Origin of the sequence: Streptomyces sp. NPDC051576 (genome assembly GCF_040681835.1) — a bacterium.
Classification (GTDB): Bacteria; Actinomycetota; Actinomycetes; order Streptomycetales; family Streptomycetaceae; genus Streptomyces.
In genome coordinates, this window is sequence record NZ_JBFAZO010000004.1 from 111,722 (window position 1) to 169,392 (window position 57,671).

General features: G+C 69.2%; 42 protein-coding genes and 1 riboswitch (1 of these 43 cut by a window edge). Of the genes, 11 read left to right on the plus strand and 31 right to left on the minus strand.

Going from position 1 to position 57,671, the window contains the following annotated elements:
* Positions 1 to 55: 55 nt before the first annotated feature.
* Together AB0M63_RS14180 and AB0M63_RS14185 are read right to left on the minus strand one after the other, a co-directional pair.
* Complete coding sequence (locus AB0M63_RS14180; protein ID WP_355908422.1) at positions 56 to 1,348, minus strand: cyclopropane-fatty-acyl-phospholipid synthase family protein; 1,293 nt, start codon at positions 1,346 to 1,348, stop codon at positions 56 to 58.
* Between the two features lie 218 nt (positions 1,349 to 1,566).
* Positions 1,567 to 2,952: an NAD(P)/FAD-dependent oxidoreductase gene (locus AB0M63_RS14185; protein WP_355908418.1), complete on the minus strand. Its 1,386-nt coding sequence runs from the start codon at positions 2,950 to 2,952 to the stop codon at positions 1,567 to 1,569.
* A gap of 502 nt (positions 2,953 to 3,454) precedes the next feature.
* Here AB0M63_RS14185 and AB0M63_RS14190 point away from each other — a divergent pair.
* The 3 genes from AB0M63_RS14190 (at position 3,455) to AB0M63_RS14200 (ending at position 5,108) form a co-directional block, all read left to right on the plus strand.
* Positions 3,455 to 4,477: a zinc-binding dehydrogenase gene (locus AB0M63_RS14190; protein ID WP_355908415.1), complete on the plus strand. Its 1,023-nt coding sequence runs from the start codon at positions 3,455 to 3,457 to the stop codon at positions 4,475 to 4,477.
* A 92-nt stretch (positions 4,478 to 4,569) separates the two neighbouring features.
* Positions 4,570 to 4,842 carry a type II toxin-antitoxin system Phd/YefM family antitoxin gene (locus tag AB0M63_RS14195; RefSeq protein WP_355908412.1) on the plus strand — a complete coding sequence of 91 codons (273 nt, stop codon included), beginning with the start codon at positions 4,570 to 4,572 and terminating at the stop codon, positions 4,840 to 4,842.
* A complete protein-coding gene (locus AB0M63_RS14200; protein WP_355908409.1) occupies positions 4,839 to 5,108 on the plus strand; it encodes a type II toxin-antitoxin system RelE/ParE family toxin in 270 nt (89 codons plus the stop codon). The genes AB0M63_RS14195 and AB0M63_RS14200 overlap by 4 nt, the downstream gene beginning before the upstream one ends.
* Before the next feature lie 70 nt (positions 5,109 to 5,178).
* On the opposite strand, the gene AB0M63_RS14205 is transcribed toward AB0M63_RS14200, so the two are convergent.
* From AB0M63_RS14205 to AB0M63_RS14265, 13 genes are all read right to left on the minus strand, one after another.
* The gene (locus AB0M63_RS14205; RefSeq protein WP_366019557.1) at positions 5,179 to 6,135 is read right to left on the minus strand and encodes a Ppx/GppA phosphatase family protein; all 957 of its coding nucleotides are present in this window, start codon (positions 6,133 to 6,135) and stop codon (positions 5,179 to 5,181) included.
* Positions 6,132 to 6,662 carry a DUF501 domain-containing protein gene (locus tag AB0M63_RS14210; RefSeq protein WP_355908403.1) on the minus strand — a complete coding sequence of 177 codons (531 nt, stop codon included), beginning with the start codon at positions 6,660 to 6,662 and terminating at the stop codon, positions 6,132 to 6,134. The genes AB0M63_RS14205 and AB0M63_RS14210 overlap by 4 nt, the downstream gene beginning before the upstream one ends.
* 63 nt (positions 6,663 to 6,725) lie before the next feature.
* A complete protein-coding gene (locus AB0M63_RS14215) occupies positions 6,726 to 7,202 on the minus strand; it encodes a septum formation initiator family protein (RefSeq protein WP_355908400.1) in 477 nt (158 codons plus the stop codon).
* Positions 7,203 to 7,302: 100 nt separating this feature from the next.
* The gene (gene eno, locus AB0M63_RS14220; RefSeq protein WP_366019558.1) at positions 7,303 to 8,589 is read right to left on the minus strand and encodes a phosphopyruvate hydratase; all 1,287 of its coding nucleotides are present in this window, start codon (positions 8,587 to 8,589) and stop codon (positions 7,303 to 7,305) included.
* A gap of 293 nt (positions 8,590 to 8,882) precedes the next feature.
* Entirely contained in the window at positions 8,883 to 9,569 is a 687-nt protein-coding gene (locus AB0M63_RS14225) for a transglycosylase family protein (protein WP_366019559.1), read from the minus strand.
* Positions 9,570 to 9,572: 3 nt separating this feature from the next.
* Positions 9,573 to 9,744, minus strand: a riboswitch (cyclic di-AMP (ydaO/yuaA leader).
* A gap of 193 nt (positions 9,745 to 9,937) precedes the next feature.
* Complete coding sequence (locus AB0M63_RS14230; protein WP_366019560.1) at positions 9,938 to 10,909, minus strand: transglycosylase family protein; 972 nt, start codon at positions 10,907 to 10,909, stop codon at positions 9,938 to 9,940.
* A 126-nt stretch (positions 10,910 to 11,035) separates the two neighbouring features.
* Entirely contained in the window at positions 11,036 to 12,364 is a 1,329-nt protein-coding gene (locus tag AB0M63_RS14235) for a cytochrome P450 (protein ID WP_366019561.1), read from the minus strand.
* On the minus strand, positions 12,361 to 14,724 hold the full coding sequence (locus AB0M63_RS14240; protein WP_366019562.1) for a hypothetical protein: 2,364 nt from the start codon (positions 14,722 to 14,724) through the stop codon (positions 12,361 to 12,363). Before AB0M63_RS14240 ends, AB0M63_RS14235 begins: the two co-directional genes overlap by 4 nt.
* A 66-nt stretch (positions 14,725 to 14,790) precedes the next feature.
* On the minus strand, positions 14,791 to 15,801 hold the full coding sequence (locus tag AB0M63_RS14245; protein WP_366019563.1) for a nucleoside triphosphate pyrophosphohydrolase: 1,011 nt from the start codon (positions 15,799 to 15,801) through the stop codon (positions 14,791 to 14,793).
* A 78-nt stretch (positions 15,802 to 15,879) separates the two neighbouring features.
* Complete coding sequence (locus tag AB0M63_RS14250) at positions 15,880 to 16,527, minus strand: SurA N-terminal domain-containing protein (RefSeq protein ID WP_355908379.1); 648 nt, start codon at positions 16,525 to 16,527, stop codon at positions 15,880 to 15,882.
* A gap of 156 nt (positions 16,528 to 16,683) precedes the next feature.
* Positions 16,684 to 17,313 carry a hypothetical protein gene (locus tag AB0M63_RS14255; RefSeq protein WP_355908376.1) on the minus strand — a complete coding sequence of 210 codons (630 nt, stop codon included), beginning with the start codon at positions 17,311 to 17,313 and terminating at the stop codon, positions 16,684 to 16,686.
* Between the two features lie 6 nt (positions 17,314 to 17,319).
* Positions 17,320 to 17,781, minus strand: coding sequence for a hypothetical protein (locus tag AB0M63_RS14260; RefSeq protein ID WP_366019564.1), 462 nt, complete (start codon positions 17,779 to 17,781; stop codon positions 17,320 to 17,322).
* A 78-nt stretch (positions 17,782 to 17,859) separates the two neighbouring features.
* Positions 17,860 to 18,687: a glycoside hydrolase domain-containing protein gene (locus AB0M63_RS14265; protein ID WP_355908371.1), complete on the minus strand. Its 828-nt coding sequence runs from the start codon at positions 18,685 to 18,687 to the stop codon at positions 17,860 to 17,862.
* A 415-nt stretch (positions 18,688 to 19,102) separates the two neighbouring features.
* Between AB0M63_RS14265 and AB0M63_RS14270 the strand changes: the two genes are divergently transcribed.
* On the plus strand, positions 19,103 to 19,480 hold the full coding sequence (locus AB0M63_RS14270; RefSeq protein WP_366019566.1) for a hypothetical protein: 378 nt from the start codon (positions 19,103 to 19,105) through the stop codon (positions 19,478 to 19,480).
* A gap of 7 nt (positions 19,481 to 19,487) precedes the next feature.
* Here the strand turns inward: AB0M63_RS14270 and AB0M63_RS14275 are convergent, their stop codons facing one another.
* Positions 19,488 to 21,236, minus strand: coding sequence for an insulinase family protein (locus AB0M63_RS14275; RefSeq protein WP_366019567.1), 1,749 nt, complete (start codon positions 21,234 to 21,236; stop codon positions 19,488 to 19,490).
* The gene (locus AB0M63_RS14280) at positions 21,233 to 22,201 is read right to left on the minus strand and encodes a hypothetical protein (protein ID WP_355908362.1); all 969 of its coding nucleotides are present in this window, start codon (positions 22,199 to 22,201) and stop codon (positions 21,233 to 21,235) included. The genes AB0M63_RS14275 and AB0M63_RS14280 overlap by 4 nt, the downstream gene beginning before the upstream one ends.
* Positions 22,202 to 22,389: 188 nt before the next feature.
* Between AB0M63_RS14280 and AB0M63_RS14285 the strand changes: the two genes are divergently transcribed.
* Positions 22,390 to 22,833 carry a hypothetical protein gene (locus AB0M63_RS14285; RefSeq protein ID WP_355908359.1) on the plus strand — a complete coding sequence of 148 codons (444 nt, stop codon included), beginning with the start codon at positions 22,390 to 22,392 and terminating at the stop codon, positions 22,831 to 22,833.
* Positions 22,834 to 22,923: 90 nt separating this feature from the next.
* On the opposite strand, the gene AB0M63_RS14290 is transcribed toward AB0M63_RS14285, so the two are convergent.
* Both AB0M63_RS14290 and AB0M63_RS14295 read right to left on the minus strand, forming a co-directional pair.
* Entirely contained in the window at positions 22,924 to 23,223 is a 300-nt protein-coding gene (locus tag AB0M63_RS14290; RefSeq protein ID WP_355908356.1) for a 4a-hydroxytetrahydrobiopterin dehydratase, read from the minus strand.
* A gap of 2 nt (positions 23,224 to 23,225) precedes the next feature.
* Positions 23,226 to 24,485, minus strand: a complete 1,260-nt coding sequence (locus AB0M63_RS14295; RefSeq protein WP_366019568.1) for a helix-turn-helix transcriptional regulator — start codon at positions 24,483 to 24,485, stop codon at positions 23,226 to 23,228.
* Between the two features lie 217 nt (positions 24,486 to 24,702).
* On the opposite strand from AB0M63_RS14295, the gene AB0M63_RS14300 reads away from it, so the two are divergent.
* Positions 24,703 to 25,065 (plus strand): hypothetical protein, encoded by a 363-nt coding sequence (locus AB0M63_RS14300; protein ID WP_355908350.1) that lies wholly within the window; start codon positions 24,703 to 24,705, stop codon positions 25,063 to 25,065.
* 537 nt (positions 25,066 to 25,602) lie between these two features.
* Here the strand turns inward: AB0M63_RS14300 and AB0M63_RS14305 are convergent.
* The 6 genes from AB0M63_RS14305 to AB0M63_RS14330 form a co-directional block, all read right to left on the minus strand.
* Positions 25,603 to 26,148, minus strand: a complete 546-nt coding sequence (locus AB0M63_RS14305) for an SMI1/KNR4 family protein (RefSeq protein WP_366019569.1) — start codon at positions 26,146 to 26,148, stop codon at positions 25,603 to 25,605.
* A gap of 579 nt (positions 26,149 to 26,727) precedes the next feature.
* Positions 26,728 to 27,297, minus strand: a complete 570-nt coding sequence (locus tag AB0M63_RS14310; RefSeq protein ID WP_366019570.1) for an Imm1 family immunity protein — start codon at positions 27,295 to 27,297, stop codon at positions 26,728 to 26,730.
* Between the two features lie 199 nt (positions 27,298 to 27,496).
* The gene (locus AB0M63_RS14315; RefSeq protein WP_355908344.1) at positions 27,497 to 28,045 is read right to left on the minus strand and encodes an SMI1/KNR4 family protein; all 549 of its coding nucleotides are present in this window, start codon (positions 28,043 to 28,045) and stop codon (positions 27,497 to 27,499) included.
* A gap of 31 nt (positions 28,046 to 28,076) precedes the next feature.
* Positions 28,077 to 39,137, minus strand: a complete 11,061-nt coding sequence (locus AB0M63_RS14320; RefSeq protein WP_366019571.1) for a LamG-like jellyroll fold domain-containing protein — start codon at positions 39,135 to 39,137, stop codon at positions 28,077 to 28,079.
* 310 nt (positions 39,138 to 39,447) lie between these two features.
* Positions 39,448 to 40,170, minus strand: a complete 723-nt coding sequence (locus tag AB0M63_RS14325) for an HNH endonuclease family protein (protein WP_355908677.1) — start codon at positions 40,168 to 40,170, stop codon at positions 39,448 to 39,450.
* A 247-nt stretch (positions 40,171 to 40,417) separates the two neighbouring features.
* Positions 40,418 to 41,278 carry a hypothetical protein gene (locus AB0M63_RS14330; protein WP_366019928.1) on the minus strand — a complete coding sequence of 287 codons (861 nt, stop codon included), beginning with the start codon at positions 41,276 to 41,278 and terminating at the stop codon, positions 40,418 to 40,420.
* Between the two features lie 184 nt (positions 41,279 to 41,462).
* Here AB0M63_RS14330 and AB0M63_RS14335 point away from each other — a divergent pair, with 184 nt between their 5' ends.
* Positions 41,463 to 42,044, plus strand: coding sequence for a TetR/AcrR family transcriptional regulator (locus AB0M63_RS14335; RefSeq protein WP_366019572.1), 582 nt, complete (start codon positions 41,463 to 41,465; stop codon positions 42,042 to 42,044).
* Positions 42,045 to 42,613: 569 nt separating this feature from the next.
* On the opposite strand, the gene mfd is transcribed toward AB0M63_RS14335, so the two are convergent.
* The 3 genes from mfd to AB0M63_RS14350 all read right to left on the minus strand — a co-directional run bounded on the left by mfd (position 42,614) and on the right by AB0M63_RS14350 (position 49,744).
* On the minus strand, positions 42,614 to 46,144 hold the full coding sequence (gene mfd, locus AB0M63_RS14340) for a transcription-repair coupling factor (RefSeq protein WP_355908336.1): 3,531 nt from the start codon (positions 46,142 to 46,144) through the stop codon (positions 42,614 to 42,616).
* Between the two features lie 241 nt (positions 46,145 to 46,385).
* Positions 46,386 to 48,959 (minus strand): FtsX-like permease family protein, encoded by a 2,574-nt coding sequence (locus AB0M63_RS14345; protein WP_366019573.1) that lies wholly within the window; start codon positions 48,957 to 48,959, stop codon positions 46,386 to 46,388.
* Positions 48,956 to 49,744, minus strand: coding sequence for an ABC transporter ATP-binding protein (locus AB0M63_RS14350; RefSeq protein WP_355908331.1), 789 nt, complete (start codon positions 49,742 to 49,744; stop codon positions 48,956 to 48,958). Before AB0M63_RS14350 ends, AB0M63_RS14345 begins: the two co-directional genes overlap by 4 nt.
* Before the next feature lie 374 nt (positions 49,745 to 50,118).
* On the opposite strand from AB0M63_RS14350, the gene AB0M63_RS14355 reads away from it, so the two are divergent.
* Complete coding sequence (locus tag AB0M63_RS14355; protein WP_366019574.1) at positions 50,119 to 51,615, plus strand: MFS transporter; 1,497 nt, start codon at positions 50,119 to 50,121, stop codon at positions 51,613 to 51,615.
* Between the two features lie 11 nt (positions 51,616 to 51,626).
* Here the strand turns inward: AB0M63_RS14355 and AB0M63_RS14360 are convergent, their stop codons facing one another.
* From AB0M63_RS14360 to AB0M63_RS14370, 3 genes are read right to left on the minus strand one after another with little or no spacing between them, the layout of a single operon-like run.
* Complete coding sequence (locus tag AB0M63_RS14360) at positions 51,627 to 52,787, minus strand: oxygenase MpaB family protein (RefSeq protein WP_366019575.1); 1,161 nt, start codon at positions 52,785 to 52,787, stop codon at positions 51,627 to 51,629.
* Positions 52,788 to 52,813: 26 nt separating this feature from the next.
* Entirely contained in the window at positions 52,814 to 53,869 is a 1,056-nt protein-coding gene (locus AB0M63_RS14365; protein ID WP_366019576.1) for a polyprenyl synthetase family protein, read from the minus strand.
* The gene (locus AB0M63_RS14370; protein WP_366019577.1) at positions 53,859 to 54,137 is read right to left on the minus strand and encodes a polyprenyl synthetase; all 279 of its coding nucleotides are present in this window, start codon (positions 54,135 to 54,137) and stop codon (positions 53,859 to 53,861) included. The genes AB0M63_RS14365 and AB0M63_RS14370 overlap by 11 nt, the downstream gene beginning before the upstream one ends.
* A 227-nt stretch (positions 54,138 to 54,364) precedes the next feature.
* Between AB0M63_RS14370 and AB0M63_RS14375 the strand changes: the two genes are divergently transcribed.
* The 3 genes from AB0M63_RS14375 to AB0M63_RS14385 form a co-directional block, all read left to right on the plus strand.
* Entirely contained in the window at positions 54,365 to 54,799 is a 435-nt protein-coding gene (locus AB0M63_RS14375; RefSeq protein WP_355908321.1) for a DUF485 domain-containing protein, read from the plus strand.
* Between the two features lie 17 nt (positions 54,800 to 54,816).
* Entirely contained in the window at positions 54,817 to 56,421 is a 1,605-nt protein-coding gene (locus AB0M63_RS14380; RefSeq protein ID WP_366019929.1) for a cation acetate symporter, read from the plus strand.
* Between the two features lie 149 nt (positions 56,422 to 56,570).
* Positions 56,571 to 57,671 carry the 5' portion of a PHP domain-containing protein gene (locus tag AB0M63_RS14385; RefSeq protein WP_366019578.1) on the plus strand. The gene runs 606 nt beyond the window's last position, so 1,101 of the gene's 1,707 nt are visible here — the first part of the coding sequence; the start codon lies at positions 56,571 to 56,573; the stop codon falls past the right edge of the window.

Consider the following 57,671-nt stretch of genomic DNA (forward strand, 5'->3'; position numbering starts at 1 on the left):
TCGGGGCCCCGTTCCATCGCGGAACGGGGCCCTCGCTGTTGGCCTGAAGGCGCGCTCAGTTCCAGGTGCGGGCGCGCAACGGCATTCCGGAGCCGCCCGGTTCGGGGGTCCGGACGGCCAACACCTGGTTGACTCCTATGCGGTTGTGCTCGAAGCCGAGCGCGGAGGCCGCCATGTAGAGGCGCCACACCCGGGCCCGCCCGGCGCCGACGAGTCCGACCGCGCGCCGCCACTCGGACTCCAGGTTGGCGACCCAGCGGCGCAGGGTGAGCGCGTAGTGCTCGCGGATCGCCTCGACGTCCCGCACCTCGAACCCGGCGCTCTCCAACTGGGTCACGGTGGTGCCGACGGGGGCGAGTTCGCCGTCGGGGAAGACGTACGCGTCGATGAACTCGTCGATGTCGTAGGCCGATTCGTCCTGCCAGGGGCGGCGGGCGATCTGGTGGTTGAGCAGCCGTCCGCCCGGTGCGAGCAGTGCGAAGAGGACTCTCGCGTACTCCAGGTACCGTGCGGAGCCCACGTGTTCGGCCATGCCGATGGAGGAGATGGCGTCATAGGGGCCGTCGGCGACATCGCGGTAGTCCTGGACGCGGATCTCGACCTTGTCGGTGAGCCCCTCCTCGGCGACGCGTTTGCGGGCGTAGGCCGCCTGTTCCTGCGAGAGGGTCACGCCGACGACGCTCACGCCGTACTCGCGGGCCGCGTGGATCGCCATCGAACCCCAGCCGCAGCCGACGTCGAGGAGGCGCTGACCAGGCGTCAACTCAAGTTTGCGGCAGATGAGTTCGAGCTTGTCGCGCTGGGCGTCCTCCAGGGTGCCGTCCGGGGATTCCCAGTAGGCGCACGAGTAGACCATGGACGGGCCGAGGACGATCTCGTAGAAGTCGTTGCCCACGTCGTAGTGGTGGCTGATGGCGCGTTTGTCGGTGCGTTTGGTGTGGAGGTGGGCGCGGCTGCGGCGGACCTCCTCCGGGGGCGGGGCGGGCGGCAGCGGGAGTCCGCCGAGCTTGACCAGTCCGCGCAGGGCGGACCGCACCTCGGGGTCGCGCAGCGCCTGGGCGAGGCCGCGGGCGTCCTCGCCGCGCTCCCACACCAGCGAGGACATCGCGTCGAGGGCGGCGTACAGGTCGCCCTCGATGGTCAGGTCCCCGGCGACCCAGGCACGTGCCATGCCCAGTTCGCCGGGTTTCCACAGGAGTCGGCGCAGGGCACGGCGATTGCGTACGACCAGGGCCGGCGCGTCCGGCGGCCCGGCCTCGGAACCGTCCCAGGCGCGGATGCGCACCGGGATGGGGGTCCCCAGTAGCTGTTCGAAGAGGGATTTGAGCCGCAGCGCGGCATCAGCCATGGCGCACACCTCCGTGACGCGGATCCCGGAATTGTCCATCACTACGTAAACACCGGCCAGGCTCTGTTGCAGTCCCGCTTGAGCGTTACGAGTAGGCAAAACAGATGTAGCCGCCATGTACACGGATGTCCAGCAACGCCGAAGGGGCCGTCCGCACCACGGATGGCGGACGGCCCCTTCGGGCGTGCTTCAGAGGCGACCGGAGGCCGGGCCAGAGGTCAGGAGGCCTTGGCCTTCTCCTCGGTCTTCGCGGCGGCGGCCGGGGCCGGCGCCGGCTTGGCGGCCTCGTAGAACTCCTCGCGGGGGTTCTCCATGGCGCCGAGCGACACGACCTCGCGCTTGAGGAACATCGCGAGCGTCCAGTCGGCGAAGACGCGGATCTTGCGGTTCCAGGTCGGCATCGCCAGACCGTGGTAGCCACGGTGCATGTACCAGGCGAGACGGCCCTTGACCTTGATCTTCACCTTGCCCATGACGATCATGGCGACGCCCTTGTGGAGGCCGAGACCGGCCACGGCGCCCTTGTTGGCGTGCGAGTACTCCTTCTGCGGGAAGCCCCGCATACCGGAGATCACGTTGTCGCCGAGGACCTTCGCCTGGCGCAGCGCGTGCTGGGCGTTCGGCGGGCACCAGGCGTTCTCGACGCCGGCCTTGCGGGCGGCGATGTCGGGCACCTGGGCGTTGTCGCCGGCGGTCCAGATGTAGTCGGTGCCGGTGACCTGGAGGGTCGGCTGGGCGTCGACGTGACCGCGCGGGCCGAGCGGCAGGCCGAAGCGGGACAGGACCGGGTTGGGCTTGACGCCGGCCGTCCACACGATCGTGTTGGAGTCGACCTCAAGGCCGTTCTTCAGCACGACGTGGCCGTCGACGCAGGAGTCCATGGAGGTCGAGAGGTAGATCTCGATCCCGCGGCTCTCCAGGTGCTCCTTGCCGTAGAGGCCGAGCTTGGGGCCGACCTCCGGGAGGATCTTGTCGGCGGCGTCGACGAGGACGAAGCGCATGTCCTCGCGGGAGACGTTGGTGTAGTACTTGGCCGCGTCCCGGGCCATGTCCTCGACCTCGCCGATGGTCTCCGCGCCGGCGAAACCGCCGCCGACGAAGACGAAGGTGAGCGCCTTGCGGCGGATCTCCTCGTCGGTGGTGGAGTCGGCCTTGTCGAGCTGCTCAAGGACGTGGTTGCGCAGACCGATGGACTCCTCGATGCCCTTCATGCCGATGCCCTGCTCGGCGAGGCCGGGGATCGGGAAGGTGCGGGAGACCGCGCCCATCGCGATGACGAGGTAGTCGAAGGGCAGCTCGTACGCCTCACCCACGAGGGGGGCGATCGTGGCGACCTTGCGGTCCTGGTCGATGGTGGTGACCCGGCCGGTGAGGACCTCCGCCTTCGGCAGCACGCGTCGCAACGGGACGACGACGTGCCGAGGGGAGATGCTGCCGGCGGCGGCTTCGGGGAGGAAGGGCTGGTAGGTCATGTACGACCGGGGGTCGACGACCGTGACGGTCGCCTCGCCGTAGCGCATCTTCTTGAGAATGCGCCGAGCTGCGTACAGGCCTACGTACCCACCGCCTACTACGAGGATCCTGGGACGCTCCGTGGTGCTCATGCCATCGAGTATCCACCTGCCCCTGGGGGGTCGCTCGTGCGCCCCTTCACAAGCTTCACCAGGGGCTGTGTTATCCTCCGCGACTCGCATGATCCAGGTCACGTCATGGGGGTGGAACCACGGTGCGGTTCGCCCCGTTGTCAAGGCCGCGTGAGCTGCTCCTCTTACCTTTCGGACCCCCTGGACCACACCTCCACGACACCCTCCCGAAACGCCCCCGAACCACTCCCCCGCGACCCCGCCGAGCAGGCTTCCAGGCCCACCGAGCCCCCGGAAGGGCCAACCGGGGCAGTCTCGTCGCCCAACGGGACAGAATTCCTTGTGAAGAACTTCACGAACTTTCTTACGGACGCGTTCCGGAGGGGGTGGTGAGCGCCCCCCTGCACCCGCTCATACGTTATACGGGCTGCTCAGGAGTTTACTACCGGCCGGTAATAAACAGGGTGGATCGGCCGTCGGATCGACCGGGAATGAAGCCGGACCTGTCACATGTTCTGCGCGCATGACGTCCTCGCCGAGCACCCTCACGATGCGCGCCGTCCAGCTCTCCGCCCCCGGCCCCGTGGACAACCTGCGGCCGGTCACGCTCCCTCTCCCGCCCGAACGCGACGGCTGGGTCCGCATCCGCGTCGAGGCGTTCGGCCTCAACCGCTCGGAGCTGAAGCTCCGGCTGGGAGTGAGCGTGGGCGTCAGCTTCCCCCGGGTGCCGGGCATCGAGGCCGCGGGCACGGTCGACGCGGCCCCGCCCGGCAGCGGACTGCTCCCCGGTCAGAAGGTCGTCGCGATGATGGGGGACATGGGCCGCACCTACGACGGCGGCTATGCCGAGTACACGTCGGTGCCGCTGGCCCAGGTCATCCCCGTCGACACCGAGCTGCCCTGGGAGGTGCTGGGCGCCCTGCCGGAGATGGTGCAGACCGCCTACGGCTCGCTCACCGTCGGCCTGGACCTGAAGCCCGGTCAGTCCCTGCTGATCCGCGGCGGCACCTCCTCGGTGGGCCTCGCGGCCGCCGCGCTGGCCCGCTGGCGCGGCGCCACGGTGCTGTCCACCACCCGCCGCCCCGACCGCCTCGCCTCCCTGAAGGAGCGCGGCGTCGACCACCCTCTCCTGGACACCGGCGAAGTCGCCCCCGCCGTACGCGAGTTGTACCCGGGCGGCGTCGACGCCGCCCTCGACCTCGTCGGCACCCCGACCCTGCCCGACACCCTGCGCGCGGTACGCGTCCACGGCACGGCCTGCTTCAGCGGCAGCCTCTCCAACCAGTGGACGGTCCGGGACTTCTCCCCGAACGAGTACCTCCCCCGGGGCGTCCGCCTCGCCGGCTACTTCGGCGACGCCACCGACCTCCCCCGGGAAACCTTCCAAGAGATCCTCGACGCGATCGCCACCGGCCGGCTGTCCTTCCCCGTGGACCGCGTCTACGACGGCCTCGACCAGGTACCGCGGGCCCACGACGACATGGAGCACGACCGGGCGACGGGGAAGCTGGTGGTGCGGGTGCGGCACGGCCGTCCGCCCGCTTAGCCCGCCGCCACCTGGAAGGCGATCCCGTCGAGGATGTCCCACGAACCCGAGCATCCAGGTCGCGTGTACACACATGCGCGTACACTGATGTCATGACCGAGGAGACCGTGACCATAAGGGAAGCCCGCGCCCATCTCGCGGAGCGCATCAACCTGGCCGAGGAAGGCACCCCGACGGTCATCACTCGCAACGGCACTCCGGTGGCGGCCGTGGTACCGATCGCGGACTTCGAAGCCCTGGAAGAGGCGGCCGACGTCATGTTGGCCCGAGAGGCTGAAGCCGTCCTGGCCGAGAACGGCCCCACCGTGACCATGGCCGAACTGCTGGCGGATCTGTTCACCGAGCGCGGTGAAGGCGTCGCGTGAAGTACGCGTTCCGGTTCACCACGGCGGCCCAGCGGCAGCTGAGGGACATCGCCCGGCTCGACGCCATGCGCATCCTGACCGCACTGACCGCTCTCGGCGACGACCCGTACCGTGAGGGTGCCGACGTCAAGAAACTCAGCGGCACATCGGGGCTCTACCGGCTCCGGGTCGGCAACTACCGGGTCGCTTACCAGGTGGACGACGGTGAACTCGTCATCCTCGTCGTCAAGCTGGGCAACCGGCGTGACATCTACCGCAGCCTGTGAGGCACGCGGGTCCTCACGGGCCCGCGTGCCTTGAGCCACCCGACTCCACCGAGGATCGCCACTTTCCGCATCAGCAGGAATCGAGCGCCGCGTGGAAAGCGATCCCGTCCAGGATGTCGTGCTCGCTCACCACGACCTCCTCCGCGCCGATCCGCTCCATGATCGAGAGCAGTACGAGGGCGCCCGCGCCGATGACGTCGACGCGGCCCGGGTGCATCGAGGGGATGGTCGCGCGTTCGGCGTGGGTGGAGTGGAGGAGGGAGTCCGTGATCTCGCGGACGCGGTCGTGGGAGACGCGCGAGTGGTGGATGGCCTCCGTGTCGTAGGCCGGGAGGTTCTGGGCGATCGCCGAGATGGTGGTGACCGAGCCGGCCAGGCCCACCAGGGTGCGGGCCTCGCGGAGCGGGACCGTCTTCTCGGCGAGGTCGAGGGCCGCCTCGATGTCCGCGCGCATCGCCGTGATCTCGTCCGGGGTGGGCGGGTCGGACACCTTGCCGTCGTGCACGAGGTGGCGCTCGGTCAGGCGGACGCAGCCGATGTCCACGGAGCGGGCCGCGCCGACCTGGCCGTCGCCGACGACGAACTCGGTCGAGCCGCCGCCGATGTCGACGACGAGGTAGGGCTTGGCGAGGTCGTCGCGGCCGGTCAACTCCTTGGTGGCGCCGGTGAAGGAGAGTTCCGCCTCCTGGTCGCCGGTGATCACCTCCGGTTCGACGCCGAGGATGTCCATGACCCCGCAGACGAAGTCGTCGCGGTTCGAGGCGTCGCGGGAGGCGGACGTGGCCACGAAGCGCAGGCGCTCGGCGCCGTGCTCCTTGATGATCGCCGCGTAGTCGCGGCAGGCCGCGAAGGTGCGCTCCAGCGCCTCGGGGGCGAGCCGGCCGGTGCGGTCGACGCCCTGTCCGAGCCGGACGATCGTCATCCGCCGGTCCAGGTCCACGAGTTGACCGGTCGCCGGGTCTACGTCGGCGACGAGGAGGCGGATCGAGTTCGTACCGCAGTCGATGGCGGCGACACGGCGGGTCACTGGTCGTCCTCCTTCGTGGCCGTCACGCACGGCCCCTTGGCCCACCACTCCGGCAGCATGGCGAGGGCCTCGTCGCCCAGCGGGTTGACGCCCGGGCCCGCGGCCAGGGAGTGGCCCACCAGGACATGCAGGCACTTCACCCGGTCCGGCATGCCGCCCGCGCTCGGGAAGCCCTCCAGGACCTCGATGGCGTCGCGGCGCGCGATGTAGTCCTCGTGCGCGGCGCGGTACGCGGCGGCCAGCTCGGGGTCGGTCTCCAGCCGGGCCGTCATCTCCTTCATGACGCCGTTCGCCTCCAACGTGCCGATCGCCGAGGCGGCGCGCGGGCACGTCAGGTAGTACGTCGTCGGGAAGGGCGTGCCGTCGGGCAGGCGCGGGGCCGTCTCCACCACGTCCGGCTGTCCGCACGGACAGCGGTGCGCGATCGCGCGCAGGCCGCGCGGCGGACGCCCGAGCTGCTGCTTGAAGGCCTCGACGTCCGCGTCGGTGGGCTCGGTGCGCGGAGTGGACGGCGGGGGCGTTTCCATGCGGGTACGAAAGTCTCTCTGTCAGTTCGCTGTCGCCGGTAGTCGCTGATGGCTACCGGCTGGTTATTGGTCGGAGGCGTCGGACTTGTCCACGCCGTCCCACACGTTCGCGTACCAGGGGCGGTCGGCCGCGCCCAGCTCGGCGCGCGACTGCTTCGCCGCGTCCGGGTCGATCACGATGTAGCCGGTCTCGCCGGGCATCACATAGTGCAGCCGCTGCCGGATCTGCTGTTCCGCGTACGAGTCGTCCTGCCAGCGTGCCTTGAGGTCGCGCAGTTGCTCGACGCGCTGCCGCGCCTGCGCCTGCTGCCGCTGAAGGTCGGAGATCTCGGCGCGCTGGGAGACGTACTGCCTTATCGGGTACGCGAGCGCCACGATCAGCGAGCACAGCACCAGGGCGAGGAGGGCCGCCCGGCCGGTGAGCCGGGAGCGGCGGGCCTGCCGCTTGGTCTGGGAGCGGTAGACCCGGGCCGCCGTCTGCTCGCCGAGCAGCTTCAGCCTGGTCGCGGTGGAGAACCGGTCCCGGTCCTTCACGGCCATCTTCCCCGCCTCCCGTTCACACGCGCGTACGTCCCCGCACACGGTACGGGACCGGTACGGGGACGTACGTACGACTGGCTAAGGATTGACCCTGGTGGGGTCAGCCCTTGAAGCGAGGGAAGGCCGAACGGCCCGCGTACTCCGCCGCGTCGTCGAGGATCTCCTCGATGCGCAGGAGCTGGTTGTACTTGGCGACGCGGTCCGAGCGGGCCGGGGCGCCGGTCTTGATCTGGCCGCAGTTCACCGCGACGGCGAGGTCGGCGATGGTGACGTCCTCGGTCTCGCCGGAGCGGTGGGACATCATGCACTTGAAGCCGTTGCGCTGGGCCATCTCGACGGCGTCCAGGGTCTCGGTCAGCGAGCCGATCTGGTTCACCTTGACGAGCAGGGCGTTGGCGATGCCCTCCTCGATGCCGCGGGCGAGGCGCTCGGGGTTGGTGACGAAGAGGTCGTCGCCGACGATCTGGACCTTCTCGCCCAGCTTGTCGGTGATGACCTTCCAGCCGGCCCAGTCGTCCTCGTACAGCGGGTCCTCGATGGAGACGAGCGGGTACGCGGAGACCAGATCCTCGTAGTACTCGGTCATCTCGGCGGCCGAGCGGGACTTGCCCTCGAACTCGTACTTGCCGTCCTTGTAGAACTCGGAGGCGGCTACATCAAGGGCCAGGGCAATCTGCTCGCCGGGGATGTAACCGGCCTGCTGGATGGCCTCGATGATGAGGTCGAGGGCGGCGCGGTTGGACTCCAGGTTCGGGGCGAAGCCGCCCTCGTCGCCGAGGCCGGTGGACAGGCCCTTGGTCTTCAGCACCTTCTTGAGGGTGTGGTAGACCTCGGCGCCCCAGCGCAGCGCCTCGGAGAAGGACTCCGCGCCGATGGGGGCGATCATGAACTCCTGGATGTCCACGTTCGAGTCGGCGTGCGAGCCGCCGTTCAGGATGTTCATCATCGGAACGGGCAGCAGGTGCGCGTTCGGGCCGCCCAGGTAGCGGAAGAGCGGGAGGTCACTGGCCTCGGACGCGGCGTGGGCGACGGCGAGGGAGACGCCGAGGATGGCGTTGGCGCCGAGCGAGCCCTTGTTGTCGGTGGCGTCCAGGTCGAACATCGCCTGGTCGATCAGGCGCTGCTCGGTGGCGTCGTAGCCGACGAGCTCCGGGCCGATCTGCTCGATGACGGCGAGGACGGCCTTCTCGACACCCTTGCCGCCGTAGCGGTTGGGGTCACCGTCACGCAGCTCGATGGCCTCGAAGGCACCCGTGGAGGCGCCGGACGGAACGGCGGCACGACCCGTGCTGCCGTCGTCGAGGCCGACCTCGACCTCGACCGTGGGGTTGCCTCGGGAGTCCAGGATTTCCCGGGCTACGACGACGTCGATGGACGGCACGAGCATCTCCTTCTTCAATGTGACGCGGCTACGCAGTACCGCGGTGGGCTCTGCGAGACGAGCCTAACCGGCTCCGGGCGATCGGCCAGTCTGTCGACCATCCCTTGAGCAGAACCGAGAGTAAATTGTTTCCGAACGGAACAAAAACCGGCACGGAAGCGGGCGCAAAAAAAGCCCCGCCCCGGTGCGTACGGGGGAACACGCACCGGAGCGGGGAGCCCGTGGGGGACGGGGGCGACCCTCACGAGGTCTCCATGGTGCAGTCCACGGATGTGAGGGCGCTGTGGTTCAGCTGAGTACTACTTAAGGTGGAGCTGCTGACCCGGGTAGATGAAGTCGGCGTCGTCGATGATGTCCTTGTTCAGCTTGAACAGCTTCTGCCAGCCGCCCTTCACCTTGTGCTTCTCGGCGATGGAGCTGAGGGTGTCACCCTTGACGACCTTGTACTCGCCGTCACCCTTCTTGACCTTCTTGCCGGTCGGGGTGGTGACGGTCTTCTTGGCGGCCGGGCGCTCGGCGGAGCGGGAGGCCGTCGTGTCGGAGGTGGAGCGCTCGCTGGTGCTGCTGCTCGACGAGCTGCCGCTGGAGGAGCTGGAGCTGCCGCCGGAGTAGGTGGCGCTCGACAGGCCGGTGCCGCAGACGGGCCAGGCGCCCTTGCCCTGGGAGGCGAGAACCTTCTCCGCCACGGCTATCTGCTGGGACTTGGAGGCCTGGTTCGCGGTGGAGGCGTAGGCGGTGCCGCCGTACGCGGCCCACGTCGAGGCGGAGAACTGGAGACCGCCGTAGTAGCCGTTGCCGGTGTTGATGGACCAGTTGCCGCCGGACTCGCACTGGGCGACCGTGTCCCACTCGGAGGCTGTGGCGGCGGAGGCGTTGCCGGCCGCCATGAGCGGGGCGGCGATGGCGACACCGGTCACGCCGGCGAGCGTGGCGACACGGGTGGCCTTGGACGGACGACGGTGCTTGCCCTTGCCGGAAAACAGCATGGAAGATCCCCTCACCGACGCCTGCGAGGTGAGCTGTCGGGTTCGGGCCGTGTGAGTTGCCCGGCCACGCACCTTGCGGTGCGCGACTTAACCCCAAGCCGGATCCAGCAGCCTCAACTGCCGGGCCCGGCACTTACCTTGGGTCCCCCGCTCCTGCCTACGGCGCTTGACGCGACGACTGTTCCCGGAAGCCGCTGGCAGGACTCGGCGTGTGCGGCAGCCGGGGCTCGTGGTGACGAGCGGCCTTGACCGTAGACAGGGAATCGGCGGAATTTCAAAGACGATCAGGGCTTCTGAGACTCATCCCACACTTTCACCAAAGCGGACATTCGGCGCGAAGTGTGACGTGAACTCCCGCTGTTTTCCTGCTACTTTCCGCCCGTTTCAGTGCTCACGTCCAAGGTCTGACCGGCGGCGATCCGGGTCGGATCGGCGCCTATCACCTTTTTGTTCTCGGCGTACAGCGCGCGCCATCCGCCGTCGAAGTCAAGGGAGTCGGCGATGGACGCGAGGGAGTCGCCGGCGCGGACGGTGTACGTCTTCGCCGTCACACCCTCCTCGGCGCTCGCCCCGCGATGCTTCCCGGTGCTCACCTGGTCGCTGCTTCCCTGATCGGTCGCACCACCGAGCGCGCCGGTGTCGACGAGGCTCCACTTCCCCACCGCCTGCTCCGAGTTGTCCGATTCGTCGAGTTTCGGAGAAGCGGAGGCCGAGTCGTCACTCTTCGAAGGAGTGGTGGACTTGTCGGACTTGGTGGAGTTGTCCGTCGGGGAGGATGAGGGACTGCTCGACGGGTCGGTGGCGGAGGAGTCGGACGAATCCGATGAATCCGATGAATTCGAGCCCGTACTGCCGGAGTCGGACAGGCCGGACGAGTCCGAGGTGCCGGAGGAGTCGGTGGAGTCCGTCTCACTGGCCGACGGCGAGTCGCTCGCGACGCCCGTGTCGACGTTCGTCGAACCCGAGGTCGTGGTGAGGCCGGAGAGCAGGGCGCAGGTGGTCCACGCGGAGGTGCCCTTGGCGTCGAGGATCTTCTCGGCGACGGCTATCTGCTGGGAGCGGCTGGCCAGGTCGGCGCTCGGGGCGTAGGCGAGGCCGCCGTACTTGTCCCAGTCGTCCTGGGTCATCTGGAGCCCGCCGTAATAGCCGTTGCCGCTGTTCTCGCTCCAGGAGCCGCCGCTCTCGCACTCGGCCACCTTGTCCCAGGTGGTGCCGTCGGCGGCGTTCGCGGCGGCGGCGCCGAGCAGGGGGATGGCGATGGCGGAGCCGGTCACCCCGGCCGCGACGAGCAGAGCCGGAGCCTGACGGGGGCGACGGTGACGACCGTTCCCGGAGAGCATGCGGAGGCCTTTCGCGTGACAGCGGGGGGACCGCGCGACGGATGGTGCGGGGCGCCGCGCTGGTACGTGAACGTAGCCGCAGTCGATCACTTGTCACAAGTTAATGCCACGCAGATCACGTGAAGATCACAGAGTTGAAGAAGTGTCATCTTCGGGTTTGGGGGCCCGAATCACCCGTTCCGGGGTGAACTCCACGGGCAGGGTGCGCAGTCCGCGCATGATGAGCCCCCCACGCCAGCGCAAGTCGGCGGGGTCCGCCGCGAGTTGGAGGTCCGGGAGGCGGGTGAGGAGGGTGGCCAGCGCGGTCTGGCCCTCCAGGCGGGCGAGCGGGGCACCGAGGCAGTAGTGGATGCCGTGGCCGTAACCGAGGTGTTGATTGTCACGCCGTCCGAGATCGAGGACGTCGGGATCGGCGAACCGTTCCGGATCGCGGTCCGCGGCGGCCAGGACGACGAGCACGGGATCGCCGGCCGCGATGTGCTGCCCGCCGAGCGTGAGGGGCCCGGTGGCGAAGCGCCAGGTCGCCAGCTCCACCGGGCCGTCGTAGCGCAGGAGTTCCTCCACGCCGGTTTCGAGGAGTCCGTGTTCGCCCGCGGCCAGGGACTTCTCCAGGCGAGTGCGCTGGTCGGGGTGGGTGAGGAGGGCGTAGGTGCCGTTGCCGATGAGATTCACGGTCGTCTCGAAACCGGCGAACAGCAGGATGAAGGCCATCGCCGCGGCCTCGTTCTCGGTGAGGTGCTCGCCGTGGTCGGAGGCGCGGATGAGGCCGGAGATGAGGTCCTCGCCGGGGAGGGGGTCCGGGGTGTCGGGGAGGGCCTCGCGCTTGCGGTGGATGAGGTCGGCGAGATAGCCGCGCATCTTCTTCACGGACCGCGCGACTCCGCCCCTCGGGCCTCCCCCGTGCCGGATCATCATGCCCGCCCAGTCCCTGAAGTCGTCCTGGTCCTCGCGGGGGACGCCGAGCAGGTCGCAGATGGCGTAGATGGGGAGCGGGAACGCGAAGTCGTGGATGAGGTCGGCGGAGCCGCTCCGCGCGAACCTGTCGATGAGATCGTCCGTCAACTCCTGCACCCGGGGCGCGAATTCGGCCACCCGGCGCGGGGTGAACGCCTTGCTGACCAGTCGGCGCAGGCGGGTGTGGTCCGGCGGGTCGATGTTGAGCAGATGCGTCATCAACTCGGCCTTGCGCTCACCCGGGATCCCGGTCTTGCCCTTGGCGTGGGCCGGTTCGTCATGGTGCGCGGGATTCTTGGAGAGCCGCGGCTCGGCGAGGGCCTGCTTGGCGTCGGCGTAACGGGTGACCAGCCAGGCCTCCACGCCGCTGGGGAGCCGCGTCCGGTGCACGGGGGCCTGCTCGCGGAGCCAGGCGTAGGCGGGGTAGGGGTTGGTGGCGAACTCCCAGGTGAAGAGTTCGGGGGCGGGGTGGTCGGGGATGGGGTGCGGCTGGTCTGTCACTCCTTGACGGTATCCGGGGTGGCGGGGTGCTCGGCGAGGGCCTTCAGGGCGGCGGGGTGATCCATGTCGGCGGCTTTGCGGTACCAGAGCTTGGCTTCTTCGGGGTTGCCCTGTTTTTCGAGGAGGAGGGCGAGGCGGTAGGCGGCGTAGGGGTCGCCGGCCGCGTGGCCCTTCTCGTAGTCCTTACGGGCCTCCCGCGGGCGTCCTTCCTCCTCCATGACGACGCCGTGGTGGGCGTTGTCCAAGGGGTAGGTGGCGGTGGACGAGAAATAGTCCGCGACCTCCTTCGAGGTCTGCGGATCTCCCCGCATGTCCGCCAAGAGCGTGACCGCGGGCTCATCACCCGCCTCCACGGCTCGGGTCAACAACACGTGAGCCTTTCCCGGCTCGTTCGCCAGGAGGTGGAGCATTCCGGTACTCCTGGCGGCCTCGGCGTATCCGCTCCGCTCCGCCGCCAGATACCGGTCGCCCGCCCCTTCGAAATCACCGTCGGCGAGCAGTAGGTCCCCCAGCCGGTGCGCCGCCTCCGGATTCCCCAAGTCGGCCGCCGCACCGAACCACTTGGCCGCCCGCTCCCGGAGCAGCGTGCCCAGCAGGGTGGCCGCCTCGTCGTCCCCGGCCTCGGCGGCCGTCTCCAGATAGGGCTCCGCCTGCCTGCTCTCGCCGCGCTCCACGAGCAACCGCCCGACATGCCCGGCGGACTCGGGCCAACCGGTGTCCGCGGCCCGCCGGAACCACGACTCGGCCTCCTCCCACGCCCCGAAGGCCTCGTCGAGCACGCCCAGGCTGTGCATGGCCCGAGCGTCCCCCGCCTCGGCCTCCCTCAGAAACGCCTGCCGAGCCCCGGCGGTCACCTCGAAGTCGTGCGCCGGGTTTCCCGACACCGCCGCCAGCGCGTGTCTCCACACCCAACCGGCGACAGGCGGGAACCCCTCGTCCTGCTCCGCCGTATGCACCAGATACGGCAGCACTTCCCAGACAGGTCGGTCGTCCCGCATACCGCGTGCCAGCATCCGCAGCACCCCGTACCGCCTCCGGCCGGCCCACTCCAAGGCGTCCTCCAGGGACTCCTTCTCCAGCCCCGCGATGCCGTACCCCTCGTGCACGGTCACCAACAGGTCTTGCGGCACCGGTCCCTTGAACCCGCACCGCGCCAGATCCAAGGCGGCCCGCACCAGCGCGTGCGCCCGAGGATGCCTCGCCGCGTTCCGGGCGCGCTGCCAGTCCTTCCAGAGGCGGGGGCCGATGGCGAGGTAGGTGGCGACCCCCGACGTGCCACTCTCGCGGGCGGCCTCGACGAGCCGGGGGTCCGCCATGTCCTTCGCGCGCGCCAGCTCTGCCGCTTCCCAGGTCGCGGGGAGGTCGACGAGCTCCGCCAGGTCCAGCAGGCGTCCATGCGCGGACGTCCCGACGCACTTGTCGTACGCCTCCTCCCGCATCGTGGCCAGTACGACTGCCTCCAGGGCGGTCAGCCGGGCCAGCAACCGGGGCTCCAGACCGCACTCCCCCAGATGGCCGTCGAGATCGTCGAGCCAGACGACACACGGTTCCGCCCCGCCGTGCAGCAAGGCGGGCAGCTTCCGCAGATCCTCGTGCTGGGCAGGCGCGAACACCCGGCGACGGGGGAACACTTCGGCGATTGCCGCCAGGGCGGTACGCGACTTGCCCACGTACGCCTGCCCCTGGACGACCACCAACCCGCTGCGCGAACTCGCCCGCTTCAGAGCCGAGTTGACCGCGGCGTCCTGCTCTCGGCCCACGTACGGCGGCAGCGCGGGCAGGTCCTTGACGCGTCGGGTCGGCCGCACCCCGTGCGTGAGCGGCTCGATGTCCTTCGCCAACGGCCAGTTCACCGGGCCGGGTTGAGCATCACCCGGGGGTGGAGCACCGTAGGTGTTGCGGACGTGCTGAACTCCTACGACCTGTCCGTTGAAGGTGCCGCTGCGAAAGTCGAAGAGGTCTCCGCCAGTGGACTCGGGCAGCGGGGGCGGGCTGATCGATGGGCCGGTGTCGAGAAGAACTCCGGACTCGGGGGGCGCCAGCACAGTCGGGATCAACCACTTGACGAGGGCGCGGAGTTCGCCGGCCGCCGCGATGTCGGACGGCCTTCCGATCCCCTCGCGCAACTGACGATGCCACAGTGCCGGCAGCTCCTGGTCGGATGACCGTCCCCTACCCCATTCGACGGCGCCGAGGTCCTGTGCGTACGCGTCCAGGTCACGTCGTCCGAACCAAGCCATGAAATCGCGCCGGACCGCCTCCCAGACCGCCCGGTCGGGCAGGCCCAGTCCCAGCTCCAGCACTTCGGCCGCCTCGTCGGCCAGCCGGTCCAACTCCCCGTCGTCCACGCGCTCCCCCACACCCGAAACCGTCCCTGCCCCAACGGTACTGAGCCCATGCCCCCGCTTCCGCCCCTGGGCCCAGGATCAGCCCTCCCCTTTCTCCACCCCCCTGATCGCATCCCGATAAGCCCGCCCCGCCGCCCGCAACGCCGCCTCCGGATCCACGCCCTCCGCCTCGGCCCGCACGGCCAGCGCCAGCAGCTCGTACCCGATGCCGTCGATGTCGGTGGTCTTCGGCAGCGGTACCTCAAGTCCCGCCGTACGCACGCGTGATGCCAGTTTCGCGGCGAGGGCCAGGCCGGGCTGGCCCATCGGGACGCCTTCGGTGACCGAGGTGCGCTGTTTCTCTATCGCCTTGGTGCGCAGCCAGTGCTCCTTGACCTCCTCCGGTGTCGACGCCGTCTCGTCGCCGAAGACGTGCGGGTGGCGGTGGATCAGCTTGGTGACGATGCCGCCGGCCACGTCGTCGATGGAGAAGGGGGTATCGGGGTCCTCCTCGGCGATACGGGCGTGGAAGACGACCTGGAGGAGGACGTCGCCCAGCTCCTCGCGCAGTTCGTCGCGGTCGCCCTCCTCGATCGCCTCGACGAGTTCGTACGCCTCCTCGATGCCGTACTTCGCCAGGCCCTGGTGGGTCTGCTGGGAGGACCACGGGCACTCGGCGCGGATGCGGTCCATGACCTGGACGAGGTCGAGGAGGCGGGCGCCCGGCAGGTCGTAGGAGGCGGGGAGCAGTTCCAACTCGGGCATCCGGACGCGGCCGGAGCCGGCGAGGCGGGCCAGGCCGTCGGTCAGCGCCGGTTCGCCCTCGCCCGACGCGATCACGACCACCGTGTGTCCACCGGCGCAGGCGGCGACCAGTTCCTCGGCGGTCGGGGCCGCCTCGTCCACCCGGATCCCGGCCTCGCCCAGATACGGCACCTGCGGATGCGTACCGTCCGCGCACAGCACGCGGTCGGCGGTGCGCAGCGCCTCCCAGGCGGGCCAGGACAGCAGGCCGGGGGCGACGCGGTGGCTGGTGGTGAGCAGGACGATACGGCCGGGGGCGGGTGCGTCCTCAGAGTTGGGGCTGGGGCTGGAGCTGGGTGCGTTCACCCTCCGAACGTAACTCACGGCGCCGACAGCCCCACGAGTTATCCACAGGCCGGCCGTGCGGGTGTGGGCGCCGTACCGTTACGCCGACTGCTGGGTCTGCGTCGCGGTGACCTCGCGGACCCACGGTGTCTTGGCGTCGACCCGGCTGCTCTTCTCCACGTCCCAGGTGCCGTAGCGCGGGTTGAGGTCGACGTGGAGTTCCTTGGACGCCTGCGAGAGGGCCTTCCAGAAGGCGGGCTGCGTGGTGTCGGTGCCCAGTTCGGCGGCGAGTTTGCGGCCCTCGACCTGGAGGCGGAGGTTGTCGTCGAGGCGCTTCGGCGGGACGCCGTACTGGGCGAGCCAGGTCGCCTCCAGCGCCTTGGAGCCGCCCGCCTGCTGGGCGAGGCCGGCTCGCAGGTCCTGGATGTCCTTGCGGGTGACGGTGACCCCGGCGTCCTGCGCGGCGCGGTGCACGACCCGGTCGAAGACCATGCCGTAGAGCGTCTCGCGGGTCAGGCCGCCGGTGGTGGCGATGGCCCGCTCGTACTGCGCCTCGTTCTGTACGGCCCCCCGCTGGGCCGTGCGGACCTCGTCGACCCTGCTCTGCAGTTGCGCGACGGTGATGCGCTGCCCGCCCACGACGGCCGCGGCGCCCGGATGCGCGTCGTTGCCGCAGGCGGTCAGGGCGGGGGCCGCGGCGGCGATCACGGCGGTGAGGACGAGCGCGGTGCGACGGCGGCGGTGCAAGGGAGCCTCCCGTTGGAGATTGTGCGACGGTGCACAAAGTCTTGCGGTGATCGATGTTAGGCAGTGGGTCGGCTGTGGCCAACCCATTCGACCAACGATTCACCGGGACTTCGGGCACCGGCACGCACGCGTGCGGCTCGGCCGGCTCCCCCGGGCTCAGCCCTGCGCGTCCACCGCCCGCTTCACCGCGGCGGCGACACCCGCGCGCAGTCCGTCGCCGGCCGGCACCCAGGCGACGTTGGTGGCGGCCTTGGACGCGCTGCCGTCGCCCACGAGCACGAACCCCAGTTTCGCGTGGCTCCCCGTCGCCTCCCGCGCCGCCGTCACCTCGGGGCCGCCCACCGCGAGGACGATCTCGCAGGAACCCTGAAGCATGGCGTTGAGGAAGGGGCGGGCGCCCGCCGCGCTCTGCTCGCCGACCACGGAGGTGTACGTCACGCGCGCGTGCGTCGTGAGGGAGGCGTCCTGCATGCCCTGCCAGACCGTGGCGGCGGCGGTCTTGCCGGTGATGCCGTGCCGGTCCGTGAGCAGGCAGGCGTCGGTCTCCGTGTAGTGCCGGGCCCGGGTGGCGGGGATCGGCGGGCGGCTGGTGTCGTGCCGGGAGAGGACGATCCCGGTCACGATCAGCGCGAGGGCCACGGCGGCCGCCCCCGCGATCATGGCGAGGGTGCGTCCGCCGAGCGAACGAAGCCCGTTCACCGCGGCGCGTCCCACAGCGGTGAGCCGCCCCTCGCCCTCGGCCCGGACCGGACGTGTCCGCGTGACCTGCCGGACCTGCTTGACCATGTACTGCTACTCCTCCACCCGCTCGACCACCGGGTCGCCCGCCTCATCGGTCACCAGGCCGCCCGTCCGCTCCGTCGCCCGCTCGACCGCGAGGCCCCCGCCGCCGGACCGTGCGCCGATCCACCGCCACTCGCGCCGCCCCGCCGGCCGGGGCCACGCCGCCCACGCGTGCGCGGAGGCACCCGCCATGGACAGCGCGATCAGCAGCAGGTCCGTCCCGAACAGCACACCGTGCGTGTCGTCCGGCGTCAGCGCGAGCTCCGTGATCCAGGCCACCAGGACCGCGCTGAAGCCGGCGAAGACCAGCCAGTCGGCGCGGGTGCGGCGGCGCAGGGCGAGGACGAGGGAGGGGACGGGACACAGCAGCCCCAGGGTGACGAGGGGCAGGACGGCGAAGCCCGCCCGTACGGCGGGCAGCCGTAGCGCCGGTGTGGCGGACACCCTCAACAGCCGCCGCAGCGTCTTCATCGCCCTCACCCCTCGACTCCCGTGAAACAGTCCGTCGGTACTGCCGTGGAACAGTCCCCCGGCAGGCCCCTGTACCGCTCAGCCCGTGATGGCGACGGGCGCGTCCCACGTGTCACGGTCCACGGTGATCGTGTAACCGCCGCGGGTCTCCTTGCTGTTGACCATGTACTGGTGGGCGCGGCTGTGGTTGGTGAACTGGGTGGAGCCCCACGGCCAGTCCGAGGTCGTCGTGTAGACCTTGTCCCACAGCGCGTACCAGAGGTTGCCCGGCAGATCCGTCTTGTCGGTCGCCGTGGCGATCGCCTTGGCGCTGGAGCTGCTGAAGCCGTAGTAGCCGGTGCGGTAGATCTTGACGTGCAGTTCCTTGTCGAAGGCGCGGACATACGTGAGCACGGCGTTGTTGCACGCCGTGTTCGTGATGTCGTACGACTCCATGTCCAGGTAGATCGGGCTGCCGGCCTTCATGCCGAGCGCCGAGGCCTTGGCCACCGCGTCGTCCGCCTCGCTCTTGCCGACGGCCGCGGCGGTGGAGGCGCTGATCTTCACCGAGCCGCCGGAACCGCAGGACGGCTGCGAGCCGACGTAGAGCGGGATGAACTTCCAGCCGACCGTGCTGAGGGACTTGACCCAGGAGGCGGTGAGGTTGGGCTGGCTGCAGCCGCGGTTCTTGCCGCCGATGTAGACGGCGGCGGCGCCGTAGGCCCCGTCGGTGTGCCAGGCCTTCATCGCGGCGAGGGAGGGCGCCGCGCAGGTGTCGAAGGCACGGCCGGTGTAGGTCTTCTGCGCGGGCCATGTCGTGGCCGCCATCGAGTTCGTCGCGAAGATCCCGCCGCCCGCGACGACGGCCGCGCCGGCCACGCCCCACGCGATGTATCTGCGCTTCTTCGACTGCCGATGGTCTGACATCCCCACCCCTGTTCATGACAAGCGGACGTCAACGACGTCCGCCGGAAGTTGCCGAGCCCCGAAGGCCCCCTTGGAGCGGCGCGGATCCGGCGCGGCGGTGCCGTACGGAATCTCGCCGTACGACCTTCTTCCGAACTGTCCGCTTTTCTACGGAAGTGCCGGAACTTTTCCTGCGCGCGCGGGACTTGGGCGCCCTGATCGCATCGCACCGTAACCGACGGCGTCTCGGCGTCCGGGAAACACAGCCTCTTGATAGCCACAAGATTCCCTCATGGCACGGCAAAAACTCCTGCCCCGGGGAACGCGGACCGGCCGAACGCCGTACCCGGGCGCGAGGGCCGGCCACCCGGGATTCCGCATGGCTCCCCCACGCGACGGCCGTTGCCCTAGCCTTGCCCGGACTTTGGGGGTCGACATGGAAAGACGGCTGGAAGCCGGCTGGTGGCAGCGGATCGCCTGGACGGTGCTCGCCGTGGGATCGTTCGGGATGCTGATATGGGTGCCCTTCCTGTACGTGGCGATCCGCCGCCGCCGGGGCTCCGACTGGGGCGCCTTCGCCGCCTTCGCGCTCTACGAGTGCATCAGCCTGCCGTGGGCGATCGTCACCAGCGACGGAGACGGCGACCCCCTGCTGGGCCTGACAGTCGCACTGACCATGCTCGTGGCCGCCGGGCTGCTGCTGTTCGCGCTGTTCGACCGCCCGACCCCGAAGCAGCCGCGCTACGGCGCCATGCCGTTCCCCGCGCAACCGCAACCACACCCGCAGCCTCAGGGAAACCCGTACCTGCGGTAGAGGTGGATCACGCCCGCCGGGTGCGCCGCAGGATCCGTACCGCGGGCCAGACCAGCAACCCGGTGACGACCCACAGGAAGCCCGAGAGGCCGATCCATTCGCCGGTACTGGTCTCGGGGTCGCTGCCACTGAAGACGGTCACAGCGAGCGCGCAGAAGGCGAACAGCGCACCGAAGAGGCCGAGTACGACCAGCCCCGCGGTCTGCGCGCCGGTGCGCCGGGCGGGCGCGGGGCCGCCCTGAGCGACGGGAGCCGTCGGCGCGTCCGCGCGCGGGGCGCTCTGCCGGGGCGGCAACTCCACGCGCGCGTGCGGCGGTACGGCCGCGTCGAGCGTCGCCATGGTGTGCGCGTCGACGCCGTAGAGACCCGGTTCCACGGCGACGGCGAGCCCGTCGGTGCCGATGAGCCGTCGGCCGCCGTCGGGCCAGCTCAGCACGGCGGCGCAGGCGCGGTACGGCACGGTGACCGCGAGGTCGCCGCCGTCCCGCCCGCGTGCCGTCACGCTGACCCCGTCGTCGCCCACGACCAGCGCGGACCCGTCCTTGGTCACCGCCTCGAAGCGCCGCCCGGTGACGGCGTACGTCGACCGGGTCGGCGCCTCCGCGTACCCGGCCCAGTCGGCACTGTGCCCCGAGGGCACCTGGAGCAGCGCGGTGCCGGCGGCCTCCAGGGCAACCGCGTGCAGATGGCCGGGCGTCACCGACCACAGCTCGTGGCGCAACTCGTCGAAACTCCTGGGCATCCGCCCCGCGAGCAGATCCTCCGCCGCGCCCGGCAGCCGTCGTACGGCCGCGTCGGCCGCCGTCAGTCCCGCGTCGGCACGCGCGCGTACGGCGTCCAGACCGGCCTGCTCGATGTGGCCCGCCTGGAGCGCGGCGAGGACGTCGACGAAGCCGCCGAGCACAGCGTCCTGTTTGGCGGGCAGGGCGTCGGCGAAGGCGGTGAGCAGGCCGTGCCCGTCGCGGCGGGAGGTGTAGTCGGTGGCGGCCGTGTAGGAGTAACCGCCCTCCTGGCGCAGGGCGCGGGAGAGTTCGCGCTCCAGGACACCCGCGTACAGCCGCGCGGCGGTGGTGTCGGTGACGACGGCGTCGAGCAGGACACCGCCCTTGCCATCGGAGAAGTGGGCGGGCGTGGTGGGGAGGGCGGAGGTGACGGCGGGGAGTGGGTGACGGTGCCCCTGGGGCAGCTTGGGTGCGAGCCCTGCCGGGATCCGCTCCCCGGCGATCCACAACACCGCGTTGCCGCCCGTGAACCAGGTCTGCGCCCAGTGCCGCACGTCCTCCGGGCGCAGGCCCCTGACACCCCACTCCGGGTAGCTGACCAGGCCGTAGCCCTGGGCGCCGTAGCGCCAGAGCGGGAGTTGGCCGGGCTCGCGGCGGGACTCCTCGGTGCGCAGGATCTCCTTCTCCGTCTCCAGGCGCTCCATGGGGAGGTCGGCGAGGGAGGCGCACACGCCGTGCAGGTAGGCGACGATCTCGTGTTCGGCGCCCTCCACGTGGAAGTGGGTGAAGGCGGCCTTGGTCGCGCCGTTGTAGTGGTAGTCGGCGAGGCCGTGGCGGAAGAGGGCGAGATGCTCGACGAGGTGCGTGACACCGGACCGGGCGAGGATCTCGTCGGCGATGCCGACACGGAAGACGAGCCCGGCACGCGTCTGGCCGGGGGCGGGCGCGAAGAGGGTGGGTATGCCGGCGACTTCGGTGAGGTGGATGGTGGGCGCGGCGGCGGTGAAGTGGGACTGACCGTCCTGGGGATTCATCTTCGGCCTCTCAGGGCGGTGTCGCGGTGCTGGACGTACATCTCGGCGGGCTTGCCGAGGTAACCCCACGGATATTCGGAGGCGAGGTTGCCGAGGGCACGGAAGTGCGCGGCGGCCTGGGCGGTGTCGCCGATCAGGGAGAACAGCGCGGCGAAACTGCCCTGGACGGTGACCCAGCCGTACGGACGCCTGAATTCCGGGTGGAACACGGACCGTTGGGCGGCCTCGACGAGTTCGGCGTGGACGTGCGGCTGGCGCAGGTACTCGGCACGTTTGTCGTCGGCGCCGAGGTCGAGCCAGTGCTCCATGTGCGCCTCGGCGACCAGCCCACCGTTCAACGCCCCCTCGGGGGCGGAGAGTAGACACTCCCGGGCGAACCCGTGGGCCTCTTCCCAAGTGCCGCTCCACTTGGGGCAGAGCTGTTGAAGCAGACGCGCCTGCCCGGTGAAGTGGTGCGGGTGGTAGCGGGCCAGCCGGTCGTAGCGTCGGCGGGCTTCGTTTTTCCCGAGGGACAGCCCGCGAGCGGTGTTGAGGCGGGCGGCCCAGGCGGCGTCGTACGAGGGATCGATGGCGGTGGCCCGGATGAGCAACTGCTCGGCGTCCCGCAGGTGTTCGTGAAACGCCTTGAACTGCTCGCGGCTGACGTCCTTGGCCCGTGCCCCTGTGCGTATCTCCCACCCTGCCTCGATGAGCCGGGATCCGAGCACGGTGAGGGCGAGAACATCGTTCGGTACAGCGGCCAACTGTTGCCGCAGTGCGTACTCGACACCGTCCACATCGGCCAACACCCCGATGGCGAAAGCCCTGTCGGTACCGGGCGGCAGGCTGTCGTGGTACTGCCGTACGGCGGCCCAGTCCCCGGCGGCAGCGGCCTGGTGCAGCCAGGTGGCCTCGGGGAAGGCGGAGGCGATTTCGAAGTCGGGCTCGGGGTAGGGGCTGGGATTCGGGTTGGGGTCGGGTGACATGCGGCGGATCATAAGCGAGAGCTGTGAAATCGCCAGGAGTGAGGGATGTGCAGGTCAGGCATGGGATGAGCGATACCCGGGCTTGACTGTTGGCGGACCTTCCGTCCAACTCCCGTTCACTGGAACCTCATAGCGTCTCCGCTTTTCCGTACGTCTCCTCTACCCGCGCCCCCCTTGGAGTGCCCCTCATGTCCCTGAACGCCCGTCGCAGCCGCCAACTCCTCGAAGCAGCGGCCCCGTTGCTCCTCCAGGGCGAGCGGGTCGAGTTCACTTCCCTGGCCGCGATCGGCTCGGTCTCCGTCCGCAAGCAGGCCCTGACGGCGGCCGTGGTCGGCGTCCTGAGCGCCGGCACGGTGATGGCCACGGTCACTCCACGGCCCATGTACATAGCCCTGACCGACCAGAGAGTGCTGTTCTTCGACGGCAACCGGGGTGGCAGACCGGGCAAGTTGGTGCTGAACCTGCCGCGGCCGTATGTCTCGGCGGGCGGTTCGAAGAAGGCGTTCCTGGGGTTGCAGTTCACGACGCGGTTGTCGGTGGCGGGACAGGAGCAGGGGCTGAAGGTGACGTTTCCGGTGCAGCATCGGGGGGATGGGGCGCGGTTTGTCGGGGCGTTGCCGGTTACGCGGTGAGGCAACACCTGCTGACCGGCTCACGCGGCGCTGGACATGGGTCAGCCCCGGCGGGATGTCCGGCCGGGGCTGCTCGCGGTGCTCTTCGGATCAGGATGCACCGTGTGCCGGGGCAGCTGCCTCGATGCGCCGGGCCAGTTCGATGTCGTGCTCGGCGACGTATCCACCGAGGTCACTCGAACTGATCGAGATGTGCACGGTCTTGTAGCCGAGCGTCGCGTCCGAGTGGTGCCCAAGGTCATCCTGAATGGCCGCGATGTGGACGACGAACGCCGCGCCCTGGATGTGCGGAACCGAGTATGAGCGTTCGATCCTGCGACCGTCCGTCGACCAGCCGTCCAGGTCTTTGATGCGCTCTTCGATCTCTTCGGTTGACAGAGCCTCAGCCACGGTCAAGCCCCCTTGCCGATGGGTGCCAGCACCTCCGCCAGGTCCTGGCCGATCGGCTCAGCTTGCCACGGAGCCATGGCAGCCGCTACGGCGGCCAGTTCGCGCCGTGCCCGCTCCGAACCCGTCTCCACGACGATTCCGGCGGAGCGCCGCGCAAGCTCCACCGCACGCTCCGGTTCGCGCATCGCGGCAGCGGCCACCGCCTGACGGCCCGCCCACACACCGACATCCCGCCGTGACGTCGACGGAGCCGACGGGATGACCTGCTGCCACAACCGGTCAGCCTCCTGGGCAAGGCCGAGCCTCCCGTAACAGGTGGCACGCTGTACCTCGACGTAGTTCGGCGTACGCAGACATGCCGTGCCCCACACCTCGACGTCAACCCTGTTGAGCAGCCGCCCAGCTCTGTCGAGCAGGTCGTCCACCTGACGGCGGTCACCGAGCAGCGAGGCACCGTGCGCCTGCTGTTGCAGTGCGAACACCTGGACTTCCGGCGACAGATGCGGCGCGTCCATCAACGCCCCCTCACAGAGGTCCGCTACGGCCCTCCCCATGCCCTGATCGGTGCGCGCCATGGCGCGGTCGGCCAGAGCGCAGGCCACCGCTTCCCGGTTTCGGGACCGATGTGCCAGTTCCTGGGCGACGTCGTGCCAACGCAGCGCCGTCGCAGGGTCCCCCGCGTCCAGGTGGAGCCAGGCGGCAAACGCGGCGTAAGCCACACCCACTTGGGCCATCCGCTGTCGTACGAGCCCGTCCGCCGTTTCCATGAGCTGACCGATGAGATTGCACTGGGCGGTGACCGTACCGATGAGGGCACGCGGGCCGAGCAGCATGTCCGCGCGGTAGTGCCCCGCCAACTGCTGTTCAAAGTACGGCACCAACGCCGGATCGACGTGCCGGGGCACGGCCATGGCGGTGGTGAGCGCCACAGCTGCGACGGTGCCGACGAACGTCCTGCGGTCCACGCCGGCCACCTCCACGAGGGACGGCGTGCTCTCCTTGCCGAGTTCCGCCCGCCGCGCCTGCCGGGCGACGGCTGCTGCCCGGTCCAGTAAGGCCACCGGCACCCCGAACACCACCGCCAGATATCTACGGGTCTCGGGTGTCGGGATGCGCTTGCCGCGCTCCCAGCGTGCTAGTTCGCGCGCGTCCTTCGTGACCGAGCCGGAGATCCGGCAGTACTCGTCGGCGGTCTGCTGCTGTGTCCAACCGCGCTCGACACGAAGCCGCCTGAGCACTTCGCCAAGGGTGTCCATCGACATGGCGCCTCCCGTTCTGGCCCCCATTCTGGCCCCCCGAATGGCCCGTGGGCGGGCCCCTCCGAAGAACCGAGCACCACGCTTCCATTGATGAACGGACTACCGCCCGCAGGACCCCGGCGACCGCTGTCACGGCCCCGGGGCATGGCCACCAACCGCACGGAGGTTGACGACGTGATCCAAGCTATCGGGCCCCAGATGCGCACCGCGGGGCAACGGCATGACTGAACACAAGGACCTGGCACGACTGCTCCCGTGGGCGGGCCCGGAGGGCAAACCGTGTTATCTCGCCGGGAGTTCCGGCGGCTACCTCTCGCGCCTCGCGGACAACATGGAGGCGGTACAACTCGGCCTCGCCGCCGACCTGATCAAGGAAGCCAGAGAGATTCTCGACGGGCGCAAGTGGACTCCCGGTGAACTCCACCTGCTCACCGTCCAGTTGGCCGAGGCCCTTACCGACGTGCACCGCGTGGCGGAGAGCCGCGGCGCACGCTTGCCTGATCCGTCATGGGGTGATCCCGAAGTGATCGACGACGAGGCCGACGAAAACGATCGCCCTGCGCCCGCCGAGGCGGTTGGGTGACCACGGCCCCGGCGTCCGCCCCTAAGCCGAAAGCAGCCAAGTCCACGCTCGTGGGCGCGCCCACGGAGGAGCTTGCGAGGTACTGCCCACGGTGCATCGGGCACGGCACGGTGTGGTGTCCCTGGTGCTGCGGGTTCGCTGGATGCGAGACCTGCCAGCAGACAGGGATGCTGCCGTGCCCCGCGTGCACGGGCGGCCCCGACGTGCCCGTGATCATGTGGTGACTCCGGTCCGCTGAGCGGCGGCGGACAACATGGCTCAGCGGGTCGGCTGCCTCGTCCGCGCGTCCTCCCTCAGGGCGCTGGGCGGGGCTTCAATCTGTTGACCTGAGCTGGGGTAGTGGTGCGCTGTTGGCACGCCGCCGGCCATTGATCGAGAGAATTCCAATCGACTCCCGAAGTGTCGGCGGAACTCTCGATACCATCCCAGGAGCGCTACGGGAAAAATAGGGAGACAGCCACTGCACCACTGACTCGCCATCAAGTTTGAAGACCCGATATTGCGCCCCGCCCCAGCATCCCGGCGCATGTCGGCGGGCTATCTCTGGTTTCTCCGAGAAGCTCGGATAACATACTTCGAAAATACCGGCTCTTCGCCGGGGAAGCTGTCTGGAAAAACTTCGCAGCGGTAACGCCTGGAAAGCGTCGCCACCAGAAATTGAACGATCCCACCGTCGAACTCCGGCCACTTAGTGTTGCGAGCGGCGTTGACCACGATTCGCCACCGGCCCGGGTCGAATCCTGGTCGCCTGACCCAGTAGATGGTGTCCCCGTTGTCCGTAGTGCCGACCGGCAGCAGTTCCTCAGTTGGATAGGGGATGTTCTCCCCGCTCCCGCGAAGCTGGTCCAAAATCTCTGATACTCGATTCGCCGAATTCTCCAGTCTAATCGGCGCGAAACTTGTGACAGGCTGAAGGATATGAAGGAAATCGGCGAACTTACCAGGTCCGTAAAACTCGACCAGCCATTTGTAATCCCTGGGAAGGCACACACCGAGACGCTCTTCCAATGTTTCCCAGTCGATATCGGCAGTAATGTCGATGGGGGGTGGAATCAGTCGAAGGAGTTCATCTTCGTCATTCACGGTTTTCTCCCCATGCGGTTGCGGCTCTACGCTTCAAACCGGTGTATCCGCATGAGCGCGCAACCCATGCCTCAGTCCTCGACCGGCTCCACCCGAATGGGCTCAGCACCGCCCAGATAGAGCATGCATCCCGCGTCCTCCAGGTCCGACTTCCCCAGCGGGACCACATAGATCCCAGCAGTGGGCGCGGGAACCCAGCCCAGATTGCGCGGGGGGTCATATTCCTCAAAGTACCCGACATGACAGCGCGTCGGCGGAATGTAAATGGCACATACGTCTCCCGCACGAAGCTCGGAAGCCGCCGGTTCCAGCCGATACGGAACCCATTCCGGATTAAGTTCTCCATGCGGCAGCGAGAACGTCCCGTCCCACCGGAAATTCGTAGAGCTGTCGGCCAGCCCCCATGGCCACTCCAGCGCAATGTACCGGGAATCTAGCGACCTGACCCGGGCTTTCGCCGACTCACAGGAGACGATCACTTCACCGCCAACCCGAGGAATCATATTCCGTCACCACTCATCCCGAATCCGAGCAGGGGCGATACCCCTCAAGATCTTCGTGCGATTTTCCAGCCATTTACTACGAAAGGCCGTCCCAGTCGATCACCGGATCTTCGACGATGTCCGCTACAGGAGCTCTGTCAAACCGCTGGCCGTTCGCTTCCCCTGACACCCAGCCGATGCAGCTCGGACGATCTCCACACCCTGAAAGACAGAACTCTTCGAGAGCGGCGCGCACCCGATCGAGTGGAATCGCACTAGCTGGGTCATGAAAAAGAGGGTAGCCCGGGTCTGATACGACACGCGGGTCCACAGAAGACGGATGGGGATTATCGGAAATCCAAACAGATCCATAAACATCACCCACTTTGGAACTGCCGTCGTCGACGAACCAGATGAGACTCCCGTATCCCGTCCGCCTGTTGACTGCCACACGTAGATGATTGTCTGCCGCTCGACTTTCATTTCCTTGCCGCTCGCTTGCCATGGAGAACCACGCGTCACTTCCCGGAGTATAGCTGCGCCCCTCTCCATCCTCTCCGCGAAGATTCTCCATGACGTTCAAAATTACGCGGCCCATCTCCTCCGCAGTCTCACCATAGGTCCAACTTCCATTAAAGAAAGCACTCAGTATCACAGCACCCCTCATTTTAGAGGATCTGCGAGGCCGTCCAGTGGAACATTTCGCATGGACCCCGCCCTGGGAGAGAGGAAAAAGGCAGCCACTGCACCCCTGTCATCGCACCAGCCACCGACTGGGCCATCGCCATGAGCTCGATGAGCCGTACAGCAGGTCAACGCCCTGACCGGCCGCCAGAGTGGGTCCATAGGGCCTCCACCGATCCCGGTCACAAGAAGGTCGCCGACCGTCTGAACTCATGGGGCTCGGTGGGAAACTTTGACCAAAGAATCTCAGATTCCACGGCTCTGGAGAGAATCCCGTTCAGGAAGGCGACACACCCAGAGGGAAAGAACTCCCAGTCAGAACCGCGAGCCTCGTTCACGGCAATCGTCCAGCCGTCTGCCGAAACCCCCGGCTGAACAAACCAGTACAGGCACTCTCCGTTGTCGGTCACTGCCCACGGAAACAACTGTGCTCCGGAGTTCACTAGTTCGGCAGGTCGCTCTTCCCCGGCCTCCCATAGTTCAGCCAGAATTTCAGCCTGATCCCTGCCAGTCGTGACCAGATCATAGTTTTGGTTAGGGCAGTCAGGCTCAAGCAGCCACAAGTACCCGTCGATCCTTCCGCCACCCAACTCGCCAATCAAATTCTGATAGTCCCTGGGGAGGGCATGCCCGAGCCGGGATTCCACCTGACCCCAATCTGTCACCTGGCGGCCGACAAAGGGTTCACCCACTCCAAGGAGGGCGATTAGGCCTTCGAGTTCAGGATTCATTGTAATTCCACTTCTTTTCGACCGAACGACATCACAACCAATCCGCCTTGGATCTATTCATGACCACCTTTGCTATCGATAGACCTTGATCCCCCGTCGCTCTGATGATGACAGCCAGAGGAAGCGGATTGTCTCCTTCATAGATGGGTCGAACACTGTAGTCGACTATTTCGCCCCCCTTCACCGCCGCCGCAACCCTATTCTCGACGCCTCTCATTATCGGAGAGTTCGCATAAGCGTGCATGGTAACGAAATTCTCCGGAAGCTTATTCGAGCCACCCAACTGCGCACCGAGCAAGTGTGCCCGGTTGTAGCCCTTACCGCTCTCCCATCCAGCCGGATCAACCTGAGGGTCGGTCTTTCCACCGATATTGTCCTTGGTTAGACGCGCCCTTACGCCGGTCGCCCGACCGTGTTCGTCAAGTTCGCCGTATTCAGGGTCATCACCACAGTTGTGGACCAGGACAGGGGTGTTCCCGGCTTCCACATAGTACGTATGGAGGCTTCCAATGGTCAGGTCGTAGGTAGTGGTGTTCGCGTGGTACAGCCGAACCCCGGTGACCTCGGCCGTGCCGGTCGGGGTCTGGAGGACGTCGCCGGCCTTCAGGTCCTTGCCCTCGACGAAGGCCGACTGGGTCTCGTCGTAGAAGGGGTGGTGGAAGGTGGTCGTCAGGTGTGCGCCCTGCGCGTCCGACGCACGACCGGCAGTCGCCCTGGCATCCTGTCCGGCTACCGCCGAGGAGACCGCCGCGACCGTCTTGGCCACCGGCGCCGGGTCGGAACCATGACCGTGGCTCGCTCCCAGCGCGCCCAGCACCGCCGCCGAGGCCGCCAGCCCGAACGCCGCCTTGCGGGCGACCTTCTTGGCCAGGGACTTCGTAGCCGCCTTCGCGCCCGCCTTCGCTCCCTGCTTTGCGGCTGCCTCAGCCGTTGCCTTGATCGTCAAGTCCACGAAGTCGTGGTCCGTGTGCGTCACGATCACCGCGGTGACCGCGTGTGCCTCCGTACCTGCAACCCCCGGCACCGAGTTGGCGATCGTGTCACCCACCCGTACCTGGTCGATCGCCTTCGTCGAACCGTCAGCCATCAACACTCGCGTCGAGCCGGTGAAACTGTGTGTCCGGGGTTTGCCGATCTTGCAGGACGACCCCGACTCGCTCTCGCCTGCCTCCTCCGACTGGGACTGGGAATGTGACCCCGCCCCCTCAGATTCCGCCGCAGAAGCCGCCTCATCCGTGGCATCCGCCGCCCCGGACTCCCCAGCCTCAGTCGCCCCCTTGCCGAACAGCCCCCCGACGACCTCCATCGCCTTGGGCGCCGCCTTCGCCAGCAGCTTGCCGCCCAGCGAACCGAGCGCGCCGCCCAGGGCGCCAGTGACCGCGCCCTCGACCGCCGAGCCCGCGAACGCCCCCGCGCTGCAGTCCCCGCCGCCGTTCTGCGCGCACTTGAAGCCCTGCTCCACCAGGGAGCCGGCCGCGCCCGCCAGTGCCGCGCAGCCGATCGTGCCTACGCCCCACGTCGCCGCCTCGCAGCCGGCGAAGACCGCCGTGGAGACCACGATCGATGTGATCGCCGCCGCGTGGTTCTTGACGAACTTCGCGGTCGTCTTCACCGCCTTGACCGTTGCGTGGTAGGCGGTTCGGGTCGCGTGGGCTACCGCCTTCGCCGCCTTCTTCACTGTGTGGGCGACCTTGTGGGCCGCCTTCTTCACCGCGTGGACTACGCGATGCGCCACCTTCGAGACCTTGTGGTACGCCGTATGCACCGCATGAACTGCCGCGTGATAGACGCGTTTTACGTGTCTGACCGTGTAGTGGTAGACCCGCCTCGTTACTCGGACCGTCGCCCGGTACACGTCGTGCACCTGGTGCACGACCTTGTGGGCCGCGTGCTTCACCGCGTGGACGACCTTGCGGGCCACCTTCTTGGCCGCGTGGTAGACCTTGTGGACCGCGTGCTTGACCTTCTTGGCAACGTGCTTGACGGCCTTCGCCTCGCACGAACCGGTCCACCAGGAGCAGTGGCCCGACGGGTCGTTGCCCACCAGCGGGTTGTCGTCGACGTAGGCGAAGGGGTTCGCCGCCACCGAGTCCGGGGTCGCGTCCTGCGAGGAGCTGTCCTTGTTCAGGAACTGGCCCGTGTCCGGGTTGTACCAGCGGGATGCCGTGCCGACGTCGCCCGTGCCCGGTTCCGTCCAGCCCGACTGGAAGCCCAGGTGGCCGATCAGGGACGCGATCGCCGTCACCTTGCCGAGGGGGTCGTACGTCGCCGAGCCCGAGAGGGAGGTCGCGCCTGAGGTGAAGGTTCCCACCACGTCGTCGTGCAGGTCCGTCAGGGCCAAGGCACCCGACGACGAGCCCGTCTGTTTGATGCCTACCAGGCCGCCGCCCGGGTCGTACGTGTACGCCGCGTCCCCGTCCGTCGCGATCGTGTTGTCCGCGCCCGAGTAGGCGAAGGTACGGGTCGACGTCGTGCCCGTGTCCGTGTCCGTGATGTTCCGGCCCAGCGCGTCCAGCGTGTACGACTGGGTGCCCGCCACGATCTGGTCGCCGAACGCGTCCGCCTTGAAGGCGCCCGTGCCGGACGTCGATGACTCCTGGGTCATCGTGCCTCGTGCCGAGTAGGCATAGGAGTTGGTGCCGTCCGAGGTCAACTGGTCTCGGGCGTCGTATGTGTAGACGTCCGCTCCGGACCGCACCCGGTTGCCCGAGGCGTCGTAGGCGTATGCCGTCGTGGTGGTGCCGTTGTTCCACGAGGTGAGGCGGTCCGACCAGTCGTACGCGTATGTGTTCGCGGACGCGCCCGTCACGCCCGTCGTCGTCTTCGACGTCAGGTTGCCGTTGTTGTCGTAGCCGTAGGCGAAACTCGACAGGGTCGTGGTGCCCTGTGCCAGGACGTCGTTCGACAGTTCGTGGGCGCTGTTGTAGCTGAACGTGCGGGTCTGGCCGGTGCTGCCGTACTTGATGGTCTTGATGTCGTTCAACTGGTCGTAGGTGTAGGTGAGATGGGTGCCGCTTGCCGCGTCGTCCAGGGAGGACAGGCGGCCCGCCGTGTCGTAGCCGTACGACTGGGTGCCGGCCGCGTCCGTGCGGCTCAGCATCGAACCGTCGTCGTTGTAGGTGAAGTTGGACGAGCCCGCCGAACCCGAGGCGGTCAGGACGTCGCCGCGGTCGTCGTAGGTGAACGCGTCGTGCGTGGAGGCCTGGTGGTCGACGGCACCCGTGGTGCCCGACTCGTCCGTGTCCGCCGAGGTGACCCGGCCGTCCGCGTCGTAGTTGAAGCTGTGTTTCGCCGTGGCCGCTTCCGCGCCCGCGCCGGACAGCGTCTTCAACTGGTCGTTGTCGTCGTACGTCATCGACGTCGTGACTCCGCCGGGCGCGGTGGCCGAGGTGACGTTGCCGTCGGCGTCGTAGGCGAAGGTCGTCGTCGAGTCGGCGTCCGACGAGTACTGGGACGTGGTCGGCTCGATCACCTTCTCCTGCTGGCCCCAGGGGGTGTAGCCGTAGCGCCAGGAGTTGCCCCGGCCGTCCGTGAAGCGGGTGCGGTTGCCCGCCGCGTCGTAGCCGAAGGACGTGGTGATCGACGTCGTCGCGTCGACCGGCTCCACTTGCTGGGTGATCGTGCCCGCCGCGTCGTAGGTCCAGCGCGTGGTGTGCTGGTTGGCGTCGGTGGCCGAGGTGAGGTTGCCGTTGCCGTCGTACTGCTGCGAAGTGCCGTACAGGTAGGTGCCGATGGGGTCGTAGCTGCGGGTCGCCGTCGGGTTGTCGTTCGCGTCGTAGTCGGTGGTGGTGTAACTGCCGTCCGACAGCGTCGTCTTGGTGTTGTTGTCCTCGAAGTCGTAGGCGTAGGACGTGGAGTTGCCCGCGCCGTCCGTCGTCGAGGTGACGTCGCCCGCTCGGTTGTAGGCGTACGACGTGGTCACACCGCCCGGAGTTTTCACCGAGGACACGTGCGCGCCGTACGGGTTGCCGCTCGTGACGTCGTAGAGGTACTGCGTCGTCAGGGTGCGGGTGGACGGGTAGCGCTCCAGAGTCGTCGACGTGGCCTGGCGGCCCAAGTAGTCGTACGTCGCCTGGGTCTGTGCGCCCGTGCCGTCCGTCGCCGTGCGCTGCTCGCCGTTCGTGTCGTACGTGGCGTGGGTCTTGGTGCCGTCGGGCTCGGTGATCTGGGCCAGGTCGCCGGTCTGGTCGTATAGGTACGACGTCGTCTTGCCGCCAGGCGTGGTCTCGCTGGTCTGGTTGCCCTCGCTGTCGTACGTCCAGACCGACGTGCCCGCGTTGGGAGTTGAGGCCCCTGCCGGGGTGTACGACGGGAGGGTCTCGCTGACCTTGTTGCCGACCGCGTCGTAGGCCGTGTCGGTGACCAGGCCGGTCGGGTCCTTCTCCCCGACCGCCTCGCCGAAGGTGTTGAAGCCGCTGGTGGTTGCCGGGCGGACGGTCGTCGCGTTGGCGGCGATGCCGTCCTGCTCGGCCTGGACCGCCGGTGCCGTGGTGACCGCGAGGTTGCCGGCCTGGTCGTACTCGTAGTTGGTGGTGTTCTGCTCCGGGTCCGTCATGGACGTGGGCAGGCCGCGCTTGTCGTACGTGTACTTGGTGGTCTGCTGGTCCGAGGAGCCGACCGTGCCGCCGGTGCGGCCCTTGCCGTAGAGCGAGGACACCTCGGAGGAGGACAGGGCCCGCTGGTAGGTCTGGACGTCGCCGGTCGATCCGTTGACGACGTTGCTGACGGCACCGCCCGCGGTCTTCGCGCCGCCGATGGACAGCGGGCCCGAACCGGTCCACGGGGAGGGGTTGTTGGCGGTGCCCGCGAGGGCGCCGTTGACGTACAGGTTCATGGTGCCGGTGGACGCGTCGAAGACACCGACCAGGTGGGTCCAGGTGTTCAGGGCCGGGGCGCTGGACGCGTAGGCGTTGTAGTACGTCGGGGTCCCGGAGGTGTCCGTGTTGGGGGAGATGAGGCGGAACACGCCCTGAGAGGAGGCGTATTGGAGGTAGAAGGAGGAGCGGTTGGTGCCGCCCTGGGCGACGAAGGTCCGGAAGGTGGAGGTGTCGGACAGCTTCACCCACGCCGAGACCGAGTAGGAGGCGCTGGTGTCCAGGACCGGGCCGTTGGTGGCGACGATGTCGCCGTTGCCGGAGGTGTCGCCGCTGAACTGCGCGGCGTCGTCCGACCAGGTCACACCGCTGCCTGCGGTGGCCGTGTTGCCGGTACCGGAGGAGTCGGTGACCGACCGGCCTGAGGTCTGGTTCAACTTCCACCAGCCGGCGGGGTGTCCGGAGGCGTCGCCGTACAGGGTCTCGCTGAGCAGGTTGCCCATGTCGTCGTACGTGTCGGTGGTGGTGCGGTCGTAACCGGTCGCGTCGTGGTCGTTCTCCGTCGCGACCTGGTCGTCCGGGGTGTACGACACGGTCGACACGCGGTCGACACCGGTCGGGTCGACGGTCGTCGACGTGGTGCGGTCGGAGGCGTCGACCGTGTACTGCGTGACGTTCTCGCCGTTGTCGGTGGTCTGCGTCAGCAGATTGCCGGCCGCGTCGTAGGAGTCCGACTCCAGGACGTAGGTGCTGGTGGCGTCCGAGCTGGTCTTCTTCACCGTCGCGGTGAGGCCGTCGTCGGTGTAGGTGTACGACGTCTTGTTGCCCATCGCGTCCGTGATCGACGCCAGCCGTCCGGCCGGGTCGTAGGCCCGCGAGGACTCGACGAGGAGCGCGGCCGTCTGCGGGGCGACCGGGTCGCCGGTGTACATCAAGCCCTGGGTGAGCAGGTTGCCGTTGTCGTCGTAGGTGTAGTCGGTCTCGTTGCCTGCGCTCGTCACCTCCTTCGTCTTGTTGCCGGAGGTGTCGTACGTGTACGTCGTCGTGTTGCCGTACGACGTGCCCGCCGCGACGTTGGCGTCGGACTCGGTGAGCAGCCGGTCGTAGGCGTCGTAGGTCTGGGTCTCGGTGCGTGAGGCGTCGCCGCCCTGCGCGTCGGCGACGGTCTGGGAGAGGACGTCGCCGTCGTCGTCGTAGACCGTGCTGGAGACGGCGGCGTGGTCGGCGCCGTGGACGCGGTCGGTGATCCGCGGGTCCTGCTCGGTGACCACCTGGCCGTTCTTGTCGTACGTGTAGGAGGTGGTCAGGCCGTCCGGGTAGGTGTCGGAGACGACGTTCTGGCTCAGGACCTGGCCGACACCGTCGTAGGTGTACGACGTGACCAGGCCGATGGCGTCCGTGGTGGAGGCGACGTCGCCGTTGGCGAAGTAGGACACGGAGTTGACCGCGCCACCGGGGCTGACGGTCTTCACCGGCAGGCCCTTGGGCACGACCCCGCCGTCGGCGGACGGATAGGTGCTCGTTCCGTCGCTGTACACGGTGGTCGTGGCGCGGCCGCCCGGTGAGCCGGGCACGGCCGGACCGGTGACGACGGTCTGGTTGCCCGCCGAGTCGTAGGTGTACGACGTCAGGTAGGTGGTGTCGGTCGCGGACGCGGAGCGGCCGTCGCGTTCCGTCAGGAGCTGGTCGTTGCGCGGGTCCGCGGTCGTCAACTGGGCGGTCGTGTCGTCCGGGTAGTACGTGTAGTACTCGGTGTCGCACTTGTTCGCGACCTGGTCCTGGCAGGACGTGGAGGAGACGATGTTGCCGCGGACGTCGTGGCCGGTGGTGGTGACCGCGCCGTTGGGGTCGGTGACCGTGTGCTCGAAGCCGGCCGTGTCGTAGCCGAAGCTGGTCTTGTTGCCGAGGCCGTCGGTCTCGGTCAGCGCGCGGTCGCCGTTGGTGACGTCGTAGGTGTAGGTCAGCGTGGACGTCGTCGGCGAGGTCACCTTGACCGTCTCGACCGGGAGCAGGCCGCTGGAGTTCTTGGCGGCCTCGACGTGTGCGGCCACGTCGGCCGCGGTGAGCGCCGAGTGGTAGAAGGCCGCGTCGGCGATCGAACCGGTGAAGTGGCTGACGTCCGCCGGGGAGTCGAGCCAGCTCTTGGCGAAGCCGGCGCCGAGGTAGACGTGGCTGTTCGACTGGTCGTTGGGGGCGCCGGAGTAGGTGCCCTGGGAGACGCCGTCGACGTACAGCGTCTGGGTGGATCCGGAGACGCTGAGCGCCACATGGTGCCAGGTGTTGTCGGTGACCGTGGCGGTGGAGCCGAACGCGGCGGAGCCACTTCCGCTGCCGGCCCAGAAGTGGCCGTGCAGTTTGTTGTCGGTGCCGACGTAGAGGAGCGGGGTCCAGCTGCCGGAGGCGGCCGTCGCTCCGGAGATCGGCACCGACTGGTCGCCGAGGATGACGCCCTGGGCGGCGGTCTTGAACCACAGTTCGTAGCTGCGGTCGTTGGTGCCGTGCAGCACGGAGGCGGGCACTTCGACGTACGAGGTGCTGCCGTTGAACGTCGTCGCCTTGGCGTCGCTGAACGGGCCCGTCGCCCCGAGCGTCGCCCCGCTGTACGTGCCGTTGCCGCCGTGCACCTCGTTGAGGGCCGCGGTCGCGCCCGCCGCCTCGCCGAGCCGGTAGTAGCCGGCCGGGGCGGCCCCGAGCACCGCGCCCCGGTAGGTCTGGCTGGAGCCGGTGACGGTGGGCGCGGCGAGCTTCCAGACGCCGCCGTTCTCGTCGGTGAGCTGGGTCAGCGTGGTGGTGGCCGGGTCGTACGTCATCGTGGCGAAGGACTTGCCCGACGGGCGCTTGACCGAGGTGAGCAGGCTCGTGGCGTGAGTGCCGTACTGGTACAGGGAGTTGACGTCGGCGGCGACCAACGGCCGTCCGTACCAGGCCGCGTCGGCGATCGAGCCGTTGAAGTACGTCGCGTACCCGGTGGCGTCGCTGGTGCTGCTGTGCGCCTCGTCGGGCCAACTGCCGCCGAGGAAGCCGGTGCCGAGGTAGTTGAAGACCTGGTTCTTGCCGAAGGCCACCGCGCTCTTGATGGAGACGGTGCCGGTGCGCGAGCCGACCTTCGCGTTGTCCAGGAACAGGGTCTGCGAGTTGCCGGCCGCGCTCAGCACCACGTGGTGCCACTTGCCGTCGGCGACGGACGCCGAGGACACGATCGGGTTGATGCCGCCGCTGTACCAGAACTCGGCGTTCAGCTTGCCGTCCGTACCGACGTAGACCGACGGCGTGTAGAAGCCCGCGGCCTTGCCCGAGCCGATCGGCTGGGAGGCGTAGGAGTAGAGCACGCCGGGTCCGGCCGAGGTCTTGAACCACAGGGACAGCGCGCCCGAGTCGGTGTCGTTGCCGGTGTTCTTCGGCAGCGCGACGTCGGAGGTGGTGCCGTTGAAGGAGGCCGCGGTGGAGGAGGAGCCGGTGAGCGGGCCGGCCGCGCCGAGCGTCACGTTCTCGTACGTGGCGTTCTTGGTGCCCTCGTTGGCGAGGACCGCGTCCTTCGCGGTGGTGCCCGAGCTCTCGTTCAGCGGCCACACCTCGCTCGGGTCGAGGTCGAGGGAGGCGTTCTGGTACTGCGAGCCGGTCGTGTACCCGTACGTCGTGCACTTCGTCGTCGACAGCGGGGCGCACACGGTCGTCAACTGGTCGCCCGTGTAACCGTAGTTCCAGGTCAGTACGGTCGTGGAGTCGCCCTTGGTGACCGCGTCGGTGGTGACGGTCGCGACGTGCGCGGCGAGGGCGCCGCTCGGGGTGGACCAGGTGAGGTTGAGGGAGCGCTGGGAGACGGCGGACTGCATCTTCGTGACATGACCGCTGGTCCAAGTGAGCGCGACAGCGCGCCCGTTGGCGTCCGTGACGGAGGTGAGTCCGTAACTGCCCGTACTCAACAGCGTGGTGAAGACGTAGACCGTGTCGTCCTTGTCGGTCAGCCTGTAACCGCCGCCGCTGACCGTGGCGAACGTGGCCCAGCGGCCGGTCCCCGGCGCGAAGGTGCCGTCGCTGTTCTTGCCGTAGCCGACCTGCGAGCCGTCCGGATAGGTGACGTTGACGCTGGTGACCGCGCCGGACGCGCTGTACTGCTCGGTGGCACGCGAGTCGAAGATGGACGACCAGCCGGCGCCGAAGGCTCCACTCCAGCGCGGGTCACGGGAGTTGTAGTCGCGCTCGACGTCCAGGGACGGGCCGACGGTCGAGATCGAGGCGTCCGTGTCGGAGGTCGTGTAGTTGCCGATGGACGCGTCGAAGCCGTGGTCGCTGCTGTTCTGCGACAGCCCCGAGGTGATGGCGGGTTGGGGCACCTGGACGGACAACTCGTAGGGATCGGCGGGCGAATAGAGCCCGGTCGTCGCGTCGTACGCCTGTACTTCCCAGTTGTAGCTCTTGCCCCAGGCGAGCTTTCCGGCCGGCACGGTCCAGTCGCCGGTGGTGAGCAGGCCCGAGTCGGCGACGAGGGCGTTGTTCGCGTCGTAGACCTTGAACTGGTACTTGTTGCCGCTGCCGCTGGTGGAGTTGGCGCCGCCCGCCCACGCGGTGAGTTCCGGGGTCGTCGTGCCGACGACCGCGTTGTCGGCGGGGAACTGCTCGTAGAGCTGCGGGGCGGTGTTCCCGGTGTAGGTGACGATGAGCTTCGGGCCCAGCGAGGGGTCGTTGAAGGAGCCGAACTGCTTCCAGTGCAGGGCGTCGGTGGTGGACGCGTAGAGCGCGAGGCCGTAGTCGGCCGTCGTCCCGCTGAACCAGCCCTGGATCGCCGAGGTCGACAGCGTCACGTCCACCGTGTCGCCCACGCTCCGGTCGGCGGCGGTGTTCGCGCAGGCATTCGGCACGGTCGGGGTCAGGTTGCCGATGGAGGAACCGTAGGTCGGTCCGGGGTAGCTGGTGACGCCCTCGGGCGTCCAGGCGTGGGTGACGAGGGCGACGTCGAAACGCTCGGCGGTGCAGGTCGCGGCCCAGGTGTCGAACAGCTCCAGCTTCGCCGCGGTGACCGTCAGACCGCTGTCGTCCCAGGCGGTGTCCCAGTGGTTGACATAGCTCGCCGCGGAGTGCGTGCCCGAGTCGTACGAACCGACCTTGATCGTCTGCTCGTAGGAGTGGTCGCCCGTCGCGTCCGAGCCCGACTCCGCGTAGGTGGTGGTCCAGCCGTCGGTGACGGTCGGGTCGACGGTCACCGGGAAGACGCGGTGCGCGTCCTTCAGCCAGGCGTCGTCGAGCGTGATCCTGAGCGCGTAGCCACTGCCGTCCCGCACGAGGGTCGTCGTGACGTCGTGCGTGGTGGTCGGGTCACCGGAGCGCGGATCGACCTTCGAGTCGTAGGCGTACGACGAAGGGACGCGCTCTACGGTCTTGCCCGCGGCGTCGCGCAGGACGATCGAGCCGTCCTTGTTCTGGACGGGGGTGAGTCCCTTGAGGTGGAGCGGGAAGGTCCAGGAGTTCCCGGCGTCCGCCGAGTGCAGGACGACCGCTTCCTTCACGCCGGTGGCGGTGGGGGCGACCTGGAGATCGGTGTCGGTGAGGACGCCGGCGTAGGTGAGGAGCGAACCGTCGGCGGTGCCCTCGACCGCCTGGGCGCCCTTCAGCGCGTAGGAGACGGAGTGCTGTGCGTCCGGGGCGAGCGAGACGAGCGTGGAGTCGTCGGCCTTGGCCGCGAAGTCGACGTCGACGGAGTTGGCCTTCTCCTGCCAGCGCCCGTCGGGCCCGGCCCGCACATCCACGTCGATGGGCGCCCATTTGCCCTTGCCGACCTGGTAGTTGACGGGCGTGGGCGAGATCTGTCTGGTGACGGAGCCGTCGGCGTTGTCGAACACCGTGTCGGTCCGCGAGGACTTGCCCGCGTCCCGCTTGCTCGTCCTGGCGTTGAAACCTGTCCCACCCGCTGCGCTCTTCCCCCGCTTCACCGACGCCTGGTGCGCGTGGTACGCGGCGAGTTCGCCCTTGCCCTTTCCGGGCTTACGGCCCGCGCCCTGGTGTGCCTCGGTGACCGAGGCGGGGACGTGGTGCCGCTTCCCCGCCGCCGTACCCGACTTCTCCCCCGGCAGCCTGCCCCAGTGCGGGTCCTTCAGCCAGGCCGTGAGCGAGGACAGGCTCGGCAACGAGACGTCCACGGCGTGCAGTTCGACCCCTTCGGCCAGCGCCTGCTGCGTGGTCAGCATCAGGGCGAGCGCGGTCAGCAGCAGTACGGCGACACCGCGACGGGCGCGCCGCGTACGGCGGGGGGAGCGGACACGGCGAGCAGGCCGAATGCGCACGGCGGGGACTCCAACGGTCGGTGGGCGAGGGCACAACTGAGCGGACCTCGCCGTCAGTTGCCGGTTGACCAGGCCCTGACAGAGGAGTCACAGAAACGCACAGATCTTGCCCATCACTCACAGAGATCGAACAGACCCAAGGAGCGATCATGGTTCGATCTTGACCATTACCCGGTAAACCCACCCGAGTTGCCACACATATCCGTTTGCCGCTTGTGTATTCCTTTGCTGATACATCGACTTGAGCGGGGAAGAACTTCACATCCCGTACGTGGTATTCACCGGGACACGCCCGGGACACGCCGGGCGATCAACTTGCGTGGAACCTCGCCGGTGCGTTCGTCGGGTTGCCCCCGGTCGGAAGAGCCTGCTTGGAGCAGGTGGAGAGGACCTTCACCATCGCGGCCTTCTCCGCCGAGGTGACCCACAGCCCGTACTTCTTCTTCACGGCGACCTGCGCGGCGACATAGGTGCACCGGTACGCCTTGTTGGACGGCACCCAGGTCGCCGTGTCGCCGTCCCCCTTGCTGCGGTTGGCGCTCGCGTCGACGGTGAGGAGGTTGAGGGGGTCGTTGGCGAGGGCTATGCGCTTGCTGGCATCCCAGTACTTGGCCCCCTTCTGCCAGGCGTCGGAGAGGGCGACAAGGTGGTCGATGTCGACGAGGCTGCGACCGCGGCGGTAGGTGACCTCCTTGCCCGAGTACGGGTCGGACTGGAGGACGCCGTACGACACCTTGCAGTCGCCGTCGGTGAACTTCACCTGCTTCAGGTCCCGTTTGAGGATGTCGTCCCTGGTGTCGCAACTGTTGGAGTCCGTGTCCGCCCAGGCGGTGCCGAACCGCTCGCGGGAGTAACCGGTCTTCGGCGCCCGGCCCTTCACCGTCAGGGACTCGGCGGCGGTCAGGGCCGCGCCCCCGCCGGAACCCGTGGTGGCCGGCGCCTCGGGCCCGGAGGTTCCCGTGGTGTCCTGCTTGCATCCGGCGACGGACAACATGACCAAAGCGGCGACTGCCGCCCCACCCCTCAGACGCATCACGTGCGCCCCTCCCCTTGCTCACCCGGCCCCCGCCCCTATGGGGGCGGACAGTGACCTGGTGCCCACGTTAGCGACGGAGATGCCACGACCATATGGGGCCTATAGGGCGCATGGCATGCAACCAGGGCGCATCCTCGCCGTCGGGCCGAGAGAGACACCTCCTCTCCACGCCCCCTCCTCCCCCCGGCTCCTCCCTCGGACTTCCCGGGCCCCCGGACTCCCCTGGACTCCCCCGGACTCCTCGTCAGACCTTCCCGATGCCCAGTGTCGACTCCGAGGGCAGCAGCCCGGAACCGAGTGCGGCGACCCAGAACTCGCCCAGCAGGTCGGCGAGTCGGTCGGTGCCGGCCTTGCCGAGCAACTGCCAGGGTGCGGCGGCCAGTTGGTCGGTGTGGCGCTCGACCTCCTGGCGCAGGTCTCGGCCCGCCCTCGTCGCCGTGCCGGTGTCGTCCATCAGCCCCCGGGCTACGAGGCGTCGGCGTGCCGCCGTCCACTCCTCCGGGCTCCAGCCCCGGCTCTCGAAGCGCTGGACGGAGGCGGCACCGATCGCGGCGAAGGAGACCAGGGATTCGACGGGGTCGAGGCCTGCGACGAGAAGGGCGGCGAGGTGGCCGTCGCCCCGGTGTTCGCGCAGGATCGTCGCCGCCTGCCACAACTGGAGGTGGGGCTCCGCGGGCCAGTCCAACTCGGCGTTGGCCGCGGCGAGGGGGCGGCCCGCGGTAGTGGCCGCCTCGGCGGCGCGGCGGGCGAGGGCGGCGGCCTCCGCCGGCTCGGGGCTGTCGACGCGGTCGCCGAATATCGCGCGGTAGGCCCGGTCCATTCCGCGCAGCCTCGCCTTCAGCACGGCGTCCGGGCTCGCGATGCTCCACGCCGGGTCGATGTGCTCGGCGACCATGCGGGGGCTGAAGCTGTAGAAGGCGGAGGTCACGCGCTCGGCACCGACCGGGCCCAACGGGGCGGCGCGCAGCGGGAAGTAGCTCGGCCAGCGCTCCTCGGTGCCGTATCCGAGTGCGGCGGCCTCCTCGAAGACCTCCGGCGCGTAATACAGCAGCGCGTGCAGGGGTTCCAGCAGGTGCCAGAGCTGGCGCACACGGCCCAGCTCCATCGCTTCCCCCACTGCCCCAGCCTCGCCAGCCTCCCCCGCTTCGATCGGCGTCTCGACTCCACGAACCTTTTCCGACATGAGCAGACTCCCGTTCGCATCCCGGCCGTCGCACAACTTGACACTGACAAGATTGCCCGACCGACTCCAACTTGTCAATGCCTAGATTCGGCGTAGGCTGCTGGGCATGAGTACGACCAAGTCCGCCAAGAGCCCCTACCACCACGGCGATCTGCGCCGCGCCGTCCTCACCGCCGCGCTCGACGTCATCGCCGCCGACGGTCCCTCCGCGCTGAGCCTGCGTGACCTCGCCCGCCGTGCCGGTGTCTCGCACGCGGCGCCGGCGCATCACTTCAAGGACCGCACCGGGCTGTTGACGGCGATCGCGGCGGAGGGATTCGGGCTGCTGGCGGGTGCGGTCGGGGAGGCGGAGGATCTGAAGGACGCGGGCGTGCGATATGTGCGCTTCGCACGCGAGCATCCGGCGCACTTCCAGGTGATGTTCGCCCCCGAGCTGCTGCGCGAGGGCGACCTCGAACTCACCACGGCCCGCGCCCTCGCCACCGACGCCCTGCGCCATGCCGTGTCCGCCGTACCGCCGGAAGGCCGCGGCCCGGACGCCCGCCTCGCCGGTGTCGCCGCGTGGTCCCTGGCCCACGGCTTCGCGACGCTGCTGCTCGGCCACAACCTGGACGGCGCGGTGGGTGAGCGGGATCCGGAGGAGGTGTTCCGGGGGCTGGCGTCGATGCTGTTCCGCGCGGCGGAGTGAGGAGGCTCAGGCGGGGTCGCGTACTGGCCGCTCCTGGAACTTACGGTGGCGGGACCGGGCGGCGGAACCGGGTCGCAAAGCCGGGTCGCAAAGCCGGGTCGCAGAACCTGACGGCAGAACCGGGCGGCAGAGCCGGGTCGCGGAACCGGGCGGCGGAACTGGGTCGCGGAACCGGTGGCAGAACCGGGTCGCGGAACCGGGCGGCAGAGCCAGGTCGCAGAACCGGGTCGCGGAACCGGGTCGCAGAACCGGGCGGCAGAACCGGGTCGCGGAACCGGGTCGCGGAACCGGGGTCGCGGAACCGGATCGCGGAACCCGGGTCGCGGAACCGGGCGGCAGAACCGGGCCGCAGAACCGGTACGTGGCGCCCGAGGCGCGCACCAGGCCCGTGACGACGGAACCGGGCAGCAGAGCCAGGTCGCAGAACCGAGCGGCAGAACCAGGTCGCAGAACCGGACGGCAAAGCCAGGTCGCAAAGCCAGGCGGCACAACCAGTACGTGACGCCCGAGGTGCGCGCCAGGCCCGTGACGACGGACCAGGCGCGCGACCTGGGTTTCCGCGACAGGGCCTACGACCCCAGGATCGACGCCAGGAACTCCCCGACCCATCCCAGCAACTCCCGCCCGACCAACGGCTTCCCGCCCACCTTCGCCGTCTTCGGGCGGGGTACCAGTACCTGGTGGGCGGCCGGCTTGATGACGGTGCCGGGGTAGAGGCGCTTGAGGCGGAGTTCCTGGGACTCGCGCAACTCCACCGGGGCGAAGCGGATGTTGGTGCCCTGGAGGACGATGTCGCCGACGCCGCAGGCGCGGGCGAGCATGCGCAGGCCCGCCACGAGCAGCAGGTTCTCCACCGGTTCGGGCAACTTGCCGTAGCGGTCGGTGAGTTCCTCGCGTACGGCCTTGATGTCCTCCTCCGTGTTGGCGGAGGCGATGGAGCGGTAGGCCGCCAGGCGCAGGCGCTCGCCGGGGGCGTAGTCGTGCGGGACGTGGGCGTCGACCGGGAGCTCGATCTTGACCTCCAGGGGCGGCTCCTCCTCGACACCGCCCTCCAGGGAGGCGCGGTAGTCGGCGACCGCCTCGCCGACCATGCGGACGTACAGGTCGAAGCCGACGCCCGCGATGTGGCCGGACTGCTCGCCGCCCAACAGGTTGCCCGCGCCCCGGATTTCGAGGTCCTTCATGGCCACGTACATGCCCGCGCCCATCTCCGTGTGCTGGGCGATGGTGGCCAGGCGCTCGTGGGCCGTCTCCGTGAGGGGCTTCTCCGGGGGGTAGAGGAAGTACGCGTAGCCGCGTTCGCGGCCTCGGCCCACCCGGCCGCGGAGCTGGTGGAGTTGGGAGAGGCCGAAGTTGTCGCCTCGTTCGACGATCAGCGTGTTCGCGTTGGAGATGTCGATGCCGGACTCGACGATCGTCGTCGACACCAGGACGTCGAACTTCTTCTCCCAGAAGTCGACGACCACCTGCTCCAGCGACTGCTCCGACATCTGGCCGTGGGCCGTGGCGATGCGCGCCTCCGGGACGATCTCGCGCAGCCGGGCCGCCGCGCGGTCGATCGACTCGACCCGGTTGTGGATGTAGAAGACCTGGCCCTCGCGCAGGAGTTCACGGCGGATCGCGGCGCCGATCTGCTTCTCCTCGTAGGGACCGACGAACGTCAGCACCGGGTGACGCTCCTCCGGGGGCGTCGTGATCGTGGACATCTCGCGGATGCCCGTCACCGCCATCTCCAGGGTTCGGGGGATCGGGGTGGCGGACATCGTCAGCACGTCGACGTTGGCGCGCAGCTTCTTCAGCTGCTCCTTGTGCTCGACGCCGAAGCGCTGCTCCTCGTCGACGATGACCAGACCGAGATCCTTGAACTTGGTCTCGGAGGAGAAGAGTCGGTGCGTACCGATGACGACGTCGACCGCGCCCTCCCGCAGGCCCTCCAGAGTCGCCTTCGCCTCGGTGTCGGTCTGGAAGCGCGACAATGCCCTTACGTTGACCGGGAATTGCGAGTACCGCTCGCTGAACGTCCCGAAGTGCTGCTGCACAAGGAGGGTGGTCGGGACCAGGACCGCGACCTGCTTGCCGTCCTGGACCGCCTTGAAGGCGGCCCGGACCGCGATCTCGGTCTTGCCGTAGCCGACGTCGCCGCAGACCAGCCGGTCCATCGGGACCGACTTCTCCATGTCGTCCTTGACCTCGGCGATGGTGGTCAGCTGGTCGGGCGTCTCCGCGTACGGGAAGGCGTCCTCCAGCTCGCGCTGCCAGGGCGTGTCCGGGCCGAAGGTGTGCCCCGGGGCCGCCATCCGGGCCGAGTACAGCTTGATGAGGTCGGCCGCGATCTCCTTGACGGCCTTCTTGGCGCGCGCCTTGGTCTTCGTCCAGTCGGCGCCGCCCAGCCGGTGCAGGGTGGGGGCCTCGCCGCCGACGTACTTGGTGATCTGCTCCAGTTGGTCGGTGGGGATGTACAGGCGGTCGCCGGGCTGGCCGCGCTTGGCGGGGGCGTACTCGACGACCAGGTACTCGCGGGTGGCGCCCTGCACCGTGCGCTGCACCATCTCGATGTAGCGGCCCACACCGTGCTGCTCGTGGACGATGTAGTCGCCCGCCTCCAGGGTGAGCGGGTCGATGGTCTTGCGGCGGCGGGCCGGCATCCGGGCGCCGTCCTTGCCGGCGGCCTTCTGCCCGGAGAGGTCGGTCTCCGTGAGGACGGCGAGCTTCAGCGCCGTGTCGACGAAGCCGTAGTCGATCGAGCCGGTCGCCACGTGCACCACGGAGGGGGCGATCTCGCCGAGGTCCGTCTCCAGGCGGGCCGCGACGCCCTCCGTGCCGAGGACCTCGACCGTGCGCGCGGCGGGGCCGTGGGCCTCGGTCACGAAGACCGTGCGCCAGCCGTCCGCGAGCCAGCCCTTGGTGTCCGCGAGGGCCTTCGCGGTGTCGCCGCGGTAGGTCTCCGGGGCGTGCATGCCCAGCTTGAGGGTGTCGGCGGACAGCTCCTCGTCCGCGGCGAACGGCGACACCGACCACCACATCATGTCCAGCTCGCGCGCCCGCTCCCGGACGTCGGCGATGGACCACAGGGAGGCCGCGTCGACGTCGATGGGCGCCTCGCCGCCGCCCGCGGTGGCCGCCCAGGAGGCCTGGAGGAACTCCTGGGACGTCGCTACGAGGTCGGCGGCACGCGTGCGTACCCGCTCGGGATCGCAGACGACGGCCATCGCGCCCTTGGGCAGGATGTCGAGCAGCAGCTCCATGTCGTCGACGAGGACGGGGGCGAGAGACTCCATGCCCTCGACCGCGATCCCCTCGGCGATCTTGCCCAGCAGCTCGCCCAGCTCGGGGTGCGCCTCGGCGAGGGCACGCGCACGCGTGCGGACGTCTTCCGTCAACAGGAGTTCACGGCAGGGGGGTGCCCACAGGCCGTGTTCGGCGACCTCCAGGGAGCGCTGGTCGGCGACCTTGAAGTAGCGGATCTCCTCGACGTCGTCGCCCCAGAACTCGACGCGCAGCGGGTGTTCCTCGGTGGGCGGGAACACGTCCAGGATGCCGCCGCGCACGGCGAACTCGCCGCGTCTCTCGACCAGCTCCACGCGCGCGTAGGCGGCGGCACCGAGGGCGTCCACCACCGCGTTCAGGTCGGCGGTCCTGCCGGTCTTCAGGGCGACCGGCTCCAGCTCTCCAAGTCCCTTGACCTGCGGTTGCAGCACCGACCGCACGGGCGCTACGACGACGGAGACCGGGCCCGTCTCCGGGTCGTCGGCGGTGGGGTGGGCCAGGCGGCGCAGCACGGCGAGGCGGCGGCCCACGGTGTCGCTGCGCGGGCTCAGGCGCTCGTGCGGAAGCGTCTCCCAGGAGGGGTACTCCACGACGCCGTCCGGCGGGAGCAGCGAGCGCAGGGCAGCGGCGAGGTCCTCCGCCTCGCGGCCGGTCGCGGTCACCGCGAGGACGGTACGGCCGGTCTCGCGGGCCAGCGCGGCGACGGCGAAGGGGCGGGTCGCCGGGGGCCCGACCAGGTCGACGTGCATGCGGTTGCCGTCTGTCGCCGCCTTGGTCGCTTCCGCGAGGGCGGGGTCCTTGACTACGGCGTCGAGCAGACCGTGCAGGCTCATGGAGGGGCGCTTCCATCCGGGGGTGGGCAACACGAAGGGCCCGACGCGGGTGGCGGCCGGGGGGTATCCAGCGTACGTCGGCGCGCTGCCGAACGCCGGGCCTGTGGACAACCCCCGCTTTCCCGGCGCCCTGTGCTGCAGAAAAACGCCCACCCGCCCGTTTACCGACACCGAAAGACCCCGGCGCCGAGAAGTCCCCCGTGACTTCTCGGCGCCGGGGCCGGTCCCCCGTAGGCGGTGGCTATTCGGTCGCGATCGCGTTCAGGACGTTCATCCGGCCCGCCCGGAACGCCGGGATCAGAGCCGCGAACAGTCCCACGAACGCGGACCCGATGAAGACCGCGATGATCGTGCCCCAGGGGATCTCCAGGACCTTCAGCCCCTCCAGCGCGAGGAGCTGCTGGGCCGTGGCGCCCCAGCCCATCCCCAGCCCCAGGCCGAGCAGCGCTCCGAAGAGGGCGATCACGACCGACTCCATGCGGATCATCCGGCGGAGCTGGCGGCGGGACATGCCGATCGCTCGCATGAGGCCGATCTCGCGGGTGCGTTCGACCACCGAGAGGGCCAGGGTGTTCACGACACCCAGGACCGCGACGATGATCGCGAGGGCGAGCAGGCCGTAGACCATGTTCAGGAGCTGGCCGATCTGGTCCTTCAGTTCCTGCTTGTAGTCGGTCTGGTCGCGCACCTGGTACTGCGGGTACGGGTCCATGGCCTTCTTCAGGGCCGCGTACGCCTGCTTCTCCTGGCCGTCCTTGGCCTTGGCGAACATGATCTCGTTCGGCGGGACCTTGTCGGCCGGGAGGTACTTCTGCATGGTCGCGATGCTGGTGTAGCGGGCGCCCTGGTCGATGGCGACGTCGTCGTCCGTGATGGCCGCGACCTTGAGCTTGGCCGTCGAGCCGCCCTTGAAGGCGACGGAGATGGTGTCGCCGACGTGGACGCCGTGCTTCTTGGCGTACTTGGAGCCGACCGACATCGCGTTGGTGCCGTAGGCGGCGGACAGGTCGCCGGCCGTGGTGGCGCGGCGCAGGTCCTGGGCGTAGGACGGGTCGGCGGCAGTGAGGCCGTCGGTGTCCTGCTGGCCGTCGGGCGAGGTGAGCGTGGCGTCGATGTCCTTGTAGCGGGTGACGTGGACGAGGTCCGGCGACTGTTCCATCGCCTTCTCCGCCTGCGGCACGATCCGCTGGTTGCCCTGGACGATGAAGTCGGCGCCCACGGACTTGTCGAGTTCGCTGGTCGCCGAGGCGACCATCGAGGAGCCGACCACCGAGAGGCAGGCGACCAGTGCGAGGCCGATCATCAGGGCCGCACCCGTGGCACCCGTACGACGGGGGTTGCGGAGCGCGTTGCGTTCGGCCAGGCGTCCCACCGGTCCGAAGGCCCGCAGGAGTACGACGCTGATCACCCGGACCACGCCGTTGGCGAGCAGCGGGCCGATGATGACGAAGCCGATCAGGGAGAGCACGACACCTGCGCCGAGGACCAGCGAACCGTCCGTCGCCTTCTTGGCGGAGGCCGCCGCGAACAGGGCGGCGATGCCGGCGCTCGTCAGGACGAGACCGATCAGGCCGCGCACCCAGCCGGCCCTGCCGTCGGCCGGGGTACCGGCGTCGCGCAGCGCGGCCATCGGGGAGACCTTGCCGGCCCGGCGGGCCGGGAGGTAGGCGGCGAGGACGGTGACGATCACGCCGAGGAGCAGGCCGAGCACCGGAGTGGTCCACTTCACGGTCAGGTCCCGTGTCGACAGGTCCATGCCCGCCGCGCTCATCAGCTTCATCAGGCCTACGGCGATCCCGACACCGGCGCCGACACCGAGGACGGATCCGACGATCCCGAGCAGGGTCGCCTCGACCAGCACCGAACCGTTGACCTGCCTGCGGGAGGAGCCGATCGCCCGCATCAGGCCGATCTCGCGGGTCCGCTGGGCGACCAGCATCGAGAAGGTGTTGATGATCAGGAAGATGCCCACCAGGAACGCGATCCCGGCGAAGCCGAGCATGGCGTACTTGATGACGTTCATGAACTGGCCGACGCCCTGACGGTTCTCGTCGGCGTTCTCCTTGGCCGTCTGGATCTTGTACGACCCCGACGCGGCGAGGGTCTGGGCCACGTTCTGCTTGAGCTGGGTGTCGGAGACGCCGGCCTCGGCGGTGACGCCGAGCTGGGTGAACCGGCCGGTGGCGCCGAGGAGTTCGCGCTGGGCGGTGGCGGTGTCGAAGTAGACGACGGCCGCACCGGGGTTGGTCACCTTGAAGGTGGCGATGCCGACGATCTTCGCGGTGAAGTCACCGGTCTGCGAGATGGTGCGCAGCGAGTCGCCCATCTTCAGGTGGTGCTTGTCGGCGGTGTCGGCGTCGACCATCGTCTCGGTCGGGCCGCGCGGGGCGTGTCCGGAGGTGATCTCCATCGAACGCAGGTCGTTCTTCGTCCAGTTGCCCGCGATGGTGGGCGCGCCGGTCGACGAGCCCATGTTCTTGTTGGCGCTGTTGACGACCGTCACGTTCATCGAACTGACGCCGCCCTCGACGGACTTGACGCCCTGGGCCTTCTTCGCCTGCGCCAGCACGGAGGCCGGCAGCGACTCGGGCAGTCCGTTCTGCGGGGTGCTGCCGTCGCTCTTGGCCGCCTTCGGCATCACCGTCACGTCGGAGGCGGTGGCCGCGAAGAGCTTGTCGAAGGTCGTGTTCATCGTGTCGGTGAACACCAGCGTCCCGCACACGAACGCCACCGACAGCAGCACGGCTATCGCCGAGAGCGCCATCCGCCCTTTGTGCGCGAAGAAGTTACGCCTCGATGTCTTGAGGACGGTCATGACGTACGCCCCCGCGCGTCGAAGTCCTTCATACGGTCGAGGACGGTGTCGGCGGTCGGCTTGAACATCTCGTCGACGATCCGGCCGTCCGCGAGGTACAGCACACGGTCCGCGTACGAGGCGGCCACCGGGTCGTGGGTGACCATCACGATGGTCTGGCCCAGCTCGTCCACGGAGCGCCGCAGGAAGCCCAACACCTCGGCGCCCGCACGGGAGTCGAGGTTTCCGGTCGGCTCGTCGCCGAAGATGATCTCGGGGCGGGCCGCCAACGCCCGTGCCACGGCGACGCGTTGCTGCTGACCGCCGGAGAGCTGGCCCGGCCGGTGCTTGAGCCGGCTGGACAGCCCGACCGTCTCCACGACCTGCGCCAGCCAGCCCTTGTCGGGCTTGCGGCCGGCTATGTCCATGGGGAGGGTGATGTTCTCCAGCGCGTTCAGCGTCGGCAGCAGGTTGTACGCCTGGAAGATGAAGCCGATCCGGTCCCGGCGCAGTTGGGTGAGCTTCTTGTCCTTGAGGCCGGTGATCTCGGTCTCGTCGAGGTAGATCTGCCCGGAGGTCACGGTGTCGAGCCCGGCGAGGCAGTGCATGAGGGTGGACTTGCCGGACCCCGAGGGGCCCATGATCGCGGTGAACTGGCCGCGGGCGATGTCCACGTCGACATGGTCGAGGGCGACGACGCGGGTTTCCCCGGCCCCGTAGGCCTTGACGACCTGCCGCGCTCGCGCGGCAACGGCCGTACGCCCTCCAGCGCCCCCGTGCCTGGGAATGGTCACAGCCGATGTCACGGTATGTCTCCTAAGTCGCTCAGCGGGTGAAACGTAGGAAGTTCTTACGTCGACGAGTCTGGTGGCGGGAGGGGGTCCTGCGCGCTGGTGCTCAGCGCAGTCTTTTCCTGGGGAAAACCCCACCCCCGCCGGTTCGGTATGCCGCCCCCCAGCGGCATAAAGCCAGGTTAAGGACGCCCCGCGCCCATCTCGTCCTCCGGCAGCACGAGCCGAACCCGGGCCGTAGTGGGGAGGCACCCCTAAGGGATGTCCACCTCCGGGTGGAGCTGATCTCGGGGTCCGGTCCACCCTGCCGCCATGTGCGGGTCAAGTGGGAGAGTGTCGTACGGCAGATAGATGCAGGGGGAAGTAGATGCAGGGGGGAAGGAATCCGCGTGAGCGACACGGAACCCGCGATACGTGAGGCCGCGCAGCGCCCCGCACCCGACCGGCGCGGTGCCGTCGTGGCCGCCCTGATGCTCGCGATGGCGCTGGCCGCCCTCGACGCCACCATCGTGTCGACCGCCGTACCGCAGATCGTCGGTGACCTCGGCGGCTTCTCCGTCTTCTCCTGGCTGTTCTCCGGCTATCTGCTCGCGGTGACGGTCACCCTGCCCGTCTACGGCAAGCTCTCCGACACCTTCGGCCGCAAGCCGGTGCTGATCACGGGCGCGGCGGTGTTCCTCGCCGGTTCGCTGCTGTGCGCGGTGGCCTGGAACATGGGCGCGCTGATCGCGTTCCGGGTCGTGCAGGGGCTGGGCGGCGGGGCGTTGCAGGGCACGGTGCAGACGCTGGCCGCCGACCTGTATCCGCTGAAGGAGCGGCCGAAGATCCAGTCCAAGCTGTCCACGGTGTGGGCGGTGTCGGCGGTCGCGGGCCCGGGGATCGGCGGACTGCTCGCCGCGTACGCGGGCTGGCGGTGGATCTTCCTGGTCAACCTGCCGGTCGGGGCGGTGGCGTTGTGGCTGATCGTCCGCCACCTGCACGAACCGGAGCGGACCCGCGCCTCCCGCCCCCGCGTCGACTGGGCGGGCGCGCTGGCCGTGTTCGCCTGCGGGGGCGTGCTGATCACCGCGCTGGTGCAGGGCGGGGTGGCGTGGGACTGGCTGTCGGTACCCTCAATCGCCTTGTTCGGCACGGGACTTGCGCTGGCCGGGGTGGTCGTGGCGATCGAACGCCGGGCGGCGGAGCCGATCATCCCGGGGTGGGTGTGGCGGCGCCGTACGATCGCGGCCGTCAATCTGGCGCTCGGTGCACTGGGGTTGCTGATGGTGGCGCCGAGCGTGTTCCTGCCGACGTACGCGCAGTCGGTGCTGGGCCTGGCACCGGTGGCGGCCGGATTCGTGCTCTCCGTATGGACGTTGACCTGGCCGGTGGCGGCCGCGCTGAGCCAGCATGTGTACCGGCGGATCGGTTTCCGCAACACGGCGATGCTCGGGATCGGGACGGCGACGCTGATCCTGTTCGCGTTCCCGTTCCTGCCGTATCCGGGGTCGGCCTGGCAGCCGACGGCGCTGATGCTGCTGCTCGGCGCGGCCCTCGGACTCTTCCAACTCCCGCTGATCGTCGGGGTGCAGTCGACGGTCGAATGGGAGGAGCGGGGTGTGACGACCGCGTCCGTCCTGTTCTGCCGGCAGACCGGCCAGACGATCGGCGCGTCCGTCTTCGGCGCGGTCGCCAACGGCGTCCTCGCGTCCCGGCTGGGCGGCGCGAGCGACCTGGACTCGGTGACACGCGGCCTGGACGCGGGAGCCGTGCCCGAGACCACCCGGCGAGCCATCGCCGACGCGGTGCACGCCGTGTACATCGGCGCGGGCTGTGCGGCGGCCGTGGCCTTCCTGGTGCTGCTGTTCCTGGCACCGCGCAGGTTCCCGGTCCTCAAGGAGCAGTGACCGTAGGGCGCTTACGACACTGTCGCGGCCGGCGGGCTCCAACGGCGGGTGCGGGGCACCGTGTTGGGGACGCCGTACTCCTTCCTGAGCTGTTCGGGGATGGCGTAGTGCATGACGCGTCCGCGGGTGAGGGAGGACAGTTCCAGGACGGTGGTGAGGTGGCCGAGGCGGTCCAACGCCCAGGCGCCGAGCGGGGAGTTGTCCTCGATGGTCTCCAGGACGCCGAGGAGGTGCGGGGCGGCCTTGACGAGGGTGTCCCAGGGGGTGCGCGGGACCTGGAGCCAGTCGGCGCAGGTGTCGCCGACGAGGAAGCGGATCAGCGCGGAGACGACCGGGTCGAAGAAGGTGCCGGGGACGACCTCCTCGTAGAGGTCGATGAGTTGGCGGGTCAGCTGCGCGCCCTCCTCGGACGGACCCATGTGCCGGATCATGTAGAGGTCGAGGAACTGGCGTGCCTCGTCGAGGGACTTGGGTACGGCGTCCTGGTCGACGCCGAGCATGGCTCCGACCACGCGCCAGGCGTAGTAGTAGGCCTCCGCGCCCTCCGTCGACATATGGATGCCGAGGCGGTGCAGGCTGTCCAGCACGAGCAGGGAGAAGAACATCTGCCCGCCGATCATGTCCTCCTGACAGATCGGCGTTCCCGACTCGCCGGTGTCCCAACGGTTTTCGCGGACGAGGTGGTGACGGATGGAGGCGTGCAGCAGCCGGACCTTCTGGGCGGCGGGGATGAAGCGGCTGCCCGCCTCGAACGCGTCGGGCCGCATGAGCAGGACGGTGAACTGGCCGGTCTCCGCCATCCGTTTGGACGGGTACTTCAGCCCGTGGGTGGCCGACAGGAGCTTCGCCACGGTCGGGACGACGTAACAGGCGGGCATGGAGGCGAAGGACAGGGCGGTCGAGATGTGCACGTTGTTGTCGATGAAGAACAGCCGGGCCTTCTCCATCTCACCCCAGTCGACCCAACTCGGCGGCGCGCTGGTCGCGTTGAGGTACTCCCTCGCCACTTCCGGCAGCCCGTCCGGCAGCGGGGCGCCCGCGACGGACACGTACCGCATGAGCGTGTTGAACTTGCCCACCTCGCCGCGCTCGAACAGGGCGGCGACGGTGGCGTCGGCGAGTTCGTCACCGGCCTCGCGCAGGCCGGCCATGGATGTCTCGGTGTAGGTCACAGGGGACTCCTTGTCGCGCACGGGGATCAGGACAGTCGGACCGATGCCGAATACGCCAGGGCGCTGAGGGCGGCCTCCGCGGGTGCCGGGGCGTTCAGCTCCTGGAGGGCGTCGAGCGCCTCCTCGACCCGGGCGGTGATCATGGCCTCGACGCGGTCGGGCGCCTTCAGCCGGAGCATCAGCTCGCGCACCGCGCGCAGCCCCTCCCCGTCCGGGTCGGGTCGGCCCAACAGGGCGCGGAGCCGGTCCCGTTGCTCGGCTCCGGCGCTGCGCCAGGTCTCCGCCAGCAGGGCCGTGGGACGGTGGCCGCGTACGTCGTCGGCGTTGGCCTTGCCGGTGTGCTCCGGCTGTCCGAACAGGCCGAGGAGGTCGTCCCGCAACTGGAACGCCTCGCCGAGCGGCAGCCCGTACGCGGAGTAGCCCTCCCGCAGCCGTCCGCCCGCGCCGGCCAGTGCGCCACCGATCAACAGGGGTTGTTCGACCGTGTACTTGGCGGTCTTGTACCGGATCACCTTCAGGGACGCGGCGGTGTCCGGCTCGGCTCCGGTGCGCAGGATCTCCAGGCACTCCCCCGCGATCAGTTCCCGGGCCAGCACCGACCACAGCGGGCGGGCGCGGGCGAGATACGCGGCGGGCAGACCGCTGGTGGTGAACAGCTGCCCGGCCATTCCCATGAGCAGGTCCCCCACCAGCATCGCCAGCGATCTGGCGGCGGCCACCGCGCGCGGGCGACGGCGTACGGCGGCGCGCAGCGCGATGTGCGCGGTGGGACGGCCGTGCCGTAGCGGACTGTCGTCGATGAGGTCGTCGTGCACGACGGCGGCGGCGTGCACCAGCTCCATCGAGGCCGCCGCCCTCACCAGCGCGTCGCTGTCGGGCTGCCCCGCCGCGCGCCAGCCCCAGTAACAGAACGCCGCCCGCAGCCGTTTGCCGTCCGCGACCGCGTTCTCCAGCTCCCCGGCGACCGGGCTCAGGGCCGGGTCGATCTCCGCGAACCGCTCGGCCTCCTCGGCCACGAACCGGCGCAGTACCCGGTCGACGCGGTCCTTGAAGGCGGCCGGCTCCCACCGCTCAGACGTCATCGACGGCCCGTCGGGCGAGAGCGTGCCGGGCGAGTGTCTCCAGATGGGCCGGCGGCGGGGACTGGTACCGGTCCAGCAACAGGCGTCCGCGCGCGGCCAGTTCGTGCTCGGCGTCCGCCGCCAGCTCCGCCGCGTCCGAGCGGCGTAGCAGTCCCCGTACCGTCCCCAGCGCCGAACTCGCCGTGCTCACCGCCAGTTCGGCCAGCCCGGCCACCAGCAGGACCGCCCGCTCGTCCAGACCTTCAGGTCGTTTTGCCGCTCGCGTCATTCCGCTCCCGTCCCCAGCCGATCACCCGCCGTTCTGTCAGGATCGCGACACATCGGGCACGCGGGAGCGGAAACTCACGATCGAGTGATCACCTCGCTCGACCGTGCGGACGGCGTTCCTGGTGAAAACCGCCCACATACCCCAACCGGCGAGTAACGTGCGTCGCCCGCACCGCCCAACTCCCTGCGGTCCGCCGCCACGGACCCGAGCCACGCAAGGAGCACGGGATGTCCTACGACCCGTACCCTCCGCATGATTCGTACGCCCCGCACGACCCGTCCCCGCCCCGTCTCACCTACCCCTGGCAGCCGCCCCCGCCGCCGCCCGAACGCCGCCGCACACCACGCCGTCCCGCCCTCGGCAACCACCGCGATCTGCGCGTCCTGCGCGGCGCCTACCGCCGTCAGCGGCGCGTGGCGAGCCTCACCGCGCTCGGCTACTTCAGCCTCTTCCTCGCGCTCTCCGCGTTCGCGCCGTCGCTGATGTCGAGCACGGCCGCCGGCGGTGTGCCCACCGGGCTGCTGCTCGCGCTGGTCCAACTGCCCGTCACCTGGCTGGCGATAGCGCTCTACGAGCACACGGCCCGGCGGCGCGTGGACCCCCTCGCGGACCGCATCCGCAAGCAGGCGGAGCTGGACGCCCGGCGGGAGGCGGCGCGTTGAACGACTCCTCGCAGACCATGTCGCTGGTCGCCTTCACGTCCGTCGCCACGATCACGCTGCTGCTGTGTGTGATGACGGGACCGGACCGCGACGACCTCGACGAGTTCTACACGGGGTACGGCTCCCTCTCCCCGCTGCGCAACGGCCTTGCCATCGCCGGTGATTACATCTCCGCGGCGAGCGTGCTGGGCACCGGCGGCGTGATCGCGCTGTGCGGCTACGACGGGGTGGTGCTCGCGCTGAGCACGGCCCTGTCGCTGATGCTGCTGATGTTCCTGCTGGCCGAACCGCTGCGCAACGCGGGCCGGTTCACCATGGGCGACGCGCTCGCCCGCCGGATGCCCGGGCGGTCGGTCCGTGTCGTCGCGTGCGCGGTGACCGTCATCGCGCTGCTGCCGCTGATGGTGGTCCAACTCGCGGGCGCGGGACAGTTGTTGGCGTTCATCCTCGGCTTCTCCGGGGAGTCGCTCCAGACCGGCTGCATCATCGGCCTGGGCGCGCTGATGATCAGCTACGCGGCGATCGGCGGCATGAAGGGCACCGCCCTCATCCAGATCCTGAAGATCGTGATGCTGCTCGGCTCGGGAGCCGTGATCGCCGTTCTCCTGCTCAACCGGTTCCACTGGGACCTGGGCGCCTTCTTCGACACGGCGGCGCGGCGGAGCGGGGTCGGACCGGCCTTCCTGCGCTCGGGACTCGAGTTCGCGGGTGGGCCGAGTCCCCGGCTGGACATGATCAGTTCACAGCTCACGGTGGTCCTCGGCGGCGCCTGTCTGCCGCACATCACGATGCGGATGTACACCGCGTCCAGCGCGCGGCAGGTGCGGCGGTCGATGTCGTGGGCGGTGTCGAGCGTGGCGCTGTTCGTGGTGATCGTGACGGTCGTCGGGTTCGGTGCCACGGCGCTGGTCGGACGTGCCGCGATCGCGCGGGCGGACCCACAGGGCAACACGGCGTATCTGCTGGGCTCGCGGGCGGTGTTCGGGGCGGACCTGTCGCCGACGGAGACCCTCCTGCTCACCACCGTCACCACGGCCGTCTTCCTGACCCTGCTCGCCTCGGTCGCCGGGATGATCCTCGCCTGCGCCAACTCCCTTGCGCACGACGTCTTCGCGACCCGCGTCCAGGAGATGCCGGTGCGCCGCGAGATGACGCTGGCCCGCTACTCGGCACTGGCGGTGGGCGTCCCGGCGATCGTGCTCGCCACCCTGGTCCAGCACCGGGGCCTGCAACCCCTGGTGACCCTGTCCTTCTGTCTGGGCGCCTCGGCCATAGCGCCCGCCCTCGTCTACAGCCTCTTCTGGCGCCGGTACACCCGAACAGGCCTGCTCAGCACCCTGATCGGCGGCACCCTGGCCGTGCTGGTGCTGATGCCGGGCACGAACCTGGTCTCCGGCTCGGCCACCGCCGCCTTCCCGGACGCCGACTTCAACTGGTTCCCGTTCACCACCACCGGGCTCGTCACGATCCCGCTCGGCTTCGCCTTCGGCTGGCTCGGCACGATCGCCTCGGGCCGCCGCACGGAGGAGGAACAGCGCAGGCGCTACGAGGCGATGGAGGGCTGGATCCTGGCCGGGGCGGTCCGCAGGGAGCCGGACGACCGAAGGAAGAGCCTCGCGTGACCGAGGGAAAAGCCTCGCATGACCGGCGTCATAGCCGTGCATGACTCGTTCTTTGCCACACCACCACCTCGACTCCCGCTGTTCACCGCCCCTTTTCAGACTCTGCACGTCCGAGCGTGAAGGTCCCTGCATGTCAGCGGGAGTTGAGCATGAGCCACGGCCACAGTCACGGCGACCACGGTCACCACCATCACCACCACGGGGACGGGGACACCTCCTCGCTGCCGCCCGCCCTCGACACGTCCGTCCCCGACTCGGAGTTGACGCCCAGTCAGCTCTCCCGGCGGGGCATGCTGCGCCGTACCGGACTGCTCGGCGCGGGACTCGCCGCGGGCAGTGTGCTGGCCGGCGCGGGGGAGGCGGCCGCGTCGGTGCAGGAGCACACGGCCAAGTCCTCGAAGGGCAACGGCGGTTACCTGTGGCTGGCGGGCGACCACCACATCCACACGCAGTACAGCAGTGACGCCAAGTACCGGGTCATCGACCACGTACGGCAGGCCAACGCGCACGGTCTGGACTGGATGGTCATCACCGACCACGGCAGCGTCGCGCACGCCAAGATCGGTGTGGAGAAGGTCAATCCGGACATCGTGGCCGCCCGTGACCAGACCGACGACACCCTCGTCTTCCAGGGCCTGGAGTGGAACATCCCGGGCGCCGAGCACGGCACGGTCTTCGTGCACCCGGGCTCCAACGAGGTCGCCGTACTCAAGGAGTTCGAGAACTCCTTCGACGGCAGTGTGAAAAACGCGAGCGGCAACTCGCCCGCCAACGAGGCCCTCGCCATCGCGGGCGTCAACTTCCTCGCCGACCAGGTCCGCCGCCGCAAGGTCAAGGACGCGCTCTTCCTCGCCAACCACCCGGCGCGCAAGGGCATCGACTCCCCGCACGAGATCCGCGGCTGGCGCGACGCACAGCCCACCATCGCCGTCGGCATGGAGGGCGCCCCCGGCCACCAGGCGGGCGGCATCCCCAAGCCGAACGGCCCGGGCAGCGGGCGCGGCATCTACGACAACAGCCCCAGCGCGGACTCCTTCGCCGCCTACCCGCTGGAGAGTTACCGCACCTGGGGCGGCTTCGACTGGATGACGGCCACGGTCGGCGGCCTGTGGGACAGCCTCCTCGCCGAGGGCAAGCCCTGGTGGATCACCGCCAACTCCGACTCCCACAACGTCTACGCGGACACCGCCGTGCGCGGCCCGGGCGGCGACTTCAACGCCAACGGCCGCTACGAGGACCCGGTCTACGGC

What these genes read in the sequence shown, in the direction of transcription:
- AB0M63_RS14180 (WP_355908422.1), bottom strand. Translation starts at nt 1,348, where the DNA reads ATGGCTGATGCCGCGCTGCGGCTCAAATCCCTCTTCGAACAGCTACTG.
- AB0M63_RS14185 (WP_355908418.1), bottom strand. Translation starts at nt 2,952, where the DNA reads ATGAGCACCACGGAGCGTCCCAGGATCCTCGTAGTAGGCGGTGGGTAC.
- AB0M63_RS14190 (WP_355908415.1), top strand. Translation starts at nt 3,455, where the DNA reads ATGACGTCCTCGCCGAGCACCCTCACGATGCGCGCCGTCCAGCTCTCC.
- AB0M63_RS14195 (WP_355908412.1), top strand. Translation starts at nt 4,570, where the DNA reads ATGACCGAGGAGACCGTGACCATAAGGGAAGCCCGCGCCCATCTCGCG.
- AB0M63_RS14210 (WP_355908403.1), bottom strand. Translation starts at nt 6,662, where the DNA reads ATGGAAACGCCCCCGCCGTCCACTCCGCGCACCGAGCCCACCGACGCG.
- AB0M63_RS14215 (WP_355908400.1), bottom strand. Translation starts at nt 7,202, where the DNA reads ATGGCCGTGAAGGACCGGGACCGGTTCTCCACCGCGACCAGGCTGAAG.
- eno (WP_366019558.1), bottom strand. Translation starts at nt 8,589, where the DNA reads ATGCTCGTGCCGTCCATCGACGTCGTCGTAGCCCGGGAAATCCTGGAC.
- AB0M63_RS14225 (WP_366019559.1), bottom strand. Translation starts at nt 9,569, where the DNA reads ATGCTGTTTTCCGGCAAGGGCAAGCACCGTCGTCCGTCCAAGGCCACC.
- AB0M63_RS14230 (WP_366019560.1), bottom strand. Translation starts at nt 10,909, where the DNA reads ATGCTCTCCGGGAACGGTCGTCACCGTCGCCCCCGTCAGGCTCCGGCT.
- AB0M63_RS14255 (WP_355908376.1), bottom strand. Translation starts at nt 17,313, where the DNA reads ATGGTCAAGCAGGTCCGGCAGGTCACGCGGACACGTCCGGTCCGGGCC.
- AB0M63_RS14260 (WP_366019564.1), bottom strand. Translation starts at nt 17,781, where the DNA reads ATGAAGACGCTGCGGCGGCTGTTGAGGGTGTCCGCCACACCGGCGCTA.
- AB0M63_RS14265 (WP_355908371.1), bottom strand. Translation starts at nt 18,687, where the DNA reads ATGTCAGACCATCGGCAGTCGAAGAAGCGCAGATACATCGCGTGGGGC.
- AB0M63_RS14270 (WP_366019566.1), top strand. Translation starts at nt 19,103, where the DNA reads ATGGAAAGACGGCTGGAAGCCGGCTGGTGGCAGCGGATCGCCTGGACG.
- AB0M63_RS14275 (WP_366019567.1), bottom strand. Translation starts at nt 21,236, where the DNA reads ATGAATCCCCAGGACGGTCAGTCCCACTTCACCGCCGCCGCGCCCACC.
- AB0M63_RS14280 (WP_355908362.1), bottom strand. Translation starts at nt 22,201, where the DNA reads ATGTCACCCGACCCCAACCCGAATCCCAGCCCCTACCCCGAGCCCGAC.
- AB0M63_RS14285 (WP_355908359.1), top strand. Translation starts at nt 22,390, where the DNA reads ATGTCCCTGAACGCCCGTCGCAGCCGCCAACTCCTCGAAGCAGCGGCC.
- AB0M63_RS14295 (WP_366019568.1), bottom strand. Translation starts at nt 24,485, where the DNA reads ATGTCGATGGACACCCTTGGCGAAGTGCTCAGGCGGCTTCGTGTCGAG.
- AB0M63_RS14300 (WP_355908350.1), top strand. Translation starts at nt 24,703, where the DNA reads ATGACTGAACACAAGGACCTGGCACGACTGCTCCCGTGGGCGGGCCCG.
- AB0M63_RS14310 (WP_366019570.1), bottom strand. Translation starts at nt 27,297, where the DNA reads ATGAGGGGTGCTGTGATACTGAGTGCTTTCTTTAATGGAAGTTGGACC.
- AB0M63_RS14315 (WP_355908344.1), bottom strand. Translation starts at nt 28,045, where the DNA reads ATGAATCCTGAACTCGAAGGCCTAATCGCCCTCCTTGGAGTGGGTGAA.
- AB0M63_RS14325 (WP_355908677.1), bottom strand. Translation starts at nt 40,170, where the DNA reads ATGCGTCTGAGGGGTGGGGCGGCAGTCGCCGCTTTGGTCATGTTGTCC.
- AB0M63_RS14330 (WP_366019928.1), bottom strand. Translation starts at nt 41,278, where the DNA reads ATGGAGCTGGGCCGTGTGCGCCAGCTCTGGCACCTGCTGGAACCCCTG.
- AB0M63_RS14335 (WP_366019572.1), top strand. Translation starts at nt 41,463, where the DNA reads ATGAGTACGACCAAGTCCGCCAAGAGCCCCTACCACCACGGCGATCTG.
- mfd (WP_355908336.1), bottom strand. Translation starts at nt 46,144, where the DNA reads ATGAGCCTGCACGGTCTGCTCGACGCCGTAGTCAAGGACCCCGCCCTC.
- AB0M63_RS14345 (WP_366019573.1), bottom strand. Translation starts at nt 48,959, where the DNA reads ATGACCGTCCTCAAGACATCGAGGCGTAACTTCTTCGCGCACAAAGGG.
- AB0M63_RS14365 (WP_366019576.1), bottom strand. Translation starts at nt 53,869, where the DNA reads ATGACGTCTGAGCGGTGGGAGCCGGCCGCCTTCAAGGACCGCGTCGAC.
- AB0M63_RS14370 (WP_366019577.1), bottom strand. Translation starts at nt 54,137, where the DNA reads ATGACGCGAGCGGCAAAACGACCTGAAGGTCTGGACGAGCGGGCGGTC.
- AB0M63_RS14375 (WP_355908321.1), top strand. Translation starts at nt 54,365, where the DNA reads ATGTCCTACGACCCGTACCCTCCGCATGATTCGTACGCCCCGCACGAC.
- AB0M63_RS14380 (WP_366019929.1), top strand. Translation starts at nt 54,817, where the DNA reads ATGTCGCTGGTCGCCTTCACGTCCGTCGCCACGATCACGCTGCTGCTG.